This window comes from Bradyrhizobium sp. MI1.11, from assembly GCF_055811255.1.
The window spans coordinates 165685-211213 of the sequence record NZ_JBVVPM010000004.1 but is presented as its reverse complement, the minus strand read 5'-3'; the positions used below and the strand labels follow the sequence as shown (position 1 = coordinate 211213).

At 62.9% G+C, this 45529-nt stretch carries 52 protein-coding genes and 3 tRNA genes (1 of these 55 cut by a window edge); 25 read left to right on the top strand and 30 right to left on the bottom strand.

Annotated features, from left to right (window positions below; all coding sequences use genetic code 11):
• Positions 1-272: 272 nt before the first annotated feature.
• From AC0L30_RS06215 to AC0L30_RS06180, 8 genes are all read left to right on the top strand, one after another.
• Positions 273-992 (top strand): class I SAM-dependent methyltransferase, encoded by a 720-nt coding sequence (locus AC0L30_RS06215; RefSeq protein WP_473404019.1) that lies wholly within the window; start codon positions 273-275, stop codon positions 990-992.
• Between the two features lie 79 nt (positions 993-1071).
• Positions 1072-1755 carry a class I SAM-dependent methyltransferase gene (locus AC0L30_RS06210; RefSeq protein WP_473404018.1) on the top strand — a complete coding sequence of 228 codons (684 nt, stop codon included), beginning with the start codon at positions 1072-1074 and terminating at the stop codon, positions 1753-1755.
• Positions 1756-1814: 59 nt separating this feature from the next.
• Positions 1815-2228 (top strand): GFA family protein, encoded by a 414-nt coding sequence (locus AC0L30_RS06205; protein ID WP_473404017.1) that lies wholly within the window; start codon positions 1815-1817, stop codon positions 2226-2228.
• Positions 2229-2448: 220 nt separating this feature from the next.
• On the top strand, positions 2449-3984 hold the full coding sequence (locus AC0L30_RS06200; RefSeq protein WP_473404057.1) for a hypothetical protein: 1536 nt from the start codon (positions 2449-2451) through the stop codon (positions 3982-3984).
• Complete coding sequence (locus tag AC0L30_RS06195; RefSeq protein ID WP_473404016.1) at positions 3981-4115, top strand: hypothetical protein; 135 nt, start codon at positions 3981-3983, stop codon at positions 4113-4115. The genes AC0L30_RS06200 and AC0L30_RS06195 overlap by 4 nt, the downstream gene beginning before the upstream one ends.
• A 12-nt stretch (positions 4116-4127) precedes the next feature.
• Positions 4128-4571, top strand: coding sequence for a hypothetical protein (locus AC0L30_RS06190; protein ID WP_473404015.1), 444 nt, complete (start codon positions 4128-4130; stop codon positions 4569-4571).
• A 44-nt stretch (positions 4572-4615) separates the two neighbouring features.
• Entirely contained in the window at positions 4616-7564 is a 2949-nt protein-coding gene (locus AC0L30_RS06185; protein ID WP_473404014.1) for a class I SAM-dependent DNA methyltransferase, read from the top strand.
• A 104-nt stretch (positions 7565-7668) separates the two neighbouring features.
• Positions 7669-8112 (top strand): hypothetical protein, encoded by a 444-nt coding sequence (locus AC0L30_RS06180; protein ID WP_473404013.1) that lies wholly within the window; start codon positions 7669-7671, stop codon positions 8110-8112.
• A 499-nt stretch (positions 8113-8611) separates the two neighbouring features.
• Here the strand turns inward: AC0L30_RS06180 and AC0L30_RS06175 are convergent, their stop codons facing one another.
• Positions 8612-8791, bottom strand: coding sequence for a hypothetical protein (locus tag AC0L30_RS06175; RefSeq protein ID WP_473404012.1), 180 nt, complete (start codon positions 8789-8791; stop codon positions 8612-8614).
• Between the two features lie 976 nt (positions 8792-9767).
• Positions 9768-10172 (bottom strand): hypothetical protein, encoded by a 405-nt coding sequence (locus AC0L30_RS06170; RefSeq protein WP_473404011.1) that lies wholly within the window; start codon positions 10170-10172, stop codon positions 9768-9770.
• A gap of 419 nt (positions 10173-10591) precedes the next feature.
• On the opposite strand from AC0L30_RS06170, the gene AC0L30_RS06165 reads away from it, so the two are divergent.
• Positions 10592-11080 (top strand): hypothetical protein, encoded by a 489-nt coding sequence (locus AC0L30_RS06165; protein ID WP_473404010.1) that lies wholly within the window; start codon positions 10592-10594, stop codon positions 11078-11080.
• 184 nt (positions 11081-11264) lie between these two features.
• Positions 11265-11486 carry a hypothetical protein gene (locus AC0L30_RS06160; RefSeq protein ID WP_473404009.1) on the top strand — a complete coding sequence of 74 codons (222 nt, stop codon included), beginning with the start codon at positions 11265-11267 and terminating at the stop codon, positions 11484-11486.
• A 25-nt stretch (positions 11487-11511) separates the two neighbouring features.
• Here the strand turns inward: AC0L30_RS06160 and AC0L30_RS06155 are convergent, their stop codons facing one another.
• The gene (locus tag AC0L30_RS06155; RefSeq protein ID WP_473404008.1) at positions 11512-11784 is read right to left on the bottom strand and encodes a hypothetical protein; all 273 of its coding nucleotides are present in this window, start codon (positions 11782-11784) and stop codon (positions 11512-11514) included.
• Between the two features lie 1106 nt (positions 11785-12890).
• Here AC0L30_RS06155 and AC0L30_RS06150 point away from each other — a divergent pair.
• Positions 12891-13358, top strand: coding sequence for a hypothetical protein (locus AC0L30_RS06150; RefSeq protein ID WP_473404007.1), 468 nt, complete (start codon positions 12891-12893; stop codon positions 13356-13358).
• A 661-nt stretch (positions 13359-14019) separates the two neighbouring features.
• Here the strand turns inward: AC0L30_RS06150 and AC0L30_RS06145 are convergent.
• The 19 genes from AC0L30_RS06145 to AC0L30_RS06055 all read right to left on the bottom strand — a co-directional run bounded on the left by AC0L30_RS06145 (position 14020) and on the right by AC0L30_RS06055 (position 26831).
• A complete protein-coding gene (locus AC0L30_RS06145) occupies positions 14020-14541 on the bottom strand; it encodes a hypothetical protein (RefSeq protein WP_473404006.1) in 522 nt (173 codons plus the stop codon).
• A gap of 471 nt (positions 14542-15012) precedes the next feature.
• Entirely contained in the window at positions 15013-15138 is a 126-nt protein-coding gene (locus AC0L30_RS06140; protein WP_473404005.1) for a hypothetical protein, read from the bottom strand.
• A complete protein-coding gene (locus AC0L30_RS06135; protein WP_473404004.1) occupies positions 15135-15476 on the bottom strand; it encodes a hypothetical protein in 342 nt (113 codons plus the stop codon). Before AC0L30_RS06135 ends, AC0L30_RS06140 begins: the two co-directional genes overlap by 4 nt.
• A gap of 3 nt (positions 15477-15479) precedes the next feature.
• Positions 15480-15842, bottom strand: coding sequence for a hypothetical protein (locus AC0L30_RS06130; RefSeq protein ID WP_473404003.1), 363 nt, complete (start codon positions 15840-15842; stop codon positions 15480-15482).
• A 135-nt stretch (positions 15843-15977) separates the two neighbouring features.
• Positions 15978-16238 carry a hypothetical protein gene (locus tag AC0L30_RS06125; protein WP_473404002.1) on the bottom strand — a complete coding sequence of 87 codons (261 nt, stop codon included), beginning with the start codon at positions 16236-16238 and terminating at the stop codon, positions 15978-15980.
• A gap of 2 nt (positions 16239-16240) precedes the next feature.
• Entirely contained in the window at positions 16241-18604 is a 2364-nt protein-coding gene (locus AC0L30_RS06120; protein WP_473404001.1) for a phage tail tape measure protein, read from the bottom strand.
• Positions 18605-18875: 271 nt separating this feature from the next.
• Positions 18876-19757 carry a hypothetical protein gene (locus AC0L30_RS06115; protein WP_473404000.1) on the bottom strand — a complete coding sequence of 294 codons (882 nt, stop codon included), beginning with the start codon at positions 19755-19757 and terminating at the stop codon, positions 18876-18878.
• A gap of 7 nt (positions 19758-19764) precedes the next feature.
• Positions 19765-20358: a hypothetical protein gene (locus tag AC0L30_RS06110; RefSeq protein WP_473403999.1), complete on the bottom strand. Its 594-nt coding sequence runs from the start codon at positions 20356-20358 to the stop codon at positions 19765-19767.
• Positions 20359-20429: 71 nt separating this feature from the next.
• Complete coding sequence (locus tag AC0L30_RS06105; protein ID WP_354062815.1) at positions 20430-20639, bottom strand: hypothetical protein; 210 nt, start codon at positions 20637-20639, stop codon at positions 20430-20432.
• 98 nt (positions 20640-20737) lie between these two features.
• Positions 20738-21043: a hypothetical protein gene (locus AC0L30_RS06100; RefSeq protein ID WP_473403998.1), complete on the bottom strand. Its 306-nt coding sequence runs from the start codon at positions 21041-21043 to the stop codon at positions 20738-20740.
• Positions 21040-21354: a hypothetical protein gene (locus tag AC0L30_RS06095; RefSeq protein ID WP_473403997.1), complete on the bottom strand. Its 315-nt coding sequence runs from the start codon at positions 21352-21354 to the stop codon at positions 21040-21042. The genes AC0L30_RS06100 and AC0L30_RS06095 overlap by 4 nt, the downstream gene beginning before the upstream one ends.
• Before the next feature lie 382 nt (positions 21355-21736).
• Positions 21737-22051 (bottom strand): hypothetical protein, encoded by a 315-nt coding sequence (locus AC0L30_RS06090; protein ID WP_473403996.1) that lies wholly within the window; start codon positions 22049-22051, stop codon positions 21737-21739.
• Between the two features lie 160 nt (positions 22052-22211).
• Entirely contained in the window at positions 22212-23093 is an 882-nt protein-coding gene (locus AC0L30_RS06085; protein ID WP_473403995.1) for a hypothetical protein, read from the bottom strand.
• Positions 23094-23110: 17 nt separating this feature from the next.
• Positions 23111-23449 carry a DUF6074 family protein gene (locus AC0L30_RS06080; protein ID WP_473403994.1) on the bottom strand — a complete coding sequence of 113 codons (339 nt, stop codon included), beginning with the start codon at positions 23447-23449 and terminating at the stop codon, positions 23111-23113.
• Positions 23446-23715: a DUF6074 family protein gene (locus AC0L30_RS06075; protein WP_473403993.1), complete on the bottom strand. Its 270-nt coding sequence runs from the start codon at positions 23713-23715 to the stop codon at positions 23446-23448. Before AC0L30_RS06075 ends, AC0L30_RS06080 begins: the two co-directional genes overlap by 4 nt.
• 136 nt (positions 23716-23851) lie before the next feature.
• On the bottom strand, positions 23852-24073 hold the full coding sequence (locus tag AC0L30_RS06070; RefSeq protein ID WP_473403992.1) for a hypothetical protein: 222 nt from the start codon (positions 24071-24073) through the stop codon (positions 23852-23854).
• A gap of 509 nt (positions 24074-24582) precedes the next feature.
• Positions 24583-25911: a tyrosine-type recombinase/integrase gene (locus AC0L30_RS06065; protein ID WP_473403991.1), complete on the bottom strand. Its 1329-nt coding sequence runs from the start codon at positions 25909-25911 to the stop codon at positions 24583-24585.
• A gap of 179 nt (positions 25912-26090) precedes the next feature.
• Positions 26091-26165, bottom strand: a tRNA-Thr gene (locus tag AC0L30_RS06060).
• Positions 26166-26330: 165 nt separating this feature from the next.
• Positions 26331-26831, bottom strand: a complete 501-nt coding sequence (locus tag AC0L30_RS06055) for a hypothetical protein (RefSeq protein ID WP_473403990.1) — start codon at positions 26829-26831, stop codon at positions 26331-26333.
• A 283-nt stretch (positions 26832-27114) separates the two neighbouring features.
• On the opposite strand from AC0L30_RS06055, the gene AC0L30_RS06050 reads away from it, so the two are divergent.
• Together AC0L30_RS06050 and AC0L30_RS06045 are read left to right on the top strand one after the other, a co-directional pair.
• On the top strand, positions 27115-27600 hold the full coding sequence (locus AC0L30_RS06050; RefSeq protein ID WP_473403989.1) for a hypothetical protein: 486 nt from the start codon (positions 27115-27117) through the stop codon (positions 27598-27600).
• Positions 27601-27643: 43 nt separating this feature from the next.
• Positions 27644-28177, top strand: a complete 534-nt coding sequence (locus tag AC0L30_RS06045; protein WP_473403988.1) for a hypothetical protein — start codon at positions 27644-27646, stop codon at positions 28175-28177.
• A gap of 61 nt (positions 28178-28238) precedes the next feature.
• Here AC0L30_RS06045 and rlmB read toward each other — a convergent pair whose 3' ends face one another.
• Entirely contained in the window at positions 28239-29069 is an 831-nt protein-coding gene (gene rlmB / locus AC0L30_RS06040) for a 23S rRNA (guanosine(2251)-2'-O)-methyltransferase RlmB (RefSeq protein WP_473403987.1), read from the bottom strand.
• Between the two features lie 206 nt (positions 29070-29275).
• On the opposite strand from rlmB, the gene AC0L30_RS06035 reads away from it, so the two are divergent.
• Positions 29276-29361: transfer RNA gene (locus tag AC0L30_RS06035), tRNA-Tyr, on the top strand.
• Between the two features lie 111 nt (positions 29362-29472).
• On the opposite strand, the gene AC0L30_RS06030 is transcribed toward AC0L30_RS06035, so the two are convergent.
• Together AC0L30_RS06030 and AC0L30_RS06025 are read right to left on the bottom strand one after the other, a co-directional pair.
• Positions 29473-30504 (bottom strand): LLM class flavin-dependent oxidoreductase, encoded by a 1032-nt coding sequence (locus tag AC0L30_RS06030; RefSeq protein WP_473403986.1) that lies wholly within the window; start codon positions 30502-30504, stop codon positions 29473-29475.
• A 146-nt stretch (positions 30505-30650) separates the two neighbouring features.
• Positions 30651-31580: a LysR family transcriptional regulator gene (locus tag AC0L30_RS06025; RefSeq protein WP_354200927.1), complete on the bottom strand. Its 930-nt coding sequence runs from the start codon at positions 31578-31580 to the stop codon at positions 30651-30653.
• Between the two features lie 107 nt (positions 31581-31687).
• On the opposite strand from AC0L30_RS06025, the gene AC0L30_RS06020 reads away from it, so the two are divergent.
• From AC0L30_RS06020 to AC0L30_RS06010, 3 genes are read left to right on the top strand one after another with little or no spacing between them, the layout of a single operon-like run.
• Positions 31688-33046: an MFS transporter gene (locus AC0L30_RS06020; RefSeq protein ID WP_473403985.1), complete on the top strand. Its 1359-nt coding sequence runs from the start codon at positions 31688-31690 to the stop codon at positions 33044-33046.
• Positions 33043-33540: a GAF domain-containing protein gene (locus AC0L30_RS06015; protein WP_219683782.1), complete on the top strand. Its 498-nt coding sequence runs from the start codon at positions 33043-33045 to the stop codon at positions 33538-33540. Before AC0L30_RS06020 ends, AC0L30_RS06015 begins: the two co-directional genes overlap by 4 nt.
• A 17-nt stretch (positions 33541-33557) precedes the next feature.
• Complete coding sequence (locus tag AC0L30_RS06010; RefSeq protein WP_473403984.1) at positions 33558-34805, top strand: metal-dependent hydrolase family protein; 1248 nt, start codon at positions 33558-33560, stop codon at positions 34803-34805.
• Between the two features lie 6 nt (positions 34806-34811).
• Here AC0L30_RS06010 and AC0L30_RS06005 read toward each other — a convergent pair whose 3' ends face one another.
• On the bottom strand, positions 34812-36869 hold the full coding sequence (locus tag AC0L30_RS06005) for an ATP-dependent helicase (protein WP_473403983.1): 2058 nt from the start codon (positions 36867-36869) through the stop codon (positions 34812-34814).
• A gap of 128 nt (positions 36870-36997) precedes the next feature.
• Between AC0L30_RS06005 and AC0L30_RS06000 the strand changes: the two genes are divergently transcribed.
• Positions 36998-37588: a TMEM175 family protein gene (locus AC0L30_RS06000; protein ID WP_473403982.1), complete on the top strand. Its 591-nt coding sequence runs from the start codon at positions 36998-37000 to the stop codon at positions 37586-37588.
• 9 nt (positions 37589-37597) lie between these two features.
• Here AC0L30_RS06000 and AC0L30_RS05995 read toward each other — a convergent pair whose 3' ends face one another.
• Entirely contained in the window at positions 37598-37984 is a 387-nt protein-coding gene (locus AC0L30_RS05995) for a YciI family protein (RefSeq protein WP_007611703.1), read from the bottom strand.
• A 197-nt stretch (positions 37985-38181) separates the two neighbouring features.
• On the opposite strand from AC0L30_RS05995, the gene AC0L30_RS05990 reads away from it, so the two are divergent.
• A complete protein-coding gene (locus AC0L30_RS05990; protein WP_473403981.1) occupies positions 38182-38373 on the top strand; it encodes a hypothetical protein in 192 nt (63 codons plus the stop codon).
• A 49-nt stretch (positions 38374-38422) separates the two neighbouring features.
• On the opposite strand, the gene AC0L30_RS05985 is transcribed toward AC0L30_RS05990, so the two are convergent.
• Positions 38423-39136 carry a substrate-binding periplasmic protein gene (locus AC0L30_RS05985; RefSeq protein WP_354158835.1) on the bottom strand — a complete coding sequence of 238 codons (714 nt, stop codon included), beginning with the start codon at positions 39134-39136 and terminating at the stop codon, positions 38423-38425.
• Positions 39137-39549: 413 nt separating this feature from the next.
• On the opposite strand from AC0L30_RS05985, the gene AC0L30_RS05980 reads away from it, so the two are divergent.
• From AC0L30_RS05980 to AC0L30_RS05955, 6 genes are all read left to right on the top strand, one after another.
• A complete protein-coding gene (locus AC0L30_RS05980; protein WP_473403980.1) occupies positions 39550-41967 on the top strand; it encodes an ATP-binding protein in 2418 nt (805 codons plus the stop codon).
• Positions 41968-42320: 353 nt separating this feature from the next.
• Positions 42321-42394 (top strand) — tRNA-Gly (locus tag AC0L30_RS05975).
• A 424-nt stretch (positions 42395-42818) separates the two neighbouring features.
• Complete coding sequence (locus AC0L30_RS05970) at positions 42819-43211, top strand: DUF2231 domain-containing protein (RefSeq protein WP_473404056.1); 393 nt, start codon at positions 42819-42821, stop codon at positions 43209-43211.
• Entirely contained in the window at positions 43208-44542 is a 1335-nt protein-coding gene (locus tag AC0L30_RS05965; RefSeq protein ID WP_473403979.1) for a PQQ-dependent sugar dehydrogenase, read from the top strand. The genes AC0L30_RS05970 and AC0L30_RS05965 overlap by 4 nt, the downstream gene beginning before the upstream one ends.
• 18 nt (positions 44543-44560) lie before the next feature.
• Positions 44561-44764 (top strand): hypothetical protein, encoded by a 204-nt coding sequence (locus AC0L30_RS05960; RefSeq protein WP_007611681.1) that lies wholly within the window; start codon positions 44561-44563, stop codon positions 44762-44764.
• 35 nt (positions 44765-44799) lie between these two features.
• A complete protein-coding gene (locus tag AC0L30_RS05955) occupies positions 44800-44970 on the top strand; it encodes a hypothetical protein (protein WP_219683770.1) in 171 nt (56 codons plus the stop codon).
• 58 nt (positions 44971-45028) lie between these two features.
• On the opposite strand, the gene AC0L30_RS05950 is transcribed toward AC0L30_RS05955, so the two are convergent.
• Complete coding sequence (locus AC0L30_RS05950; protein WP_473403978.1) at positions 45029-45412, bottom strand: type II toxin-antitoxin system VapC family toxin; 384 nt, start codon at positions 45410-45412, stop codon at positions 45029-45031.
• Positions 45409-45529, bottom strand: the final stretch of a protein-coding gene (locus AC0L30_RS05945) for a type II toxin-antitoxin system Phd/YefM family antitoxin (protein ID WP_007602915.1). 137 nt of this gene lie beyond the right edge of the window; 121 of the gene's 258 nt are visible here — the last part of the coding sequence; its start codon lies beyond the right edge, outside the window; it ends in the stop codon at positions 45409-45411. The genes AC0L30_RS05950 and AC0L30_RS05945 overlap by 4 nt, the downstream gene beginning before the upstream one ends.

Genomic DNA, 45529 nt, shown 5'->3' with positions numbered 1-45529 from the left:
GGGGGGGGGGGGGGCGGGGCGGCCCCCCCCCCCCCCCCCCCCGCCGCGGGGCCCCCCCCCCCCCCCCCCCCACCACACACCCCCCCCACCCCCCCCCCCCCCCCCCCCCCCCCCCCCCCCCCCCCGTCGCGCCGGCGGCGATCCTGGCCTTCTCTTTGACGGTGGGGCGCATCGGTCCTGCAATCTACCTCATGTTGAACTCTGATCCAATCTATGGTCAGTAGCCGCGCCCGCGACACGCGCGGCCAACATGCATTCCGGAAGGTCGATCCATGAACGAGGATGTCAGCGACGGCTGGGCCGCGTCCGCGGTCGCCTGGATCGTCGAGCAGGGCGAGGACGGCGACTATGGCCGACGCTTCGTGCTGGACGCGCCGATGCAGGCGCGGATCGAAGGGCGAGGCTTCCGCAATGCGCTCGACGTCGGCTGCGGCGAGGGGCGCTTCTGTCGCATCATGCAGCGCGCCGGTATCCGCACCACTGGCGTCGATCCAACCGAAGCGCTGCTCGCGCGTGCCATGGAGTTAGACCCGCAGGGCGACTATCGGCTCGGCCGAGCCGAGACGATGGATTTCGGCGCGGAGTTCGATCTGGTCGTCAGCTATCTCAGTTTGATAGACATGCCCGATCTCGCTGGATCTGTCGCGAGGATGGTGGCGGCGCTGCGGCCGGGCGGTACGCTCTTGATCGCCAACCTGACCAGCTTCAACACCGCCGGTCCGTCCGAGGGCTGGACACGTGACGGCGAGGGCGTCTTGCGCTTCGTCATCGATCATTACATGGACGAGCGGCCGACCTGGGTGACATGGCGCGGCATTCGCGTCCAGAACTGGCATCGTCCGCTCTCCACCTACATGACGCTGCTGCTCGATCACGGACTCCAGTTGCGCCTGTTCGTTGAGCCGCAGCCTACGGGCGGTGATCCCGACAGAATTGCCCGTCATCGCCGGGTGCCCTTTTTCCACATCATGGAGTGGCAGAAGCCGGCTTGAGGGACGAGGCCTGCGATTTCGGACGCGCAGTTGAACTGCTAGTGTGTTCGCGACGGAATCTTGATTTGAGGTCCGCCCGATGACCGCCAATCGTCCACCCGTGCTCGCCCATGAGCGGTTCGCCGCCGACCGCGACAATTTCGCGGGCCTCGGCCTCGCCGCGCGGTTCGAGCGGATCGAGCAGACCAACCTGTGGGGCGCGGCTAGTTCGGTGTCGGGCCTCGGCTCGGAGGACCCCGCGACCGCAGCGGTCCGCGAGGTGCTTCCTCCACTGCTGCAACGGCTCGGCGCGCGCTCGCTGCTCGATGCGCCCTGCGGGGACGCGGGCTGGATCGGCCGCGTGAGGCTGGATCTCGACTACACCGGCATCGACATCGTTCCGTCGCTGATCGCGGCCAATCGCCAGCGCGTGGCGGGCGGCGAGTTGTCCGGCCGGTTTCTCGTTGCCGACATCACGCGCGATGCACTGCCGCGCGCGGATGTCGTTCTGTGCCGGGACTGCCTGGTGCATTTGAGTTTCGGCAATATCGCCCGCGCCGTCGCGAACTTTCGCGCCAGCGGCGCGCGTTTCCTGCTGGTCACGACGTTTCCCGAATGGGACGACAATCGCGATTGCGAGGACGGCGACTGGCGCGCGCTGAACATGGAGAAGGCGCCGTTCGACTGGCCGGCACCGCGCGAGCTGATCAAGGAGCATTGCGAGGAGGGCGGTGGCGGCTGGCGCGACAAGAGCCTCGGGCTGTGGCGGCTCGATCAATTGTAGCCCGGATTGCGCTGCGCTCCCTCCGAACTAGAGGACCAACGCAGGTGGAGTGAATCCCGATGATCGATGCCCAATGCAGGTGCGGCGCTCTCGCGCTGTCGCTTCCAGGACCTTCCAGCCTCGTCGTTGCCTGCCACTGCATTGACTGCCAGCGTCGAACCGGCGCGCCGTTCGGTGTCGGTGCCTTCTATCCCACAGAGGTTATTACGATCTCGGGAACGTCGAAGGAGTACGTCCGGACAGCCGCAAGCGGCGGCAAAGTCCGCAGCTATTTTTGTCCCGAGTGCGGTTCGACGGTCTATTGGAAGGCGGACAATCTGCCTGCGATGATCGGCGTTGCCGTGGGCGCGATCGCGGATCCGGACTACCCGGCGCCCATCCGCTCGGTTTTCGAGCAGTCGAAACATGCCTGGATGGAAATATCAGGCGCTGAGCACTTCGAGCAAGGCAGCACACCTAAGCATTCGAAGTGAGCCTTGCGCTCAAAAGCTGGTGCCGGCTGAGGGGATTGGAAACTAGCTGCAAGGACCTGATAATACACGTTAATTTCTACAATAACTCGGCGCGATACCAACAAGACTACCAACATTTCGCGGATGCTGGCGCAATTTTCGGAGGGGATAAGGTGGCCGGGAATATGCCCGGCGGTGCATCGGACGTGTACTATCGGGCCGGTGCAACGGGAGAGTTTCGCTGGCCGACTACTATCCATTGATCCTGCGCGCGGTGAAGGGCTTGCACCCCAACGCTACCGGAGAGAGCCGCCGCGCGTTCTATGAACGCGCGAGAGCGGCGCTGATTTCACAGTTGCGGAGTGTACAACCGCCGCTGTCCGAAAGCGAAACCACGCGCGAGCGCTTGGCTCTAGAGGAGGCCATTCGGACAGTTGAAGCTGAAATCGGCCGTAAAGATGATCCCGAAGGAAGCATCAAGGCCGATTGGTTTCGCTCACCAAAAGCTGAACCTGAACAGACCGATAGCGATCCTATCGCCGAATTGGCTCGACTAATCGGACAGACCGATCCGTTCGGAAGGTCGGCTGCCGCGCGACGTCCTGAGGAACCTTCGGAGGTAAATTTCAGCCCCGTACACCCACTACATCGCTATGCCGCACAGCAACCTCTTGATCCGTTCACATCGGACGAGCCCGTCATCCCCGCCGGTCCACCACGGTGGTTAGAAGATATGCGCAAAACAATGAGGAATGTTGTCGACGAGATCGATGCCTTAGGAGCGATTGACGGTCCGCCGGCGCCTCCAATCGAGATCATACCGGAACAAGACCTCGCCACTGCGATCGCGTTTCGGCCATCGCGCCGCGGTCCCTTGGAGCTGCTGCCCGATCCACCGAAGGACCCGCACGACCCCGAACAGTCGCAACTTTATTCCCGCGTTCGTCAGCAGCTCCAGAAGCTGCAAGCAGACATTCCTAGCCAGGAGCGCGCTCAAATAGATGATGCTGTGAACGACTTTTTGGCACAGCCCGCGAGTTGGCAGCATATCGAATTCAAGAAGGTCTTGTGGCTTTGTGGAAACGCACTTCGAAACATCCTTGCACAACACGACGCGGTCAAGGACAACCCCGAACCACATTACTCAAAACTGCCCCCATCAGTTGCTGAGGCAATGCGCCGCCCGGTGGAAGCGTGGAATGTTTTCGTTCTGGGCGACCACGATATGGTCGATTTGGACGCGAAACGGCTAGGCCCTCAAGAGCAGCAGTCGGTCATAAACGATATCGAGACTGCCAGACCCATAGTCGAAAGCGCCGCCGCCGATCGAAACATTACAACCGAGCAGACCGCTAAGGTCTTGGATGCCGGTCTACATGCCGCGTCCACAACATCGGACAACATCAACGCCAGACAAGCGCAACAGGTCGTTGCTGGCACCGTCAAAAACTTGATTACGCAACTCGTTCGCCGCGCCTACTTGACGTGCCTAGCTATCGCCGAGCCTAGGACCGACGAGGATCAGGCGCTCGCTGCTGAATATAAGAAAGGAATTGCCCGTGGCGCAGGAACTGGCGTTGGAACTGCTGCAGTCGGCGCAGCCGTCACGGCTACAGCAATTGCGGTGCCATACGCGTCGTCGTTCTTCGAGTTTGTTGTTCAGCACGCGGTGGCCATCAAGGAATATTTCGCAATTGCTTCCCACAGTCCGCAGCTAGTTCAGGTGATAGATACCATCGAATATGTTCGTCTGAAGCTCACCTCAGAGACGAAATGACTGCGCTTCCGCGAACGTGGCAGAGCGGCACAATCGCCAAGGTCTTTTGGACCCGCTTTGCGGCTTTGGCGGCAACGGTCGCCGCGGTCAGCGCCGCGACCGGCTGGGCGTATACGATCTTTCACAAGTAGGTTTTTGGCTGCATGGATCGCCTACTGTCAAAGACCAGCGGCCGCCGCCGCTTCCGCGGCCCGCGGTTGCCCGCTGGCCCGCTCAAGCTGACGCTGGCGGAAGGAGCCGCGCGACAGATCGACGCTGCGATCGACGCGTTGGAGCGGGGTAAGTTTGACGTTGCGCTGACCCTCGCCGGCGCCGCCGAAGGGATGATAAAGCGCGACGGGCTCCACCTGTTTGTCGGTTTGCGCGACAATCCGCGCGCTGAAGAGAGGTTTACGGAAAAGAAGGAATGGATCGTGACACTTAACCGAGAGCGCGACTGGCTCAAGCATGGTGGAGAGGACGTAATGGCGATCGAATGCTTCGACGCCGCCATGATGATAGCGAGGGCGGCATCCAAGCTGGAAGTCTGGACAGCGAAGATGGAAGACTTTCGCGACTGGTTCTTGAAGAATTTGGATATCGTCTAAGCCGCAGCAGGCAGCCTTGGACAAGAGCTTGGGGGACAGAGGATTTGACACCCGATCAATTCATAGCGAAGTGGAGGAGCGCCGAACTAACCGAACGCGCGGCGGCGCAATCTCACTTCATCGATTTGTGTCATCTGCTCGATGAACCCACCCCTTCGGACGTCGACAAAAAGGGCGAGTGGTACGCGTTTGAGCGCGGCGCAACGAAAACGACCGGTGGCGAGGGCTGGGCCGACGTCTGGAAGCGCGATCATTTCGGCTGGGAATATAAGGGCAAGCGAAAGGACCTGAACGCCGCGTTCTCACAGCTCCAACAGTATGCGCTCGCTCTCGAAAATCCGCCGTTGCTGGTCGTTTGCGACATGGATCAGTTTCGTATTCATACGAACTGGACCAACAGCGTTTCCAAAAAGTACGAATTCAAGCTTGATGACCTCCGCGATGCCAAGGTCCGCGAGCAGTTAAAGTGGGTCTTCGCTGATCCTGAGCGGCTGCGTCCCGGCAAGACGCGGCAGATGCTGACCGAAGAGGCCGCGGCGGAATTCGCCAAACTCGCGCAGAGGCTTCGCGACCGCGGCCACGATGCGGAGATTGTTGCGCACTTCATCAATCGACTAGTGTTCTGCATGTTCGCAGAGGACGTCGACCTTCTGCCGAACAAGATGTTCAAGCGCATGCTTGAGCATTCGGCAACCGCGCCGGAGCAATTTCGGGAACTTGCGAGCGATTTGTTCAAAGCGATGCAGTCCGGCGGGCGTGTCGGCTTCGAACAAGTGGCATGGTTCAACGGGGGCCTGTTCAATGACGACAGCGCACTTCCGTTGGATAGTGATGACATTGCGATTGCGTTGAACGCGGCGCGGCTCGACTGGGCTGAAGTTGATCCGTCCATTCTAGGAACCCTCTTCGAGCGCGGGCTGGACCCCGGCAAGCGGTCCCAGCTCGGCGCACACTACACTGACCGGGAAAAGATCATGAGGATCGTTGAGCCGGTCATCATGCAGCCTTGGTTGAAGGAATGGGAGAACACTAGATCGCAAATTTCCAAGGCGATGGCCGATGTAGCGGAAGCGCAGCAACGGACGCCAAGCAAGCAGTCGGAAGCAAGGAAGGTGTTTGCCTCAGCCCGCCGCGCCGAAGAGACCGCGAAACGTTCGGCCGTGCGCCTGTTCACAGATTTTTTGGAGCGTCTGCGAAACTTCAGGGTTCTTGATCCAGCTTGTGGTTCCGGAAACTTCCTCTATCTGGCTCTCCTGACCCTTAAAGACTTGGAGCATCGCGCAAACATCGAGGCCGAATTGCTAGGGCTCACTCGGCGCGCGCCTGCCGTGGGGCCGGAGGCAGTCCTAGGCGTCGAAATCAATCCTTATGCTGCCGAGCTAGCCAGAGTTTCAGTTTGGATCGGCGAACTGCAATGGATGCGCCGCAACGGATTTGGTGTTTCCGATCGCCCCATATTGAAGCCGCTTCATAATATCGAATGCCGAGATGCGGTGCTGAATGCAGATAGCACTGAGGCCGCATGGCCCGATGCCGACGTAATCGTTGGCAATCCGCCGTTTCTCGGGGATCGCCAGCACAAACTCATTCTTGGGGAGACTTATACAGATCGATTGCGCGCGGCATATGAGGGGCGCGTTGCCGGCCGTGCCGATCTGGTCGTCTATTGGGTGCAAAAGGCGACAGAGCTTCTGTTGAACCACAGAATTCAGTCGTTCGGTCTCGTTGCCACGAAATCAATCGCTAAAGGTGCGAGCAGGCGTCCTTTGGATATGCTCTCGGCGCGAGGTCGAACTATCTTTGATGCTTGGACGAACGAGCCGTGGGTCGTCGACGGGGCCGCGGTTCGAGTAAGCATTGTCTGTGCGGCCTTGCCGGAAGCCAACGAACGACTTCGCAACACCTTGATACTAAATGGCGCGCCAGTAACGAACATCAATCCGGACTTAAGTTCCGGCATCGATATCACGCGAGCGCTTAAGCTGCCGGCAAATCGCGGCTTGGCATTTCAGGGGGTAAAGCTTACCGGTCCATTCGATTTTGACGGCGCGGAGGCGCGATGTTTGCTCGCGCTCCCAATCAATCCGAATGGAAGATCAAATTCGGACGTGATCGCCAGATTGTACGACATCGACGATATCGTCGGCCGCGATAGCGATAGGTGGTGCGTGGACTTCGGCACTAGCTTCACGGAACGCGAGGCCGCTCTGTACGAAGCTCCTTTCGCGATCATCAAAGACAGGGTCGTGCCATTTAGAAGCGATCCGAAAAAGTCTCGGAGTGACGAAGAACGTCTCAAAAGCCGGTATTGGGAATTTCAGCGTCCTCGACCAGAAATGCGACGCGCGCTGACGGGCAAGAGGCGCTTTCTCGTGACGCCGGAGAGCTCTGAACACCGTGTTTTCGCCTTCGTGCCCAACACAGTGCGCATACAAGGAAGCCTATTCGCGATCACGCGCGATGACGATTTGATCTTTGGAATATTGTCATCGCGAATTCACGAAGTCTGGGCGACCGCACAGGGCAATCGGCTGGGGCAGGGCAATCAGCGACGATACAACATTGGCGTTACTTTCGAAACGTTTCCATTTCCGGCCGGGCTAACCCCCGACCTCTCCGTGGAAGCTCAGACGGAGAGCCCATTTGCTGCGGCGATCATAGAGGCGGCCGCCCGGTTGAACGATCTTCGAGTGAGATGGCTGAACCCGCCCGACCTAGTCAGGACAGCGCCGGAGGTCGTTCCCGGCTATCCCGACCGCGTCATTCCGATAAACGAAGCCGCCTCAGAAACGCTGAGAAGGCGGACACTGACCGATCTCTACAACGAGATGCCCACTTGGCTTGCAAATGCGCATGATGACCTCAACCGGGCGGTAGGGGCAGCTTATGATTTGCCGTTAGAGAGTTCCGAGGGAGAAATACTGGCCCAGCTGCTGCGAATGAACTTGGCGACGGTGCAAGAAGATATGGTTCCGGAGCTTTCAGTCGACTAGTGCCGAACCGGCACCGTCGTTCACTGATCGACAGATCATAAGAAGCTGAGGCTCCGAAGTTGCGCTCCCTGCGATGTCTTTTGTCAATTTCGGCGATGCTACTGATGTTCGGATCGCCGGCCGCTCAGGCCGGCGATCATTCAGCCGAAACGCCGGAATGCAAACAAATCACGGCGAGGATCATCGAGCGGACGAATACGCATTTTGGTCACTTCTCGCCATCTGGCGGCAGTGTCTTCTTCAAGCAGCCGGACATGGTCTTGATCTGCGACCCCAAGTTCGTCACTTACATCTCTCTGAATTGGGATGTGAGCGGCTTCCCTTCGAACGATTGGTTCGCGTTGGCCGCAACGGCTGGCAACGCCGTCACGGGTGTCGACGTGAAGAAATTAGAAGCGGCAGCGCACCGATGCCATCGGGCTGCACTCAAAGTCACAGATGAACAAGCTACCGTAGCTCTTCCTGGCGCGACGGTCGGCTGTCAGGCATTCACCAGAGACGGCGGAGGCGTGATCGTGGATGTATCGATACCACTGCGAAAGGGCTGAACTGTTCAACGCAGAGCCGGCCCGGCACTCCGCCCCGTTATTGCCTGCGAAATAGCCAGACCCTGCCCGAATTGGTTAACGAGCTGTTAATCGGCGTTCGGCAGGCTTGCGGTAAGCGCTGCCGATTAGCCCCCCAGCCACGGTAGCGCGAAGCGATGGCCGGCGGCAGCGATGCCCGCCGGCCATTTCGTTGGTGACCGCCGCTCGCAAACGCCGCGGCGGAGCCCCAGAGGCGGGGCGTGTGGATGCGTCGGTCATGAGGCCAACGCTTACCGCCCACGCCCGCCACAATCCGTTCTGTCAGTCAGAACGTCGGGAAAAGTCTTTCCAAAGAAGGGCAAGTCCTTTCCAACAAACAGGAACGGACTACGGACGAAAGACGAACCTAATTGATCAATCCAGTCCACCCTTCTGCCCGCGATCCTGAACGCTGGCGTTGCGCATGCTTGGACCAAAAGATCGCGTCATCGAATTGGCCGGTCTGATCAAGCTGTCCAGTTTAGCGCTTGTCGAAGGCCTTCGCACGCTGGGATAGAACGGTTTGAAGTCCGGTGATGATCAACTTGTTCAGTGTCTGGCAATCGCTGTGCGACAAGTAAGGAAGCTGGCGCGAACTCTTCCACTGCTCAATGGCGGCGGTGACCGCGGCGCATAATTCGTCATCAGTCGGGCTGGTCATTTGTCGACCTCAATGCGATCGGATCGGCGCTACCTAATCCGCTGCGGATGTGAGCTTGCCACCTTCGACCGCCGCCGCTCGATCACTCTAGTATCTGAGCAAAGATTTTCCCACTCTTCTTACTCGCTCGCCCGCGCTGTTTTTGAAAGCGCTGCAAGCGAGCGTAAACCGCTTGGCGGGTACGCCCTAGCCGGCGGCCGACCTCCTGAGCTGTGGCGCCTGCGCCAAAGAGCGACAGCAATTCCGCCTCTTCGTCTGGCAACCACGGACGGGTCGATGTGCGATTGTTCGTCATGCGCGACGCCCCGAACGCCTAGATGCGCGGCGGCGCTGGGCGCCGCGGTGGGTCGGGAAACCGAGTTGGCTGCTCTGATCGTGGCGGCGCCGGCAAGCGGCTGGGCTCGGCCGGGCGATTACCGCGCGTCATCCACGCTGCCAGACGAGCGTAGCTTCGCCTGAGAGCCGGAACAAGCCATACCGCCGAAGCTTCCTCGCGATCCATGCCGCAGAACAATATCCATGGACCATTTAGAAAAGATTGCCGTCGTTCCGATCCGTAACTGATCGTAAATGATGCAATGGCAACAAACGGCTATGGAAGCCAAACGCCCGCTTGAAACGATAGGTCAAGACGTCGGTCACCACGAACGACGGAGGCCGTTTTTCAATCAGCATCACCGCCAAATGCTCGATGCTCTTCGTGACCGCGATTGGGTATCGTCTTCGAAGCTTACCGATCACCCCGGAACAAAGCTCGCCCTTCTGCGAAACGGATGGATGGAGCGACGCTCAACCTGCGAAGGTGTCGAATATCGTTTGACCGAAGCCGGCCTGACGGAGCTTAGCCGGCCCCGATAGCCGGCGAACCGGTGGGAAACGAGGAGCGTCTCGAACGCCCAAAGCGTCGCAGCGGTGCCGGTCAAGAACGGAAACATTCGGCGCCCCTCCACCGTGAGCTGTGACTGCGCGAGCCTGCCTATCCAGTTCGCTTTGCCAATTCGGCCACGATCAAATCCCGCTCCTGTAAATAAGCCTTTTGGTTCTCAATCAGGGTGTCGAGAATGGAGAACGCAAGAGCTAGATCGCGCCCTTCGCGCTTGCGCTGGGCGATGACACTCTCTTGCAGCCTGATATGTTGCTCGCCTTCCCGGAGACGACGCTCGGCTAGGGTCAAACGCTGGGCCAGCCGCGAAAGCGGCCGCTCCTGCGTCCGCTCAGGCTCGAAGCGGGCGAGACGGCGTGAGCCACACCAGACCTCGACATGGTCGTCCGCCACCGCCGCAGAGCCTAGCTGTAGAGCCTCATCGGCGCTGTTGCAGTCGATCTCTTGCGCATTCAGTGTCCTGCCGTAGTCGTCGACCGTGAAGATGTAGCAGCGCATCGAAGTTGGCAGCTGGTGTTCAGTCAGGAATTCGGACGCGGGCCTAGACGTTCCTCGGCATTCACCGGGTTAAAACATTCCGGTGTCCCTTCCCGTTCCCGAATTAACTTCCAGCGCGGATATCAAGCTTAACTTGAAGCTGCGGTTGCGGCGCCGCGTAGGCGGGATAGCTTTTGCGCACCGGACATTGCCCCGTCCGGGAACACCCAGACGGAGCCGTCGCGCCATCATATTCGACGCGGCGGCTCTCGTTTATCGACGCGAGGCCGCCTCATGCGCAGACTGCTATTGGTCATGTTCGGCGTCTGTTTTTGGATCGCCTTGCTGGCGGCAATCGTTACGACGGTGGCGCGCCTCGGTACTGAAGCGAAGGAGCGGCGCGGTCAGAATGTGGCGGCTCAATTCTCGAAGGCCAAACGGTGACACGCCTGCACAACGACAAAGGCTGCTTCAACGAATATCACATGCAGTTCCTCCGAATGCTTGTCGAGCGCGGAGTTCGCTTCCTCATCATCGGTGGTCAGGCCCGCGCGGTGCACGAAGGAGCGACAACGCGGGACCTCGATGTCTGGGTCGACATCTCGACGGCTAACCGCCCAACCTTAGATAATGCGCTGGTTAGTTGGGTCGCCAAGTACCCAATGCATTCGGCGACCGACTTCTCTCCGCCGTTGCCGTTGCGAGTGGGCGTTCAGATGAAGTTTCCCGACGCCAACGTCCTTTTTCTGGGCGCCGACGGGGAGCCACATGAGATCAAACCTGAAGACGGCATTGACGTACTCACCTCGATCGCTTCTGCCGATTTTGTCGAATACTACAAACGAGCGGAATGGCATGAGATAGCCGGTCTCCGCTTTCCCTTCCTTGCCCGCGACGACCTCGACGGGATCAGCCCTGTGAAGAGCTAAGTCGTCGCGAGGGGCGCCTGCCAGCTGAAGGTAGCGACGAAGCGGACCTGAACTGATCCGCCGCGACCTGACGCCGGCGCAGCGCGCGAAGCTGATCGCCAAGCGGAAGGCGGCTCATGAAACGGTCCATCCGGAGACGAAGCACGGCGGCGCGCGGCGCGGGTCAAGTCCCAAAGTTGAGGACTTGAAAAGCTTCGCAGCCGAAACGGCCGCCAAAAGTGGCCGATCGCGGCAATCCGTCGAGCGGGACGCCGCCCGGGCCAAACGGCTACGCCCCGACCTAGACCGCGTCGCCGGGACGTCGCTGGACAAGGGCGCCGAACTGGACGCGCTCGCTGCGATGCCGAGCGAAGCCCGCGCGCCGCTGATCCAATGGAAATCCCCTGGGCTTCTCGTGAACCAGTAACGCAATTGCCAACTGATTGCCGAACTCACGGGGCAGCGTTTAACGCCAAAATTGCGATGACCGCCGTCACGACTGCGACTGTCATGGTAACTGTTTCGAAGCCGATCCCCCACTCGCTGCCTTCACCGTAGGTCCACCACAGAAGAACCAATCCAAAAAGAATGCACGCGCCGCCGTTAACGATGACGCGATGGGCCCTTATATCGAGAGGATACGCGAGAATAGCTATTCCCAAAATCAGAAGCGCCACTCCTGTTGCTCTGGTCAAAAGGTTCGAACCACGCTTGTGTCCGGGCATCGCTGGTACTCCCATCTTGGTTGATCAGACCAAAGAAATATCTCCTTACAACTTGAGAGGGTAATCGCACTGCGCTGAATGTCGAGGGCCTTTGAGTTCGAAGCGGAAGGTAACAGAGGCCGCCGATCTTGAGGCTGCCCCGAAAACTTTCCGCCGGATCGCTGCGACCTGCGCCTGTTCCAGATTTAACTTTCCGCGGCGACATCAAGCTTAATCCGCGTCTTCGATTGCACCGGAGCTACGGAGCGCTAGCCTCTCTGCACCGGACATTGCCCCGTTCGGGTTCACCATGGCGAGGCCGTCGCACCAAGATATTCGGCGCGGCGGCTTCGTTTATCCGCCACAGCGTTGCGAGCTTCATTTGGCGAATAAGCCCGACGATGTCGATCTCGTTGAGATGCGACGACAGATCACGAACTTGCGCTCGCAACACTCTGACAATCTTCTCGTCACATCGCGATTGAACCGCTTCCTCGTGAAGATTGCTTTTCTCTCAGAGCCAAGAGATGCGGCGCACGCTCGACATCTTCAGTCTGAATTCGCTCGGATGCTGCGAACTGTTGACGAAATCGTCTCACGAGGTCGATCCACGAAGCCGCGGCTCAAGTAACACTAACGCACGGACGTTCTTGCGCCGATCCGGCTCAGCGCAGATGCTGGATGCAGTCGCGAAGTCGTCCTCGTTTCGCGTATTGGCGCCTTCGCGGCGAGGGGTCGCCGCCCCCTCGGTCGGCGGCCCCGCCCATGATGCTGCTGAGGTTCGGAGGCAAAGTGTCTGGTGAATGGACGGGTATTGAACGGCGACGCGTCACACGCAAAACGGTCGACCAGACAGTTATGCTCTCGCTCTCAGGCGGCGCGACAGTCACGCGCTGCGCAATGCGTAACCTCTCAGTTTTTGGCGCCGGCCTACTGCTAGAAAATGCTCCGATCCCGTCGACTAACTTCGACCTATCGTTCGACAATTTTCGAACAGGCTTCGCTTGCCGCCTCATATGGCGTCGCGATACCTTCGCCGGGGTGGCGTTTGTCCATTAGCGTGCCGCGACCTAACGCCGGCTCAGCGGGCGAAGCTGATATCGAAGCGGAACGCGGCCTATGAAGCTGTGCATCCGGAGACGAAGCCGACGAAGGCCGGCGGTCGCAATCGTCGCCAACTTGGCGACGACGTCGCCCGTTTCACCTCAGACACAGCCGCCAAGACCGGGAAACCGGAACGGACGATCCAGCGCGACGCGACCCGCGCTAAGGCGCTAGGCGCCGACCTAGACCGCCTCGCGGGGACGTCGCTGGACAAGGGCACCGAACTGGACGCGCTGGCGGCGATGCCGACGCAAGATCGCGCACCGCTAATCCAGCGCGCGGCCGCTGGCGAGAACGTCAGCGCGTTGCGCCCGTCGACTGCGCAGGAGCCAAAGCCCGGATATGCCGAACTGCTTCGGACGTTCAAAGCCTTCCGATCGGCATGGCTGCGGGCGAGCCCGGCGGGCCAGCGCGCTTTCCTTGATGAAAGCTGGGAAGACCTGTCGGCAATCGTCGACAGCGCGTCAGAGCGCAGGAAGGCCGCGTCATGACCGTCGAGCGGATTAACGTCATCGGCGCCGACGGCAAGGTCGACCGCGAACGCTGGCTTCAGCTGCGCAAGGTCGACGTGACCGCCTCCGTACAAGGCGGCGCAACTGCGGCCGGACTGATGTCGCCGTCTGTCGTGCCGGGACCGCGGTCACGCGACACAAGCACGTCCAGCCCATGCCAAGCTAGAAGTTGCTTCTGTAAGTCGGCCCAATGCCGGTAGGCGGAGGCTCTTGCGAGTGATTTGATGGTGGAGGTTGCACAGGCCGTTCGGGGCCGGGGGCAGGCCCCACCCGATCAAGCGGAGTTAGCCCTTGTTGCTTTGGTGGCGGCAGAGGTTCGCGCAAATCTCTAAGCTGAGGATTTTGTATCCGCTGTTCGATAGTACGCGGCGTTGGTTGAACGGGCGGAGGCAGAACTACCTGATTTTTGGGCGGCGGCTGGCTAACCGGAGGCGGCTTTGGAATGTTCTGCATCCTTGGAGGAGGAGCTTTCGGCAAAGTCGGCGCCGACCCTTGCGCGCTGGGGCTTGGAGCTGCGAAAGCGCACGCCTGCATCGTGATGAGAAGTGCCGCTCCTGTCGGAACCACTTTGCTCACTGTCGCCTCCTGTCTCGCTCGCAAGCGCCGACCAATGCTGATCGGCGCTAGAATGGCCCGCGCGCTACTGCACAACGTGACGCGGCTCTTGGCTCACCTTCGGGGCCTCTGGTTGCTGACACTTCTTGGTCGAGAAAGTCGCTTCGATCCCATTGTCGCAGCAATGAAACTCGATCATTTCGAGGCCACAATTGACGGCGCCCGATTTCATGACCACATGATCAATGGCCTTCAACTGCTCTTCGGAGAGGTGAAAGCTCGTTTGCACTTCGCCTTCACGCGCGTGTCCACCCCAAGAGCCATCAAGGCCTTTCATCTGTTTGTCGGTCCAGACAGGTTTGTTGTCCTTCGTTACCAGCGCGAGATACGTGTAAAAGTTATTGCCTCTGATCTGCTGGCCATTCGACCACTTGTAGTTGGCAGACCCGTTTCCATCGGGCGCGACCCTTACATCGGCGTATGCTACCTGATGCCTGTCGATCTCTTGCTCAACGTGTTGAGTGAACGGAAGGGTCGCTGCCATCGCAGCAGACGCAAAGGTGGCAGCGCTCAGCGCCGCCCCAAGCCACGCAATTTTATTACGCATTGCAAACTCCTACGCTACCGTTGTTACCGGCTAGAAGAACAAAGAAGGTTGCTGCGGCGTTCCGCGGCCGTGCCCGGGCCGAGTTGAATTAACGAATGTGAACGGATGTTTAGGAAGCGTTGAGCGCGCGGCGGCGAGAACATCAGCGTTCTTCGGCGATCGCCGATTTAGACCGCGTGCTTCGTCGTCCATGGTACGCCCCCAACTTCGCCGGAGAATGCGGCTTCGAAACCTGTTCCTCGCCGCTGACCCCGTATTCGCGATCGAAGAAGGCGCGGACAGCGCGCGTATATCGCCCGCCCATCAGACCGTCATTTTAGGGAAACCGCGTCCTTCGAGTAGGGTAACGACAGCGCGTGTACTTTCCGCGCCCTAGAACGGCCTCGCTAAGCGAGCGTTCGCCAGCGAACAAGGGAAGTTGCTCAAGATGGACTATCAATCTGCGCGCTTCGCCTTTTGATCGCCGCGGCTTCATTTGCGCGGCTGCCGCTTCGCCGCGCTGATCGTGATCAGGTTCGCGTTTACGGCGCCCGACTTGGAGGCATACTCGGCAAGCCTTTGGCGCCAATCAAGAGCCAGCGCACCCTCGGCATTCATGTCCTCGCCTCGGCGCGCCCGGCCAAAGCGGGCGCACGATCGTATCGAAGCAGCAGACCTTCCCAAGCGCCCGGCCGGTAAGATGTCCGCAATACTTTCTCCGCATTCCATTCAACGTGCAGGACGGTCTTGCCATCGCACCGGACGTCCAGCGTGGACGTCCGGTCTTGGTCTTCGCATCGCGAATATGTCAGTCGGAATTCGTTATGGCGGACTTCCGAGACCCGGTGGCGGGCGCCGGCGCGATCGATGTTGTAGCGCTCGCTGCACCGGCGCAGGATGCCGAGCGCGACCTTGCTAAGAGATTTGATGCGGTCGGTGCGCTCGGCTTTCGTCATCGCTTAAAGCCCGGCGAGGTCGCGGACTTCCTGAACGAACCGCGTCAGGTCTTGCGGCCGGTAATGAAACAGGTCCGCCGGATCGGTGCCGCGGGCCAACAGCACTCGAGCTTGGATCGCCCAATCAGTAAGCGTTCGGGCGGGGTGTGCGAGGATCATGTCGACGACGCTCTCTGCGGCATCGTAGGCCGCATCGCAGGCAGCATACGCCGCGTCTATGTCGGCGTCAGCGCCCGCGCCGTCGGCGGCCGCCAACGCTTCGTATCGCGCGTACACATGGTTCTTTTCGACGATCGCGACTTCATAGTCCGCCAAGAGTAGTTCAATCGGGGAAAAGTGGGGTAGGCTAAAGTCAGCTTGCTGCATGATCTCATCCATCGTGTTGCAGGTTAGGACCGTCGGCAGGTGCAAACTGCCGGCGGTCCGCTTAGACCTAGCGGAAGACGCGACCGGGAAACAAGCCAGAACGTTTTCCCGGTAGTTGGCGGGTTCTTTCCCGGCTCAACGCCCGGTGATCTTCGCCCGAACGCGCGCTTCGATGCTGTCGGCCAGTCGCGCCAGATATTCTTCGGCCAGCAGCTGAAGGCGTTCGCTGCGCGTCCGGGGGCGGGCATTGAAGCCGCATCTGATCTCTTGGACCAGTTCGCGCGCCAAGTCGGGGCTAAAGGATACCAGCAGCGGCACGATCACCTCCGTCAGCACCGCGTCGGAAGCGGCCTGCTTAGCTGCTAAATGTTCGAGTTCGCTGAGAAGATCGGGCAACGCTACCAGCTCCCACTTGCGCCGCCGGTGCTGCCCGTCGAGGGCTGCGGCGAAGGCGCTGATGCGTCCGGCGAGGAATGGCCCAGCGATCCCGGGCCGCTCGAATTGATGGTCCCGGCGAGACGGATCGCGGCTTCTGCGCGACGCGCAACGTCGATCAGGGATGAACCCGCGTTGATTTCGAGAGTGACCTTGCCGTCGCCGGTAACTTGACCGGAAACGTCGACATGCTGCGAACCCTTGTCGCCGCCGACGCCGGTCCCGTAAGTCATGGTCGGGGAGATTTCCGGGGTGATCGAATTATCCCCATAGCCCCATTCCCGGCGGTACAGATCGCGCATCGATCCCCGACGTTGCAGGGTCAGGCGCTGGCCGCTGGTGAGCCCATCATAGCCGGCGTCTTCAACCGACTTGTGCATGGCCCAGAGGCCCGCGCCGACGCCGGCCGCGCCGGCTACCCATGGGGCGGCAGCCGCGCCAGCCGCCCAGATGGCGCTGCCCGCGCCAGCGGTAGCCGCTGTGGCGCCTGCGCCCTTGGCCGCTGCGCCGACGCCGGCGGCGGCGGACAACTCCGCAGCGGCCGCCGTGAGGGCCGCGGCGGACCCGTCGAGCGCGGCGGCTGATGTCGAAAGGCCGAACCCGCCGAATAGCGTCTGCGCGAACTTGATGCCGCCGTACAAGCCGCCGCCTGCCGCGGCGGCAGCGCCGGCACCGACCATCCAGGGCGGACGCTCTGCCATCCATTGCGTGCCACGCCCGGCAAGATCGGCGGCCCAAGTTGCAGGCCCGCCCTTGCCATCGCTGTCGAAGGCGCGGCCGATCGACGTTTCGAGGTTCTTCATAGCGCCTTCAAGGCGCGACACCGCACCGTCGAAGCCCGCCATCCGTTCGCCGGCGATCTTCTCCGAGTAGCCTTCGGAATTCTTTTCGATTTCGCCGATGATGTGCTTCATCGTGTCGCTGTCGCCAAGGGCCGTCGCAATGCGGCTGCCCTGCTTCGACCCGAACAGTGAATTCGCCAACGGAAGGTTGTTCGCCAGCTTCGGCAGCAAGTCCTTAATCAAGGCGTTTGTGTCGACGTCGTTGACGGACTTGTCACGGTAGCGACCGGCGGCGCCGGCGATCGACTTCAGCGACTTCGCGTCGCTGCCCTGCAATTCATCCCGCAATAGCGCCGTAACCGCGGGGTTGAACTTGGCGGGGTCGGAAATCAGCGCCTTGTCGGAAAACAGCTTGCCCAGACCGGCGCGCGTTTTGCCATTCAGCTTCACGCCGTAGCGCGCGGCGACGTCGTCCGCGAACGGATCGACCGCCAGACTGTCGGGGACGTGCTGGTAATTCTTATAGTTCAGCCCGTTCGCGAGAAGCGCAGTCTTCGCGCCCGCGGTCGGTGACTGTGCCGTCGCCATCAGCGCGCGGAACGCGACGCCAGCTTCGTCGCCGCCGATGTTCGCCTTCTTCAACACGCCGCCGAAGCCGAGAAGCGACGCTTCGCTGATCTTGCCCATCCGCGCCGGCGTCGCGCCGAATTTGTAAAGCTGGCGGATATCTTCCGGGGTCATCCCGGAAACCTTCGCCGCCTTGACCTGATAGTCAGCCGTCTGCTTTGCCGCGGCCTTCGCCGCTTCAAGCGTTGAAGTGTCCTTCTTGAAGCCGAAGATCGCGCCTTCCATCTGCTTCGCAGCGTCGGGCAGCGACAGGTCCATGGACATGCCCAGCTGCGCGGCCGGCTCCATCATGCCCATGACCTGATTTTTATTCAGACCGCGCGCGGCTAGTTCGCGCTGCGCTTCCAGAACCTGAATGTCGTTGAACTTCGTCTTAGCGCCCATGTGGATCGCCTGCGCCACAAGCGGCGCCTGTTCGTCATCCGACAGGCCCATGACCGCCTTGCCGAAGCGGCGTTCCTTGTCGAATTCACGGTAAGTCCTGAAAACTTCGCCGGCGCCGTGTGCCACCGAATGGGCGAGGAAGCCGCCGGCGACGCCCGCGGCCATGCCGACAGCTTCCCGCCGGCGCGCCGACTTTTCCGATCGCGCCGCCTGCCGATCGAGCGCGGAATTAGTCCGCTCAATCGCCGCCCGAAGTTTATCCTGATGTGCAACAGCGCGGTTGATCGGGATGCCGAATTCTTCGAGACCGCGCTTAGCGTTCACAAACGAACTGCGCTGCTTATCCAGCGCGGCCGACGTCCGGCTGGCGGCTTGCTGCGCCTTTTCGTAGGAGCGGGCGAGCGCGGCGGCGTCGCCTTCGCCTCGCTTCATTGCCTTCGCGGCCGCTTCGACGCCGATCTGAGCGTCCCGGAACTTATTCCGGGCGTCAGAAAAGCCACCCTTGGATGTCGCGAAGCGGTCGATCGCGGCCATCTGCGATTGCGCGCGTGACAGCGATTTCGTCAGCGCGTCGACTTCCTTCGACGACTTCGCTGACTTGGCAATGCCTTCGATCTTCTTCGCGATTTTGTCGAAGACAGCGCCGGTTTTATCCTCCGCCGTAATGACCGCCTTGGCCTCTATGATTTTAGCGATTTTAGCCTCCTGAGGATTTCGGCCGCGGGTGGAATTGTCCCATCACCCGCGGCCGTCGCGACACTCCGGCCGCCAAGACCGACGGAACGGCGGGAGCGACCTGAAAAATTTACGCGACGGTGTTCCGATCGGCTTGGTCGACGACAGCAGCCGGCGGCCATGGATCGATCGGGATCAGCTCAATCTGCGTCGGTCGCGGTTGCTTTCTCCGCGTCGCGATCGCAGCGGCGACGTCCAGATCGGCCACCGTTTCCGGTATCATCCGAGAGCCATCGAACAGGAAGCCTGGGCCGTCGAGATAGGGAAGGCGGATCAGTGAGAACAAGTGGCCGGGCCAGTCCACGGACGAACTCGGATGAAACTCAACTTCGCGGAAGCGGCGCTTCAAGCATTTCCAACGCATCGAGCCGCCATGGATATGGACCTGACCGTGAACCCCATCTTCCGACGCGACTGCATCTTGGTCGCCGATGATGGCACCGGTGGTTTCGGCAACCCACAGCTCAACATCGCGCGTTCTGATGTCTTTGCGAGGCGCGCTGCCGACGTCGCGCACAAAAATATCGGCGGCAGGGACAGTCGGCTCGCCTTCCGGCCGTCGGTCATTCAACGCTTTCGCGGCCAGCGACTGTTGAGCGCATCGCTTGGCTAGGTCGAGGACTTCACCAAAAATGCGCGCGCCTTCAACTCGCAGAAGCTTTTCAACTTCTTCGAACTCCTTCCGGCCATTTGCGAACTCTCGGCGAGCCGCGGCATCAGCTTCGGCCCTACTTGCTTCGACCGCAGCAGTTTCCGTCGCCTTAATCAGCCTTTCGAGACGATCGCACTCCGCGGCGGCGGCAGCCCGCTTTACTGACCAAGTCGCGAAGACAGCGCTGTCTGTGAGGGCGTCGGCTTCCGTCGCGTCGATAGCGGCCAACCGATCGCGGGCAACCTGAAGGGCGGCGCTGCGCTTGTCTTCTTCCGCTGACTTCCTAAAGGGATTTTTCATTTGCTCCTCAACCGGTTTTCATGCCGCGCGACTTCAAGGAAGCGTCCCAATCTGGAAGGCCGGGCGCATTTGGCGTGTGGTGGGTCGGGTTCGGAACGGACGTTCCCTGCATCTTCATGCCGCGGGAAGTCAGGGCCGCATCCCACAAGGCGGACGCGTCCTGACGGTTCTGCTGCTGCTTGGCGGGATCGACCGACAAGCCGATGTCCGTATCGCCAGCGCGGGCGCTAGCGATTGCGGCCGGCGCGGCAGCAAGCGCGGCCTTGATCTGGTCGACGGTCATGTCCGTCGTGGTCGCCAGCGTCACGGCGAGACCCTCGCGGCCTTTGGCCTCCGGAAGCGCGAGGATCGCGGCGAAGCGGTCGCGTTCGGCCTTGATGGTGCCAGCCGTGGCAGGCACGTTGGCGGCGGCAGCTGGAGGCGCGGCGGCCAGCGACGCCCTCGCTTCATCCACTGACCTGCCGGTCGTCGTGGCGATGTTCAGCGCCAGCGCTTCCCGGCCGGCAGCTTCTGGCGTGCCCATGATCCTCGCGAGCCGTCGCCGTTCGTCAGCCACTGCTCGCGCGACCGCGGCCTGAATTGTGGACCGTTCTTCGTTCATTAATTGCCCTCCGTGACGCTGTCTCGATCGTCGTTATCGGGCGGCTAGGAAGCCGCCCGTGAGCGCCGGGTTTACGCCACGATCGTTTCGGGAGACCCGAGGACCTGGGCTGGCGTTTGCGTCACGGCGATGGTCGCGCCGCTCCCGCCTTCGTTGGCGACGCCGATCAGCGTCAGTCGGGAGCCAGTGCCCGATGACGCGGGTTCAACCTTCGCGATCTGAGCAAGTTGGACATAAATCGTCGCGCCGTCCGAGCGCGTCAGGGTTTTCCACGAAGCCATTGAGGCTCTCCAAGTTGTAGGCTGTACAACTCGGATGATCACTGCTTCGGCTTCCGTCGGCAATCAAGGCGCCGCGCGTTTGCGCGCGTTTTAGTCTCTCAATCGCGCATCCGCGCGCGATTGAGCTTATTGACACGGTAAAGCGCCCCGACGGGTAGGGTGACAATGAAGGGAGCGATCACCACCCACCAGCGCGCGCCGATTTTTCGGCCGTACCCGCCCGTATGGATGCCAAACACGTTCTGCTCGCATCGACGACGCATCTGCGCCTCGCTGATCGCGGCGATGTAAGCGGCGTCTTTCACCGGCATGCAACGCGTCACGCCCGGCGGCACGTCCGCCAGACGATCCGCGATCGTCCGCAGCGCTAATACAGTCGCTTCGACTTCCGCGGCATCCATCACCGGGAATGCTCCCGCCGATTGACCGTGTAGAGCAGCCGCCGTCCGCGCCGGCCGGCGATCTTCACCGCGCCATCGCGCTTCAGCCGGGCGATTGCCCGGCGGGTCGCCGATTTCTGGGAAGCATTCGCCCACCAACGCGCTGCCACCCGACCGTTCCGCGGGCTCCTCTGCCAGTAGGTGAGGTTAGCGAGTTCAAGCGACGTCATCGGGCCGTGCCTCCGCAGCGCGCGCGGGATCGCCGCGCGCAGGCCGATACGCGGTGCAACCTCGATCACGCCGATCGGGAGCCGGAAGCGGGCGTTTGCAGGCATTTCTGAACCTCAACCGGGAAGGAAACCGGAAATCTCAAAAACTCGGACATACTCAAAGATTGGGGCGCTTCGTGCCGCGCCATCGCCATGCCTGCCGTACGGTCCCTTGACGTTTTTTTAGAGGGGTCGCCGTCCAAAGCGGAAGGGCGGGCAGCTGGATGGGCGGACCTGCCCGCTACCCATGTACGCGCTTACGGGAGCGCGCATCAGCGCGCGTCCTACTCGCCCTGCGCACATGCATCCTGCTCCGCACCGGTAGAGCTCCCGTCCTGTTGCCTGTCGTCGCGCTGCCGTTCTAACTTGCGCGGCCTTCCTCTGCTGATAGGCGCGATCGGCGCCGGTTGCGGCCATTCGTCGGTGTGCCAGTCGGTCTGATCGTCCGTCATCGTTTCCCTTTCATTGTCTCCAACAGGTCTGCCGGCAGGTTATCCATGCCGTCGTCATCGCCTTCGTCGAAGTCGCCTTCGTCAACATCGCCGTGATCAGCCGGTCGCGCCGGCAGGCGCGCCGGCGCCGGTGCTTCGTTGCGAGAGCCGGCCCGGGAAGGGTCACAGGCGATCGCACGCCATAGGTCGCGCTCGATGGGGTCGCGGCACATGACGACAAACGCGCTGCCGATCTGGGTCGTGAAATAATGGTCACCGGAGGCGGTGCGGCGCTGACGGAACTGCAATAGTTCAATGCCATCGGGGATCATGACGGTCTCCCTGTCGCGCAGGATGGGTTTGGGAGGTCATGGCGGTGCAAGCCGGGGACCGGCGTGCGCCGGCCCCTCTCGCAGAACCCGACCTGAGACAGCGGCAGCACCCAGCAATATCGAAGATATCTAGTGGGTGCCAAAATCGTCTCAAACTGTCTCACGAAGCCAACTCCGGACGGGGGAACTGGCAGTCAACAGGGGCGCCGTCGACGATGGGCGCGGTCCGGCGGCGATACCAAGTCGACCGACTTATCCCCAAAGCTTTCCACGGTTTCACCCGCGCCTTCGAAGCGGTTCGAGGCGTAGCGCCGGCGGCAAGCCGGCGCGCCTGTCGACGATCGTTCTTCCGCTTCTGCCGCCGCTTTGCTCGCTTGCGTGTGCTGTCGTCGAATGCGCCGAACGTCACTATGCCAAGGCTGGCGATTTCGTCACGGGTCGCGCGCAGCTTCCTGCCGAGCGTGTCCGCCTTCCACTTCAGCGGCCGTTTACAGACCCGTTCGATCAGTTCGGCCAGTTCGTCTTCTAGAAACCACGGCGCCCATTGGAACGCCCATGACCGGATTTTTCGATCCGGGTCGCCATAATGATAGACGTGATGGGCGCCAATCAATAGGTCGGCGCGGCCACTGTCATCATCGGGCAGCTGACGGCCGCGGTAGCGATGTTCGAAGAAGGCTTCGACATCGCGCATCCGGCGGTTTTGCTTCGCTGTCGGCTTCCGTCGACCCGGATCGTCGCGGTCATCCCAAGCGAAGCGGCCGTCGTAATGAAGCGCTATCTCCCAATGACGCGCTTGCTTCGCCGGCGTTTCGTCCGCGAACCTGTCGTCGACGGTCTGCTTCAGCGGTTTTTTTCTTGGACCGGGTTCTTTACCGGTTGACGGCGCAGATCGCGGTTCGTATCTGTCGGAAGTGGAAGCGCTGCCCAGCGGCTTCTTGTTTTTTCGGTGGTCAGCGCCGTCCCGATTAGCCGTCGGGGCGGCGTCTCCGTTTTCGGGCGGGCCTTCAACCTTGAAGGCCGCGCCCCTTAGCGCGTGCATGTGGATTTACCTCAGGGTTAGGGCAACAGAACCTGCTGCCAGATTTCGCGGCGGACAGCCGCTTCGATGGTGCGAACCTCGCGATCCGCGTCATCGCGGTCCACGCCGATTTCGGCCAAGCGGCGGCGGATGGCGTCTAGGTTTCTCTGAACGTGCTGTTCGCCGCGTTCAGCGTCTAACCCGACCACGAATGCGACGTGACGCTTCACGTATTCTGCGCCACGAAAGCGGCCCGGCAGAAGGCTCACCTTCGCGGACGATCCTGTGACCACCGCGTGTCCGGAAGCTGGACCCACTGGCGCAACGGAGCGCCGGACATCGCGGACGACACTGAGGACCGCGGACTTCTTCGTCATGCGATCCCCCGCGCTTCCCCATCCTTGAAATAGGCTGTCCAAGCGGCCACAGCGAAGGCGCGGCAATGCAATTCGATTTCGGCTTCGGCCACGCCCAGATCGGAAAGGCGGCTCCATTCAAGGTCCAGATGGTCGATCAGATATTTCTCAGCGGCATCGGCCGAACGTCTCTTCCGCATGTCGCGAACGATGAACGCCACGATCTTTTTGTGCCGCGCCGGCGGGAAAACACAGACCTGCGCGGAGGGAACGGCTTCAGGCTTCATGGTCGAACCTCAGCTGTTGGACTGATTGGCGGCGCGTTGCGGACAGAAACGCAATGCGCCGCCGGTGGCGCTGCCGTACATTCGGGGGGCGCCAAAGCGCCGGCGGCTGTCGCGTCCGCCGGAGCAAATGGAGAGATCAGGCGGCAGCCTGATCGCCGCGCAGAAGCTGAAAAAGGTCTTCGACCGGTACCGTCGTATAGCGTCCGTTCTTTCGAACGCGGATCGCGCCGTCTTTCGCTAGTTCGTAGAACCGAGTGTGACCGATGCCGGCGACCTTGCAAAAGTCGTTCACAGATACGTTGGGCGGCAGATCGTAAATCTTGATCATGTCGAGAAGTGTCATATCGCCGGTCCGCATCTGAGTGTCCTTGCGTTTTGTTCGTCTGTAATCGCGACAGTCCGTGACGGCGCAGACGTTCGTCAACGTAGGCGAAACTAAAATACTAAAGAACTCGGGGTGATGCTCTTGATGCGTTAAGCAAATTGTCGATCGGCGGCCTGTGGAAAAAACTGCTAATTCCGGGCGTTCTACCGGTGGTTTTAAGAAAATCGCGCAAATCACTGCAAAGCGTGCGCGGGACGTGGTCGTCTGTTGCGCGCCAAACGGCCAGCTGCATCATGTGACGCAGTTGATAACCGAGGGAGGGTCTTCAAGTTTTCAAGAAGCTGCTGCACAGCCGCCGACGTCGGAGCTACGTCGCTTACCATGGTCCACAAGTGACCGGAACCGGATGGGAACGGAACAGTTCTGCCGGCGTCGCAAGATCAAATGCCGGGAAGGTCGCGTGTCCAGCGTGAAGAGTTCTCGCTGGAACATGCAGGCGGCAAAGGTCGATACTATGGACGTTTGCAGTCGCTACGGGGTGGCTAGGAAACCGAGCGCGATCGGCGCGCCTTCGCAATCGGCACGACGGCGCCAGACTTGCGCAGGTCGTCCAGATAGTCAGCCCACCATTGAGCGAGGCGGGTTCGGTCCGCATCGTACGTTGCACGGTTGTAAATGCTGCGAATTTGGTTTCCGTCGCTGTGGGCCAGTGCCGCTTCGATGATGTCGGCATCGAACAACCGCGATGTATTCGCGAGCGTCGAGAAGGACGACCGGAAGCCGTGCGGGACGTGGGCGTCGCTCGAATACCCAAGCCGGCGCAGAGCAGACCCCAGCGCGCCTTCGGACATCGGCCGCAACGCGGGTCGCTTCGACGGCATACCATCCTTGCCGATCAAGCGGCGAGGCTGCGCGTTGGGGAACACGTAATCGGCGCCCGCCGCGGCGTGGATCGACGACCATCCTGTTATTTCGCGCAGTTCTGCGACAATAGCGATCGCCTGTCGGGATAGCGGCACCTCGTGTTCGCGCCGCATCTTCATGATTTCCGGCGGGAGGGTGATGGCGGGTTGCTTGATATCTTCCGCCACCCAACCCCATCGCAATTGCCGCAGTTCACCGGGACGCAGCGCGGTTAGGGCGAGAAGTTGCAGGGCAAGCCTCGTTTCCTTGGTGCCGTCGTAGCCGTCGATCGCGCGGAGTAGGGCGCCAAACGCCTTTGGGTCGACGATGGCGGCATAGCTTCTGGTTGGGGGCGGTGTTAGGTGGCCGGACTTTGCGAAAGCCGCGGCGGGGTCGAATTCCCGCAGGCCTTCCGCGACCGCATACGAGAAGACGCGGCTAAGGGTCGCCCGGCATCGCTTCGTCGTTTCGTACCGGTTCTTTCCATGCCGGCCGGCCGCCTCCACTTTACGAAGCGCCGCCAGCACGTCTGACGACGTGATGGCGGCGATCTGAAGCTGACCGATTTGCGTCCGGACTAGGTCAATTATCCAAGTCAGCTTGTCTAGGGTGGTCGCGCTCTTTGACGTCTCGCGCTGCTTGGCCAGCCACGCATCAGCCACCGCGTCGAACGTCGTCAGATGCGCCGCAGACGCCGCGATCTTGTCGGCCTTCCGTTTATCCGACGGGTCTACGCCCTTCGCCAGAAGGGCCTTGTTTGCATCCCGCGCGATCCGGGCGTCGGCGAGGGTGACCGCGGGATAGGCGCCCAACGCGATCAGCTTTTGTTTGCCGCCGAACCGGTATGCTTGCCGCCACAGCCGCGATCCGCTCGTTTCGACAAGCAAATATAGGCCGCCGCTATCGCTAAGTTTGTACGGCCTCTCCGCTTTCTTGGCTGCGCGACAGGCTGCATCGGTCAAAGGCATGGATCGTCCCTCGCTAAAGGCTCCGTACCAACACTCGCTCGGGCCCCTACCAACGGCCGTACCAACAGAATTAGCGGAAGGAGGCGGAGGGAAGCGAATGGTGACGCACAGGAAACCCCTATATTTCAGCGATTTCTGTGGCCGAAGCGGAGACTAGCGAACGATGGGGAATAGTCAAATGGTGCCGGCTGAGGGGATTGAACCCCCGACCTTCGGTTTACAAAACCGCTGCTCTACCGCTGAGCTAAGCCGGCGACGCCTGGAGAAGCGGGCAGGGACCAGCATACGCCGGAGCCGTCCGCCCGTGCGCGCCGCAATACCAGACTTGACCGGAAAGTGCCAGAACCCGCGATGCCCGATGCAGACATGAATCAGGCGGCCCGAAGGCCGCCTGATCTGTCGCGTTCGGTTAAATCGCCTTATTGGCAGATGTGCCGGCGGCCGTCTTCGCCCTTGAACCAGGTGCCGGGCGTGCAGACGAAGCCGTTGCGCTGGGCGTAGGTGCGGGTGTCCCAACCGCGATTGTCCCAGCCGGGGTTATTCCAGCCATTGTCGTAGGCGTAGGCGTCGTTCGTGGCACGGAACGGGGCGGTTGCGATTGCGCCTGCAGTCCCGATGGCTGCGCCGGCCACGCCAGCGGCTGTTCCGACCGCGCCGGCGGCGACGTCGGTCGGCCAGAAGCCGGTGCGGCTCCTGCTCCAGTCGTTATTCCAGTCGCCGTTGTTGGTCTGGCGATAGGACACGCGACGGTGCCGATAGCCGCTGTCGGTGTACGGATTTCCCGGTCCGACGTTCTGGCAGTTGGCGTTGGGGAATTGCGCCGCGCAGCGGCCGGGATTGGTGATCACGGCCTGCGCCATGGCAGAGCCCGTCACGAGGGTCGCCGCAATCGCCGTGGCTCCGAGAAGTTTGACGTTCATGATTGTTTGGCTCCCGTTTTGTTGACGGGGGCTAAACGCCGAAGACGCCGGACGTTCCGCTGAAACCGGCGGATTTTCGTGAGCGGCAGTCAAACGGAAGTGAGCACGCGCGATGGTTCCGGACTGCAGGGTCCGGCGGCGTTAATGCTTCGCTAGTTCGCTTTGGCGCATTTGAGCGGCGCGCAATCCTTACACATTAGGCTTACCGGCAATTGGTGAGAGGGCCTTAACCCTCTCTGCGTCGCCATCGGGTAGGTTGTCGCCGGATAAATGGGATCCCCTCATGCGCGCATCTGCGCTCGCCGCCTTTCTGATCGGACTGCCCGCGTCGGCGTTTGCCGGCGGCGGCTTCGATATCGTCGTTCCCGGTCGCCCCGGCGTGCCCATCATCATCAACAACATCGACGCGTCCTATGCCGTGATCGAGGGGACCTGGGGCCTGGGGAAGAACGTGCAGGTGCAGCCCACGATCTATGGCGGCCGCTATATCGCCGAGCGCCAGCCTGAGGACGTCGGCCATTATTACCCGACGCTGGGCCTGCGGCCCGGCTATGGCCGGCTCGAGGTCGAGCCGCCCGCGAACCGCAAAATGCCCAAGCCCGCCGAGAGCTATCACCAGAGCTGGGGCGCGCAATCGGCGCCGCTGCCGCCGCAGATGGACGTGCCCGTCAATCCGCCGCCGGTGATCCTCGCGCCTGAGATCAACGACTATCCGCGGCGTCCTCGGCCGCGGCCGCGTACAGAGATGCCCGGCAGACCGCCGGGTTAAGAAACGACAAAATCCAAAAAACGGAAATCAACAGGAGAGAGTAATGCGTCAGATGATTTCGGGACTGGTCGCGGCGGCTGCCGTGATGTTCATCGGGGCTGCGCCCGCCGCGGCCTGCGGCTTCGATCCGTGCCAGCCGGTTGCGCCGGTCTATTCCGGCTGCAACAGCGGCTGTGGCGGTTATGGGGCCGGCTACGGCTACGGCTACGGCTACGGCGCCTATGAGCGTCTCGCCGAGCCCACCACGCAGTATTATCACGTCAACCAGGGCCCGACCTACACCGGCCCGGGCGCCTTTGCGCCGTATCCGACCTACCGTGAAGACGCGGTGGTTGCGCCCGCCAATTACGGCTACGGCCGTGGCTATGGGCACGGCTATGGTTATCGCGCCGCCGCGGTCGAAGCGCCGGCCGCCTATCCCTACCGCCGCCCGTATTATCGTCCGTATCGCTACGGCTACGGCCCGCGCGCCGGCTATCTGCCGCGCACGCACTACGGCTACGGTCCGCGCTACGGCTACGCCCCGCGGCATGCGCCGTACTACGGCGGCCACCGCGTGCTGCGTCGCTATTACTGATCGCTTGATCGGTTAAACCAACGAGACGCCCGTCCGCGATGCGGAGGGGCGTTTTGTTTTGTTACCGCTTCATCAGCCCGAGCCGGCTGGCGCCGACATAGAGCGAGAGCACGGCGGCATTCGAGACGTTGAGGCTCTTGATCTCGCCGGGCATGTCGAGCCGCGCCACGACGCTGCAGGTCTCGCGCGTCAATTGCCGCAGGCCCTTGCCTTCGGCACCCAGCACCAGGGCGAGCGGCTCGCGCAGGGTGACCTCGGAGAGATCCGCGCTGCCTTCACTGTCCAGTCCGACGGTCTGGAAGCCGAGCTCGTTCAGCGTGGTCAGTGCGCGGGCGAGGTTTTGCACCGTCACCATCGGCACCAGCTCCAGCGCGCCGGAGGCGGCCTTGGCCAGCACGCCGGTCGCTTCCGGACTGTGGCGCGCGGTGGTGACGATCGCCTTCACGGCGAACGCCGCAGCCGAGCGCAGGATGGCGCCGACATTGTGCGGATCGGTGATCTGGTCGAGCACCAGCACGATGCCGTCCTGCTCCAAATCCTCGATGTCGGGAGAGGGCAGGGGATTGGCCTCGGCGAGCAGGCCCTGGTGCACGGCGTCGGGCGACAGCAGGCGGTCGATCTCCTGGGGCCGGACGATCTCGGGCGTGATGCGGGTTGCGATGTTCTCGTCCGCCAGACGCCTTGCGGCATTCTCGGTCAGCGTCAGCTTGCGGATCTGCCGCTGGGGGTTGGCGAGCGCCATGGTGACGGTGTGCCAGCCATAGAGGATGACGGGACCGTCGGTGTCCGAATCGCGATCGCGCCGGGCCGGGCGACCGGCCGATTTTCCGGGCCTGTTGAAGGGCTTAGACCCGCCGCGGGGGCCCCTCGGGTTGAATTTTCGATCCTTCATGGGCTCGCTTGTGTCACGGGTCCCGGAATATGGCAATTTGGGTGGTGTCGGGGGCGATTTTAGCTGTTCGCCTCGGTTGACTTTACCCCATCGCTTCGCCGATAACCGCGCCCGGTCGCGCCCCCATCCGGGCTGTCGCGGCCTTCACGTTCCATGGCCGTCTTCGGTCGCCGGCAAGGTCCGGCCCGATTGTGCTGCCGTCGAGCGGGGGAGTGTCCCGAGTGGCAAAGGGAGCTGACTGTAAATCAGCCGCCTTATGGCTTCGCAGGTTCGAGTCCTGCCTCCCCCACCACGCTTCGCCCTTCGGGCTTCGCGTGGCGCAGCCAACGTGATGCGCGAAGGACGGAGCGTGGTGTCCGGCGAAGCCCGTAGGGCGAAGACGGATTGAGCGGATCCGATCGCCTTACCCCATCATCTCGCGCACCATCGGCACCACCTTCCGGCCGTAGAGCTCAATGCTCTTCATCAGCTTCCCATGCGGCAGCGGGCCCGCTGAATACTTCAGCTGAAACCGCGAAATGCCGAGTGCCTTGGCGGTCTTGGCGATCTTGCGCGCGACCGTCTCCGGCGAGCCGACATAGAGCGAACCGTGCTCGGCCTCATTGACGAACTCGTCGCGGCCCATCGGTGGCCAGCCGCGTTCCTTGCCGATGCGGTCGCGCATCGCCTTGTAGTCGGGCCACAGCTCCTCGCGCGCCTGTTCGTCGGTCTCGGCGACATAGCCGGGCGAATGCACGCCGATCGGCTGGGCCGGGCGGCCGAACTCCCTGAACGCGCGGTGATAGAGATCGACGAAGGGCGCGAAGCGCGCGGGATCGCCGCCGATGATCGCGAGCATCAAGGGCAGGTCGTAATGCGCGGCGCGCACCACCGATTGCGGACTGCCGCCGACGCCGATCCAGGTCTTGAGCGTGCCGTTCGCGACCGGGGGATAGACCAGCTGTCCCTTGAGCGGCGGACGCAGCTTGCCTTCCCAGGTCACCGGCTTCTGCGACAGCAGCGCTGCGAACAGATCGAGCTTCTCTTCGAACAGCGCTTCGTAAGCCCGCAGGTCGAAACCGAACAGCGGAAAGGATTCGGTGAATGAGCCGCGGCCGAGGATCACCTCGGCGCGCCCGTTCGAGAGCGCGTCCAGCGTGGCAAAGCGCTGGAAGACGCGGATCGGATCATCCGAGCTCAGCACCGTCACGGCCGAGCCGAGATGAATGCGCCTGGTCCGCGACGCGATGGCGGCCAGTACAGTCTCGGGGGAGGAGATCGCGAAGTCGGCGCGGTGATGTTCGCCGAGGCCGATGAAGTCGAGGCCGAGCTCGTCGGCCAGCACCGCTTCGTCGACGACGTTGCGGATCACCTGCGCGTGCGGAAGCATCGCGCCGGAGGCGTCCCTGGTGACGTCGCCAAAGGTGTCCAGTCCGAATTCGAGCGGTGCGGTCATTGATGAGATCTCTGCGGGCGCGGCTTGCGCACCCGTCACTGGGGAGGGGATTGCCTGCTGGAGCTAAGCAGCAGGGACTGGAACACAATGCTGCTTCGAGAAACCCATTGTTTCCCTTTCTTCTTGGTGTCGGGGGGGCCGCGGCTTCAGTCGGACCTGGCGAACATCTCGACCAGGGTCTCGCGCAGCCAGCGCTGCGCCGGCACGGTGTCGTTGCGCTGGTGCCAGAACAGGCTGACGATGCGCGGCGGCGCCTTGAGCGGAAGCGGCATGGCGTGCAGGAACGGCGCGTGCCGGGATTGCGAGCGCAAATCGCTCGGCAGCACCGCAATCAGGTCGGACTGGCGCACCACCTCGTAGGCGGCGCTGTAGTGATTGACGGTCGCGACCAGGTTGCGCGATAGCCCGCGCGAGGCGAGGAAGAGGTCGTAGGACGGCAAGGTCTTGCCGGCGAGGCTCACATCGACATGCCCCGCGTTGAGGAAGCTGCGCGTGCTCAGCCGCTTCATCGCCGCGAGCGGATGGCCACGCCGCATGAAGCAGGCGTAGTCGACGGTCCACAGCGAGCGCGAGCGGATGGCGGCCGGCTGCTGCGCCTCGTTGACATAGACGCTGAGCACGCAATCAACGCGATTGTCTTCGAGCTGGTCGGCGATCTCCACGACGGTGTTGGGAACGGTGTGGATTCGCGCCTTGGGCGCGACCTTGCCGAAATGGTTCAGCAGGTTCGGCATCACCAGCGAGGCGACGTAATCCGACATCGACAGGCTGAACTCTGTCTGCGCACGGTGCGGGTCGAACACCTGCTCGTCGAGCGCGCCGCGGACGGTTTCGAGCGCTTCGCCGATCGGCTCCCACAGCACCACGGCGCGTTGGGTCGGACGGATGCCGGTGCCGGACCTGACGAACAGGGGATCGCCGAGCGCGTCCCGCAGGCGTGCGAGCGCGTTGCTGACCGCCGGCTGCGTCATCAGAAGCGCGTTGGCGGCGCGCGTGACGCTGCCCTCGGTCATCAGGGCCTCGAAGACTTTCAGCAGGTTGAGGTCGAGCTTTCGGAACGACAGAACATTCACCACAGTGATGTACTAGATCATGATTATAAATTATGACGATAATATCTCCTTGTCTATGGTTCCCCCAGGGATGAGCGGAGTGCCGGGCCGCCAGACAGAGGGGGACTTTCATGTCGATGATTTCGGCGCGCATCGAGCGCCTTCCATTCGCGCGTTTCCATAAGCATCTGCTGCTGATGGGCGGGCTCGGCTATACATTCGACGCGATGGATGCAGCGGTGCTGGCGTTCATCCTGCCGGTGTTGCGCACGATCTGGAATCTGTCGAGCGTGCAGATCGGCGTGCTCGGCAGCAGCACCTATATCGGCTTCCTGTTCGGCGCGCTGCTGGCGGGCACGCTGGGTGACCTGATTGGCCGTCGTGCGGTGATGATGTCGGCGCTGGCGCTCTATTGCGTCGCATCCATCGTCAGCGCGGCGGTGAACGACTGGTCGTTCTTCTTCGCCGCCCGCGTGGTCGCGGGCATGGGCACCGGCGCGGAGAGCGCAATCATTGCGCCCTATCTGGCGGAATTCGTCGCACGGCGTTACCGCGGCAGCTTTACCGGCGCGCTAGCCGGATTCTTCTCCTTCGGTTTCGTCGCGGCGGCCTTGCTCGGCTATTTCATCGTGCCCGCCTATGAGAATGGCTGGCGCATCGTTCTTGTGATCACCGCGGTGCCGGTCGTCATGCTGCTGTGGTGGCGCAGGGCGCTGCCGGAATCGCCGCGCTGGCTGGAAAGCCGGGGCCGGGAGAAGGAAGCCGCAGCCGTGCTGGACAGGATCGAGGCCGGCTTTGCGAGCCAAGGCCATGTCCTGCCGCAACCGGTCGTCGAAGCCGCGGCGCCTGCCGTGACTGGTGGGACGCTGCTTGCCAATTTCGCCGCGCTCCTCGCCGGCCGCCAGGCGCGCATCACCATCATGACCTGGATCATGTGGCTTGCGATCACGTTCAGCTACTATTCCTTCTTCGTCTGGATCCCCGGCCTTCTGGTCCAGAACGGCATGAGCATCACCAAGAGCTTCGCCTATTCGATCGCGATCTATTGCGCGCAGATTCCCGGCTATTTCAGTGCCGCGTATTTCAACGAGCGCATCGGCCGGCAGGCGACCATCGCCTCCTACATGGTGCTTGGCGGCGCAAGCGCGCTCGGCCTCGCCTTCGCGCAGAGCGACCAGCACATCATGGTGGCGGGAATTCTACTGTCCTTCTTCATGAACGGCACCTATGCGGGCGTCTATGCCTATACCGCCGAGGTATTTCCGACGGCGGTCAGAACCACCGGCGCCGGGCTCGCTTCCGCGATCGGCCGCATCGGTGCGATCGTCTCGCCGATCCTGGTCGGCTATCTCTATCCCAATTTCGGCTTCGCCGGCGTCTTCGGCCTCACCACAAGCGTGCTGCTGTTAGGCGCGCTCACCGTGGTGCTGATGGGGGTGCCGACGCGTGGCCGTTCGCTGGAAGAGATTGCGGCGGGTGAAGTCGCGTGAGGGAAACAAAACGCCGGTCCGATCCGCTGCTCTGCGCCGTGGCGGCCGCGCAGGGCAGGGCGGATCAGCCGGATGCCCTGTACTCGGCGCTGGACGACGCCTTGAAATCGGCGATCGGCCACAAGCTGTTCACGATCCTGACCTATGACGACGACACGAGGGAAGCAGCGCGGGTGTATTCCAATCTCCCCGGACCTTACCCGGCGGGCGGACGCAAACGCCTGGCGCCGGGGCCGTGGACCGAGGCTGTGCTGGACCGCGGCGAGGCCTATATCGGCCGCACCCGGGACGATCTGCGCGAGGTGTTTTCCGATCACGAGCTGATTGCTTCGCTCGGCTGCGCGAGCGTGCTCAACATGCCCGTGCGCTGGCGCGGGCGCACACTCGGCTCGCTCAATCTGCTCCATGAAGCAGGCTGGTACGGCGAGGACGATGTCGCTGCGTGTCTTCCATTCGCCCAGCTCGCTCTGCCCGCGCTGCTCATCCAGTCCTGATCAGACAGGAAGTCGTCATGTCCCGTGTGCTCTTCAAGAACGCCGCTCTGCTCGATCCGCTCCAGCCGGACCTCCTGGAGGGACATCACGTGCTGGTCGAGGACAGTCTGATCAAGGAGGTCTCCGATCGGCCGCTCCAGGTGGAAGCCGACCGCACGATCGATCTGAAGGGCAAGACGCTGATGCCCGGCCTGATCGACCTGCATGTGCATGCGATCGCCGTCGAACTCAATCTGGCGCAGCAGGTGCACATGCCCAACGTGCTGGTGACGCTACGCTCGACGCTGCTGCTGCGCGGCATGCTGCGGCGGGGCTTCACCACCGTGCGCGACGCCGGCGGTGCCGGCCATGCGCTGAAGCAGGCGATCGAGACCGGGCTCACCGACGGACCGCGGCTGTTCGTCTCGGGACGTGCGCTCAGCCAGACCGGCGGCCACGGCGACATGCGGGCCCGCTCGGACTACCTCGCCAGCGACGCACCGTGCCCGTGCTGCGTGCGTGTCGGCGCGCTGGCGCGCGTTGCCGACGGTGTCGATGGCGTGCGAAGGGCGGCCCGCGAAGAGCTCCAGATGGGCGCCGACCAGATCAAGATCATGGCCTCCGGCGGCGTCGCCTCACCGACCGACCCGGTCGGCGCCTTCGGCTACTCCGAGGACGAGATCCGCGCCATCGTCGAGGAGGCGCGCGGGCGTCAGACCTATGTGCTCGCCCACGCCTACACCGCTGCTGCGATCGAACGCGCCATTCGCTGCGGCGTGCGCACCATCGAGCACGGCAATCTGGTCGATGCTCCGACCGCGCAACTGATGGCCGAGAAGGGCGCCTATGTGGTGCCGACGCTCGTCACCTACGAGGCGCTGGCCAACGAGGGCGCCCAATACGGCCTGCCGCCCGAAAGCGTGGCCAAGATCGCCGATGTCCGCGACGCCGGCCTGCGTTCGCTCACGATCTATCGCGATGCCGGCGTGAAGATGGGGTTCGGCAGCGACCTGCTCGGACCGTCGCAGCGTCTGCAGAGCGACGAATTCCGCATCCGCGCCGAGATTCTCGGGCCGCGCGCCGTCATCGCCAGCGCGACATTGATCGGCGCCGAGGTGCTCGGCATGGAGGGCAAGCTCGGGCGCATCATGCCCGAAGCCATTGCGGACCTGCTGGTGGTCGACGGCAATCCGCTGCGCGATGTTGCCTGCCTGCTCGGCCAGGGCGAGCACATCCCGATGGTGATGAAGGCAGGCAAGGTCCAGTTCGACCGGCTGGGCGCGTAGCCGGCGTTACCGCCACATTCCGCGCATTCGAGCGCCGATGTCGACCTTCGGGCCCTGCGCCGCCGAGCGGGCCGCGCCGGCGGCGGCTTTCGGCCAGGCGGTGCGCTCGAACAGATAGACCAGCTGCTCCGGGATGAAGCGGGTGCGCGAGGCGTAGACATGGCGGTCGCCCTTGGCGGCCTGGCCGTGGGTGAAGAAGCGCTGCGGCACCACAAGGTGCAGATCGTCCTTGGCACGCGTCATCGCGACATAGAGCAGGCGGCGTTCCTCCTCGAGCTCGGCGCTGGTGCCGGCGCCGAGATCCGACGGCATGCAGCCGTCGACGACGTTGAGCACGAACACCGATTTCCACTCCTGGCCCTTGGCGGAGTGGATGGTGGAGAGGATCAGATAATCCTCGTCGCGCAAGGGTGGCCCGGATTTGTCGCTGGTCGCATCCGGTGGATCGAGCGTGAGCTCGGTCAGGAATTTCTCGCGCGAGGCATAGCCGCTCGCGATCTGCTCGAGCTGCATCAGATCGGCGCGGCGCGTCTCGGAATCCTCGTGCAGGCGATCGAGATGCGGTTCGTACCAGAGCCGCACGCGTTCGAGGTCAGCCGGCCATTCCGAATAGCGCAAATTTTCGATGGTGCGGACGAAGCCGGTCCAGTCCGCGCCGGTGCGCGGCGGCACCGGGAGCTGGCCGAGCGCGGCGAGCGGATCGGAGCTCTCCGCCATCTGGTCGAGCACACGCTGCGCCGTCGCAGGTCCGATGCCCGGCAACAGATGCAGGATGCGAAAGCCGGCGACGCGGTCGCGCGGATTCTCAGCGAAGCGCAGCAGTGCCAGCACGTCCTTGACATGCGCGGCATCGAGAAACTTGAGCCCTCCGAACTTGACGAAGGGAATGTTGCGGCGGGTGAGCTCGATCTCCAGCGGGCCCGAATGCGAGGACGTTCGGAACAGCACCGCCTGGTGCTTCAACAGCGCGCCTTGCTCGCGGTTGGCCAGCACTTGCTCGACGATGTAGCGGGCCTGGTCGGCCTCGTCGTGCACGGTGACGAGCTGTGGTTTTTGCGTGGCGGCGCGGTCGGTCCAGAGGTTCTTTGTAAAGCGCTCGCGCGCCAGGCCGATGACGCCGTTGGCCGCCGCCAGCACGGGTTGCGTCGAGCGGTAATTGCGGTCGAGCGTGATCATCTCGGCGCGGGGCGAGAAGCTCTGCGGAAAATCCAGGATGTTGCGGACAGTGGCGGCGCGGAACGAATAGATCGACTGCGCGTCGTCGCCGACGACGGTGAGGCCGCGCCCGTCCGGCTTCAGCGCCAGCAGGATCGAGGATTGCAGGCGATTGGTGTCCTGATATTCGTCGACCAAGACGTGATCGAAGCGGCCGCCGATTTCTTCCGCGATCAGCGCATCGCTCATCATCTGCGACCAGTAGAGCAGGAGGTCGTCGTAATCGAGCACGTGCTGGGTCTGCTTGGCGTCGACATAGGCCGCGAACAGGCCCTTCAGCTCGGCCGCCCAGCCTGCGCACCAGGGATAGTGCGCCCCCAACACCTTCTCGATCTCCATCTCGGCGTTGACGCAGCGCGAGTAGATCGACAGGCAGGTGCCTTTGGCGGGAAAGCGGCTCTCCGTCTTTGACAATCCGCGCTCGTGCCGGACCAGATTCATCAGATCGGCGGAATCCTCGCGGTCGTGGATGGTGAAGGCAGGATCGACGCCGATCCGCTCGGCATATTCGCGCAGCAACCGTGCGCCGATGCCGTGGAAGGTGCCGGCCCAGCTGAGCGCGTCGCGCATGATCGCGGCGTTGTTCTCGCCAAGCACTTTTCGGGCGATGCGCTCGACCCGGCCGGCCATCTCGGCCGCGGCGCGCCGCGAGAACGTCATCAGGAGGATGCGGCGCGGATCGCTGCCCGCGACGATCAGGTGCGCGACGCGATGGGCCAGCGTGTTGGTTTTGCCGGAGCCTGCACCGGCGATGACGAGCAGGGGCGCGCCCGCGGTCGCACCATCGGCCACACCATGCTCCACGGCGCGGCGCTGCTCCGCATTGAGCGTGTCCAGATATGTCGCCACGAATCGCCCCGGTGAAACAGCCAGAGTCGGCGATCCCGCTGCGAATCGCAATGCGTCTGGACGGGACCGATGTTAAGACCTAGGGACAAGACGGCCCAAGGTTCCATTGCGAAAAAGCGCCACCCGGCATGACCGAGCTCAAATCCGACCAGTTCGAGATGCGACGGCTGGAATCGCTCAGCAACACCATTTTTGGCGTTGCCATGACGCTGCTCGCCTACGATCTGCCCAGGGCCGCGGTCTTCACCAGCGCGCCGGACTGGAACGATCTGGCCCGGGTCTATTCCGGCAAGCTCGCGGGTCTTGCGCTCAGCTTCATCATCGCCGGCGTGTTCTGGATCAGCCATCACCGCCGGCTGGCGCGCCAGCCCGTCGGCAGCCGCGGCGCGGTGATCCTCAATCTGTTCTTCCTGCTCTCGATCGTGCTGCTGCCGGTGACCAACGGCCTCTACACCAACTACCCCACGAGCAGTGCGGTCGCCGTGCTCTACGGCGTGCACCTGACCACCATCGCCGGCCTCAATGCCTGGCTGTGGTGGAGGATCCTGGGCGGCTGGCGCCACGAGATCATGGCCTCGCTGTTTCCGCTGCTGGTGTTTATCCCGGGCACGGTCGTTGCGGCGTTCGCGCCGCAAGTCGCGCCGTTCGTGTGGTTCATCGCCTTCGGCGGCCTGCTGATCCAGCGCTTCTATGTCGGGCCGACCGGGACGGACAATTAGGCCTGCCGCTCATTCGCCGGACGGTGTCGCGCCGAACCCGTCGGCCGGCACGTAAAGCTTGACCGGGCGGATTTCGTAGACGGCTGACGGATTGACCTGACGCAACGTCCGCGCCGCCGCGATCGCCTCCTCATCGGTGTCGTATTCGACGAGGTGGAAGCCCAGAAGCTGCTCCTTGGTCTCGGCAAACGGGCCGTCCAGCACGACGCCCGCGCCGGGGCCACGCAAGGTGCGGGCCTTTCGGGTCTCATCCAGGCGGGCGGCCGGGCCAAAATGCCCGCTTGCCCGCAGCGGTGCCTGAACCTCGATGACTTTGGCCACGACCGCGGCGTCCTTCTCGGGCGTCCAGGACAAGATCTCGTCTTCCACGTGATAGGCCAGGATGGCGTAAAGCATCGTCACCTCGTTGATTTTCGCTGCGCGCGTCCGAAGGACGTATCACCACCGTCGCAGCCGACAATGGGCTTGAGGAAAATATTGCGTCGCGGGGTGCGGCGACGAAACCTTCCCGAAACCCGATTGCGGCCGAAAGGTGTGAACGCCGCTCGAAATCGGCGCGACTGATGGCCACTAAGAACACTTCGGAGGCGGCCATGTCGACCATCAAGATCATCTGCAAGATCATCTGCGACGCGCGTCGGGCAGGAAAGTCGGACGCTGCGGATCTGCACGACCAGAGCGGCCACCACCGCTATTACGGCAGCTCGGCCGAGAGCGGCGGCGAGCGCATCGTCGAAAGCCGGCGCGGCAAGCGCCCGCGCGCAATGAGCGTTTGCGGCTTCTAAGCCGCCGCGGTAGCGGTGAGGGGGCGGCCTCGCTCGAACTGACCGCGTGTCACATCCCGCTCAGCACCTGCTTGATCAGGGTTTCCCGCAACCGGGCGAGTTCGCCGGTCGCCTCCATCTGCTCGATCATCCTTCCGACCTTCGGCACGAGATCGCGATGCCGTTCATGCAGATGGTGGTAGATGCTGATGCGCTCGAGAGGCGGTGAGAGCGGATGGATCCTGGCCTGGAGATTGAGCTTCCTCACCGCGGCCAACCCGCTGAAGAGGTCGGTGACCATCACGTCGAAGCGGTCGGCATCGAGCATCTTGACCATGTTGTCGAGGCTTGTCGTCGCCGTGACCCGGGTCATGCCGCGCGTACCGGCTTCCGACGAGCCGACGCCGCGTACGATGCCGATGCTGTAGTCCCTGATTGAATTCCAGCCGGCGACGTCGAACTGCAGTTTCGTGGTGAAGACAGCGGGCTCGATGTAATTGATCGCAGGTGTCACCTGGATCAGCGTCGGGTAGTCGCGAGAGAGAGTTCCGATCCGCTGGACCTCGCCGTCGACCTGGCCGGTGCTCGACAGCGCGAGCGCGCGCTTGCCGGGGACATCCTCGAATTCGAGCTTGATGTTCAGCCTGGCATAGACCGCGCGGAGCATCTCGCCGCCGACATATTGATCGGGAATATCGGCGATGCGTGCGAGCCGGATGACTTCTTGCGCCTGCGACGGGCCTGCCGCGAGCAGCAACAGGCAGACCACGACTATCCGCCTCATGACGCATCTCCCTGGCCATGCCTTTTGGGCGTGCCCTGCTAACATCGGATTCCGGGGCCGCGCGATCTACCGGAGATGGCAGCTGCGCCGGTCCGCAACGTTGACAGCACGTTCGCGCTGCGCGGGCGGCTCCGGGCTTTCACCGATGTCATTCTAGCACGCGAGGTGGTACTTTGCCCGGGAATCCTGCTGCTGGGCGCAAGATATGACCCCGTCGAACTCAGGCCGCCCAAGGGCCGACAGGATCAAGGGCCGACAGGATCAAGGGCCGACAGGATCAAGGGCCGATAAGATCATCGGCCGACAGGATCGCCACGCGCACCGCGTGCTGAGGCAGGGCCTCAACCGTTCACTTTGCTCGCGGTTGCGGTCGGCAGGCTGAGCAGGTGCCGCCATTTTCGGGGACGTGGTGCATGGGCAACGCAGGTGACGATGATACCAAGCGCCGCCGCGCCATTGCGCCGGTGGCTGCGAAGCAGGATTTGACCGGCATCGGCGCCGCGCTCGCGCCTCCGATGTTCGCGGTGCTCGTGTCGCGGATCTTCAACTGGTCGCGCAGCGGCGTCGGGCCCCGGCTGCTTGCCGCCGTGCTGCTGTTCTCATCGGTCGTGACGCTGACCCTGACTGCGCTCCAGCTCTATCTGGATTACAATCGTGAGGTCGGACTGATCGAGACGCGGCTGGACGAGATCGGCCGCAGCACCACGGGCAGCCTCGGAGAGAGCCTATGGAATCTCGACCAGAACCAGCTCAAGCTCCAGCTCGATGGCATTCTACGGCTGCCTGACATCCGTGCGGCGGAGGTCCGCGAGATCGTCGATCGGCCCAATCCGATCCGTGTCGAAGTCGGCGAGCGAAACACCCGTTCGATCATGACCCGGGAATTTCCGCTGAGCACCATGGTGCAGGGGACCTCGCGCGCCATCGGCACGCTGCGGGTCGAGGCGACGCTGACCGACGTCTATCAGCAATTGCTGAACAGGGCCCTCGTCATTCTGGCCAGCCAGGCGGCAAAGACGTTCCTCGTCTCGTTGTTCATCATCTACATGTTTCATATGCTGGTGACCCGGCATCTCGTCGCCATCGCCGAGTACGTCGGCAAATACAGCCTCGGACGGCCGCCGCCGCCGCTGCGCCTGGAGCGCCGGTCGCCTTACGAGGCCGACGAGCTGGACAAGGTGGTCGTTGCTTTCAACGCCATGTGCGTCAACCTCGAACATGCCTATGGCGAGCTGCGCGAGGCCAATGGGAATCTCGAGCGTGACCTGAAGATCCGGCAGCGCGCCGAGGAGAACGCCCGCGCGAGCGAGCAGCGCTTCCGTGATTATGCCGAGACCGCATCCGACTGGTTCTGGGAGACCGGCCCGGATCACGTGTTCACCTACATTTCAGATCGGGCCGATGCTTTCGGCATGGACCACACGGCGCTGATCGGGAGGCGCCGTTCAGACGCCGCCTTCGACCGCGATGCCGAGCCGCAGAAATGGCGCGCTCACCTGGCGACGCTGGATCGCCACGAGCCGTTCCGCAAGTTCGAATATCGCGGCCGCGATGCGGCTGGCCGTGCGCGCCATTTCAGCGTCAACGGCCGGCCGGTGTTCAGCGCCGACGGACGCTTCATGGGGTATCGTGGTTCGGCCACCGATCTGACCGAGCAGCACGAGACCGAGGAGCGGCTTCGTCAGTCGCAGAAGATGGATGCGATCGGTCAGCTCACCGGCGGCGTCGCGCATGACTTCAACAACGTGCTCACTGTCATCACCGGCACCATCGAGATCATCCGTGAGGGGCTGGCGGACAAGCCCGACCTCGCCGCGATCGCCCAGCTCATCGACGATGCGGCGGCGCGAGGCGCGGAGATCACCTCACAGCTCCTGACCTTTGCGCGTCGCCAGCCGCTGGAGCCGCGCGAGATTGACGTCAACGGCCTCGTGCTCGAGACGGCGAAGCTGTTGAAGCCGATCCTGGGCGGAAACGTCGAAATCGTCACCCGCCTCGCGGACGACGCCTGGGCGGCGATGGCCGATCCGTCGCAGCTGTCGTCGGCGATCATCAATCTCGCCGTCAATGCGCGCGATGCGATGGCTGGCGGCGGCACGCTGACGCTCGAGACGGCAAACCGCGAATTGGATGGTGCCGGTGACGGCGACGCTACGTGCGGCGCCTTCATCATGGTCGCGGTGGCCGACACCGGTCATGGCATCCCCGCCGACCTCCGCGACCGCGTGTTCGAGCCGTTCTTTACCACCAAAGGGGTCGGTCGCGGCACCGGGCTCGGCCTCAGCATGGTCTACGGCTTCGCCAAGCAGAGCGGCGGCAGCGTTGCGATCGAGAGTGAGGAAGGCCGCGGCACCGTGATTCGGCTGTTTCTGCCGCGATCTGCGGGCGGAGCGCAGACCAGGACCGGGCCACTGCAGGCGCCCGCGGCGGCACGCGGGCACGAGACGATTCTCGTCGTCGAGGACGATCCGCTGGTGCAGGGCTATGTCATCGCCCAGCTCGGCAGCCTCGGCTATCGCACCCTCGCAGCCGGCGACGGCGCAACCGCGCTTGCGCTGGTGCAGCAGGGCGCCCAATTCGATCTGCTGTTCACCGACATCATCATGCCCGGCGGCATGAACGGGCAGGAATTGGCCGAGGCCGTGCGGCGCCTCCGCCCGGGGATGAGGGTGCTCTATACGTCCGGCTATACCGACAACGCCCTCGACCACGAGGGTCATCTCGGTTCCGGCGTTGCGTTGCTGAGGAAGCCGTACCGGAAGGCGGATCTGTCACTGAGGGTCCGCGAGGTGCTCGCCGGCGAGCCGCCCGCCGGAGCAGCAGGCGCGTGACCTACGAAAAAGGCGCGGCGGGAAGGCCCCGTCGCGCCCGATTTCTTGCTCGCTGGTCCAGGGCTGAGAGCGCCCCGATGCCAAGCCTTTATTCAAAGCTTAGCGGGCGATCCCAGCGAGGTGACAGCGCTTGGTAAGAGACACTGGATCACCTCCTTTCGTTGGTTGCGGAAGATTTCAATATAGGCAGCAATTCCGGTGTTGTTAAGGGGAGGCGGGTCGGGAGGAACCAGCGGCTGTTCGCAGGGCCGGGAAGGCGCTGGAAAGCCGACTCTTGGGCAGTTGATCTTGTGTTGGGCCGTTGATCTTGGGCAGTTGAGACCGCCGCCCGGCCGTGTTAGGGAGCCCCTGTCGCGGGTGTAGCTCAATGGTAGAGCAGCAGCCTTCCAAGCTGAATACGAGGGTTCGATTCCCTTCACCCGCTCCATCCCAACAATTGTTGCATCTCGATGGACCGACCCTCTCCGGGGGCAGGTCAGTCCAAATGTCGGCTGGAGCTTGGCATTTCGACAGGACGGCCGGTGACGGTGTGGGCGGCATTGCGATAACCGGTATCGGCGTTGCGGGGATCGGGGATCACTGAGTTCAAATTGCGTTGCGTTTTTCGAGGGCACGAGCTCGCGACGACATGGCGGATGCCTGCGTGCATCTGATGCAAATCGTCGGTTAGCCCGGGGAAGCATGCATCCGCGGCGTATCAGGCGGCGCGCCGGTGACTGCGCAAGCGTAGGAACCTTCGCCGCCAGCATGAGTTGGCCGTCGGGCGGGGCGAAAGTCACACGAGGTCAATCGTGGAAGACAATTTGCGTGTGCGCTCGACCGCGCAAATCGCAGGCCATCCGATTCATCCGATGCTGGTGCCGATCCCGATCGCGTGCTTCATCGGGGCGCTGCTGACCGACATCGCCTATGTCGTCAGTGCCGAGATCATGTGGGCGGATTTTTCGGCCTGGCTTCTGGTCGTCGGCGTCATCTTCGGCGTGCTGGCCGCCATCGCCGGCCTGACCGATTTCCTCGGCAACCGCCTGGTGCGGGCACAGGCGCCAGCCTGGCCGCATCTGATCGGCAACGCGCTGGCGCTGGTCCTGGCGACCATCAATGCGTTGATCCACACGCGCGATGCCTGGACCTCGGTGTGGCCGACCGGCCTCGTTCTGTCAGCCATCACCGTATTGATCCTGCCGGTCACCGGCTGGCTCGGCTGGGCCATGGTGTATCGCCACGGTGTAGGAGTTGCGCGATGAACTCCGCAATCGCTAGGGCGCTGTTGTGCGCCTCGCTGCTGTGTCTCGCCGGCTGCAATGACGGCAGTGGCGATCCCAAGGCGCAAACCGGCGCCAGCCCGACGTTGCCCGACATCCAGCAATATTGGCTGCCCCCGATGCACATCGCCCGCATCGTCGGCTGGAAAAAGGACGAGACCCCGGCCGTTGCGCAGGGCTTGCAGGCCAAGGCCTTCGCGACCGGCTTGCAGCACCCCCGATTTCTCTACGTGCTTCCCAACGGCGACGTGCTGGTGGTGGAATCCAAGGCGCCGAAGGGTGCTCCGATCAAGCGGCCCAAGGAAATCGTGATGGGATATGTCGAGTCCTGGGCGACATCAGGCGGCGACACCGGCGAGAGCAACCGCATCACGCTGCTGCGCGACAGCAACGGCGACGGCGTCCCGGACACGCAAAGCGTCTTCCTCGACCATCTCAACTCGCCGTTCGGCGTCGCGCTGGTCGGCAACGATCTCTATGTCGCCAACACCGATGCGATCGTCAGATATCCCTACACCGAAGGCGATACCAAGATCACCGCGCCGGGCACGGTACTGACGCCGCTGCCGGGCGGACCGATCGACCATCACTGGACCAAGAGCCTGGTCGCGAGCCCCGACGGTTCAAAGTTGTATGCCGGCGTCGGCTCCAACAGCAACATTACCGAGAACGGCATGGAGGCCGAGCACAATCGCGCCGCGATCCTCGAGGTCGATCGTGCCAGCGGCCGCTGGCGCATCTTCGCAAGCGGCTTGCGCAATCCCAACGGCCTCAGCTTCGAGCCGCAGACGGGGGCGCTGTGGACGGTGGTGAACGAGCGCGACGAACTCGGTCCCGATCTCGTGCCGGACTACATGACGTCGGTGAAGGACGGCGGCTTTTATGGCTGGCCCTACAGCTATTACGGCCAGCACGTCGATCCTCGCGTCAAGCCGGAGCGGCCCGATCTCGTCGCCAAGGCGATCGTGCCTGACTACGCGCTGAGCTCGCATGTCGCGCCGCTTGGAATGGCCTTCAACACAAGCGCGAGTTTGCCGCCCGCCTATCGCGGCGGCGCCTTCGTCGGCGAGCACGGCAGTTGGAACAGGCAGATCTTGAACGGCTACAAGGTGGTGTTCGTGCCGTTCACGGACGGCAAGCCGAGCGGCCCGCCGCAGGATGTCGTCACCGGCTTCCTCAACAACGACAATCACGCGCGCGGGCGGCCCGTCGGTGTCGCCATCGACAAGACCGGCGCGCTGCTGGTCGCCGATGACAGCGGCAACACGGTTTGGCGCGTGACGGCGGCGCACCCGCAGCTCACGCAACGATAGATCTCGAGGAGTTACACCATGGGCCTTGCTCAATACACGATCGTGCCCGTGCAGGACGAATGGGGCGTGCTGCACGACGGCGACGTCAAGAACAGATACAGCACCAAGGAGGCGGCTTTCGAGTCGGCGGTTGCCGCAGCATCGCTGGCGCTTCGCGAGGGACACGAAGTCCATGTCAGCGTGCCCGGCCGCGAAGCCGGCGAGAACGCGCTGGGAATTTGACCGGACACTCCGAGCAGAAACTTCAGGAGGCTGCGATGACCAAGCCCCGTGAGCCGAACGGCATTGAACCCTCCCGCTCCGAAGACGACATTCAGCGCGACCAGCTCGGGCCGCGTGGCGTGCCGGATGCGCCGGATCCGGCCAAGATGACGCCCCAACGCGACAAGAAAACGCCGAAGCACGTCGATCCCGGCCATACAGCCTGACGGGTGCCCCGCGGCTTTTCTGTTCGGCCGGTAAGTCGCCGCACCGGCAGTCGTCGACTTACGCCGCCGCAACGATATCCGTCTTGGCAAAGTCGTCGCCGACATAAAGCAGTGCGCAGCCATGCTCCTTGGCGACATCGTAGGCGAAGCAGTCACCAAAGTTGAGACCGGCAGGACGAATGCCTTTGCCCCAACGCGAGTAGATCTGCGCCACGCGTTCGGCCGATGCTTGGGTCACCGAGATCACGTTCAAACCGAGATCGTTGATCAGCTTGTTCATCTCTTCGTCGACGCCCCGCCGTGCCGCGACGATCAGGCTTTCTGCAACGGAGGCCGCCGAGATCAGGATTTCGTCGGCGGTTTCCAGCGCGGTGATGCAAGCATCGGCCTGCGGTTCGTCGAGCACGATCGCCATCAGCGCGGAGGTATCGAGCGCGATCATTCCGGCAGTCCGTCATCGCCGAAAAGAAAGTCCTGACTGCGCGCGGCGCTCGGTCCGGGGATAGCTTTGGCCCCGCCGGTCCTTCGCGCCGCCTCGAGCACGGTCCGGCGGGCGGCG

Coding starts and splice junctions, on each gene's coding strand:
- AC0L30_RS06215 (WP_473404019.1), top strand. CDS start 273: ATGAACGAGGATGTCAGCGACGGCTGGGCCGCGTCCGCGGTCGCCTGG.
- AC0L30_RS06210 (WP_473404018.1), top strand. CDS start 1,072: ATGACCGCCAATCGTCCACCCGTGCTCGCCCATGAGCGGTTCGCCGCC.
- AC0L30_RS06205 (WP_473404017.1), top strand. CDS start 1,815: ATGATCGATGCCCAATGCAGGTGCGGCGCTCTCGCGCTGTCGCTTCCA.
- AC0L30_RS06195 (WP_473404016.1), top strand. CDS start 3,981: ATGACTGCGCTTCCGCGAACGTGGCAGAGCGGCACAATCGCCAAGGTC.
- AC0L30_RS06190 (WP_473404015.1), top strand. CDS start 4,128: ATGGATCGCCTACTGTCAAAGACCAGCGGCCGCCGCCGCTTCCGCGGC.
- AC0L30_RS06180 (WP_473404013.1), top strand. CDS start 7,669: ATGTTCGGATCGCCGGCCGCTCAGGCCGGCGATCATTCAGCCGAAACG.
- AC0L30_RS06175 (WP_473404012.1), bottom strand. CDS start 8,791: ATGACCAGCCCGACTGATGACGAATTATGCGCCGCGGTCACCGCCGCC.
- AC0L30_RS06170 (WP_473404011.1), bottom strand. CDS start 10,172: ATGCGCTGCTACATCTTCACGGTCGACGACTACGGCAGGACACTGAAT.
- AC0L30_RS06155 (WP_473404008.1), bottom strand. CDS start 11,784: ATGCCCGGACACAAGCGTGGTTCGAACCTTTTGACCAGAGCAACAGGA.
- AC0L30_RS06145 (WP_473404006.1), bottom strand. CDS start 14,541: ATGCGTAATAAAATTGCGTGGCTTGGGGCGGCGCTGAGCGCTGCCACC.
- AC0L30_RS06140 (WP_473404005.1), bottom strand. CDS start 15,138: ATGAATGCCGAGGGTGCGCTGGCTCTTGATTGGCGCCAAAGGCTTGCC.
- AC0L30_RS06135 (WP_473404004.1), bottom strand. CDS start 15,476: ATGACGAAAGCCGAGCGCACCGACCGCATCAAATCTCTTAGCAAGGTC.
- AC0L30_RS06130 (WP_473404003.1), bottom strand. CDS start 15,842: ATGCAGCAAGCTGACTTTAGCCTACCCCACTTTTCCCCGATTGAACTA.
- AC0L30_RS06120 (WP_473404001.1), bottom strand. CDS start 18,604: ATGGCCGCGATCGACCGCTTCGCGACATCCAAGGGTGGCTTTTCTGAC.
- AC0L30_RS06115 (WP_473404000.1), bottom strand. CDS start 19,757: ATGAAAAATCCCTTTAGGAAGTCAGCGGAAGAAGACAAGCGCAGCGCC.
- AC0L30_RS06110 (WP_473403999.1), bottom strand. CDS start 20,358: ATGAACGAAGAACGGTCCACAATTCAGGCCGCGGTCGCGCGAGCAGTG.
- AC0L30_RS06105 (WP_354062815.1), bottom strand. CDS start 20,639: ATGGCTTCGTGGAAAACCCTGACGCGCTCGGACGGCGCGACGATTTAT.
- AC0L30_RS06095 (WP_473403997.1), bottom strand. CDS start 21,354: ATGCCTGCAAACGCCCGCTTCCGGCTCCCGATCGGCGTGATCGAGGTT.
- AC0L30_RS06090 (WP_473403996.1), bottom strand. CDS start 22,051: ATGATCCCCGATGGCATTGAACTATTGCAGTTCCGTCAGCGCCGCACC.
- AC0L30_RS06085 (WP_473403995.1), bottom strand. CDS start 23,093: ATGCACGCGCTAAGGGGCGCGGCCTTCAAGGTTGAAGGCCCGCCCGAA.
- AC0L30_RS06080 (WP_473403994.1), bottom strand. CDS start 23,449: ATGACGAAGAAGTCCGCGGTCCTCAGTGTCGTCCGCGATGTCCGGCGC.
- AC0L30_RS06075 (WP_473403993.1), bottom strand. CDS start 23,715: ATGAAGCCTGAAGCCGTTCCCTCCGCGCAGGTCTGTGTTTTCCCGCCG.
- AC0L30_RS06070 (WP_473403992.1), bottom strand. CDS start 24,073: ATGCGGACCGGCGATATGACACTTCTCGACATGATCAAGATTTACGAT.
- AC0L30_RS06065 (WP_473403991.1), bottom strand. CDS start 25,911: ATGCCTTTGACCGATGCAGCCTGTCGCGCAGCCAAGAAAGCGGAGAGG.
- AC0L30_RS06055 (WP_473403990.1), bottom strand. CDS start 26,831: ATGAACGTCAAACTTCTCGGAGCCACGGCGATTGCGGCGACCCTCGTG.
- AC0L30_RS06050 (WP_473403989.1), top strand. CDS start 27,115: ATGCGCGCATCTGCGCTCGCCGCCTTTCTGATCGGACTGCCCGCGTCG.
- AC0L30_RS06045 (WP_473403988.1), top strand. CDS start 27,644: ATGCGTCAGATGATTTCGGGACTGGTCGCGGCGGCTGCCGTGATGTTC.
- rlmB (WP_473403987.1), bottom strand. CDS start 29,069: ATGAAGGATCGAAAATTCAACCCGAGGGGCCCCCGCGGCGGGTCTAAG.
- AC0L30_RS06030 (WP_473403986.1), bottom strand. CDS start 30,504: ATGACCGCACCGCTCGAATTCGGACTGGACACCTTTGGCGACGTCACC.
- AC0L30_RS06020 (WP_473403985.1), top strand. CDS start 31,688: ATGTCGATGATTTCGGCGCGCATCGAGCGCCTTCCATTCGCGCGTTTC.
- AC0L30_RS06010 (WP_473403984.1), top strand. CDS start 33,558: ATGTCCCGTGTGCTCTTCAAGAACGCCGCTCTGCTCGATCCGCTCCAG.
- AC0L30_RS06000 (WP_473403982.1), top strand. CDS start 36,998: ATGACCGAGCTCAAATCCGACCAGTTCGAGATGCGACGGCTGGAATCG.
- AC0L30_RS05995 (WP_007611703.1), bottom strand. CDS start 37,984: ATGCTTTACGCCATCCTGGCCTATCACGTGGAAGACGAGATCTTGTCC.
- AC0L30_RS05990 (WP_473403981.1), top strand. CDS start 38,182: ATGTCGACCATCAAGATCATCTGCAAGATCATCTGCGACGCGCGTCGG.
- AC0L30_RS05985 (WP_354158835.1), bottom strand. CDS start 39,136: ATGAGGCGGATAGTCGTGGTCTGCCTGTTGCTGCTCGCGGCAGGCCCG.
- AC0L30_RS05980 (WP_473403980.1), top strand. CDS start 39,550: ATGGGCAACGCAGGTGACGATGATACCAAGCGCCGCCGCGCCATTGCG.
- AC0L30_RS05970 (WP_473404056.1), top strand. CDS start 42,819: ATGCTGGTGCCGATCCCGATCGCGTGCTTCATCGGGGCGCTGCTGACC.
- AC0L30_RS05965 (WP_473403979.1), top strand. CDS start 43,208: ATGAACTCCGCAATCGCTAGGGCGCTGTTGTGCGCCTCGCTGCTGTGT.
- AC0L30_RS05960 (WP_007611681.1), top strand. CDS start 44,561: ATGGGCCTTGCTCAATACACGATCGTGCCCGTGCAGGACGAATGGGGC.
- AC0L30_RS05955 (WP_219683770.1), top strand. CDS start 44,800: ATGACCAAGCCCCGTGAGCCGAACGGCATTGAACCCTCCCGCTCCGAA.
- AC0L30_RS05950 (WP_473403978.1), bottom strand. CDS start 45,412: ATGATCGCGCTCGATACCTCCGCGCTGATGGCGATCGTGCTCGACGAA.